Origin of the sequence: Streptomyces sp. AA1529, from assembly GCF_000280905.1 — a bacterium.
Lineage (GTDB): Bacteria > Actinomycetota > Actinomycetes > Streptomycetales > Streptomycetaceae > Streptomyces.
In genome coordinates, this window is sequence record NZ_ALAP01000010.1 from 1 (window position 1) to 45,301 (window position 45,301).

Sequence of the window (45,301 nt, forward strand, 5' to 3'; positions counted from 1 at the left end):
CTGAACGTCGGCCTGACGTCCGGGATTCTGTACGACAAGAACTCCGGCAAGGTGATGGGCGACGGCATCGGCGGCAACTTCGGCAACCACGGCCCCGAGGCCACCAAGGCCACCGTCACGGTGACCGCGGTCAAGAACGTCACCTTCACCGGCAAGCCGAAGCTGGACAAGGGCACCGTGAAGTCCTGGAGCGCCAAGAAGATCGTCATCGTGGCCAAGCTGGCCGCGGACGGCGACGCGCTGGAGAACATGGACCTGCCCGCCACCCTCTCCGGCAAGAAGCAGACGCTGCGCGCCGAGATCAAGGGTGACAAGCCCGACCCGGACACCAGCAACAACCGCCTCACGCGCACCTACAGCGTGGACGCCACCAAGCCCAAGCCGACCGACAAGCCCACCGACGAGCCCTCGGACAAGCCGACCGAGAAGCCCACCGAGAAGCCCACCGCGGAGCCCTCGGACAAGCCCACCGAGAAGCCCACCGCCGAGCCGTCGAAGCCCGCCGACGACGCCTCGGACGCCAACACCCCGGCGCCCGCGGGCGGCTCCGACAAGGGCAACGGCGGGGGCGACCTGGCCGAGACCGGCAGCAGCTCCAACACGCCGCTACTCGTCGGCGGTGCCGGCGCCCTCGTCGTGATCGGCGGCGCGGCGGTCTTCATGGCCAAGCGCAAGAAGGCCGGCCAGAACTGATCCCTTCCTTCTTCCGGTGACGCGGGTCCGGGTGCCACGGGGGCACCCGGGCCCGTCCCGCTTCTACACTGGACCACGTGGCTACCACCGACTGGCAGAGCGACCTCAGAGCGCGCGGATACCGGCTCACTCCGCAGCGTCAGCTCGTGCTGGAGGCCGTGGACAAGCTGGAGCACTCCACGCCGGACGACATCCTCGCCGAGGTCCGCCGCACGGCCGGCAGCGTCAACATCTCGACGGTCTACCGCACCCTGGAGCTCCTGGAGGAGCTGGGCCTGGTCTCCCACGCCCACCTCGGCCACGGCGCGCCCACCTACCACCTCGCCGACCGGCACCACCACATGCACCTGGTCTGCCGGGACTGCACCGAGGTGATCGAGGCGGACCTGTCGGTCGCCGAGCCGTTCGCCACCGCCATGCGGGAGCGGTTCGGCTTCGAGACGGACATGAAGCACTTCGCGATCTTCGGGCAGTGCGCGAAGTGCGGCGAGAGCGCCGGCACCGACCGGGCCGACCGCGCGGGCAACGCCTGAGCACCCGCCGCCGCCCGTCGTAGGCTGGGCGTATGTCCTCCAGCAGTTCACGCGGCAGCGCCGCGGCTCCCACTCCCAGCCCGCTGCTGAACCTGCCCGGCGGGGTCGCGGCCGAAGCCCCCGACGAGGGAGTCGCAGCCCACTACGGCGACCTGTTCAAGGAGCAGCGCGCCCTCGCCGACGGCACCGGCTTCGTGGATCTCTCGCACCGCGGTGTGGTCACCGTCTCCGGCGAGGACCGGCTCTCCTGGCTGCATCTGCTGCTCACCCAGCACGTCGAGCAGCTACCGGCCGGCCGGGCGACCGAAGCGCTGATCCTCTCCGCCAACGGCCACATCGAGCAGGCGCTGGAGCTGGTGGACGACGGCACGACGGTGTGGATGAGCACCGAACCCGGCAAACAGGGCGAACTGCTGAGCTATCTGGAGAGCATGCGGTTCTTCTACCGCGTCGAGATCGCCGACCGCACCCCCGAGGTCGCCGTCGTCCACCTGCCCGCGGGCTCCATCGCCGACGTGCCCGACAGCGCCCTGGCCGTCCGGGAGACACCGCACGGACGGGACCTGTTCCTGCCCCGCGGCGAGCTGACCGGCTTCGCCGCCACGCACGGGCCGGCCGTCGGGGTGCTGGCCCACGAGGCGCTGCGGGTCGAGGCGCGGCGGCCCCGCCTCGGCATGGAGACCGACCACCGGACCATCCCGCACGAGGTGGGCTGGATCGGCTCGGCGGTGCATCTGGAGAAGGGGTGCTACCGCGGGCAGGAGACCGTCGCCCGCGTCCACAACCTGGGGAAGCCGCCGCGGCGCCTGGTCTTCCTGCACCTGGACGGCAGCGAGGTGCGGCTGCCGGCGCACGGCGACGCGGTCCGGCTCGCCGCCGAGGGCCTGGAGGGACGGCAGATCGGGTTCGTCACCACCTCGGCGCGCCACCACGAACTGGGGCCGATCGCGCTCGCCCTCGTCAAGCGCAACGTCTCCCCCGAAGCGGAACTCGTCGTCGGCCCCGACGCCACCGCCGCCGCACAGGAAGTCGTCGTCACCCCGTAGGCCGCCCGGCAGGGGGCTCCCCGGCCGGGCGGCAGCAGAGACCCGGCCGGGCTGATCCCCGCCTCACCCCTCCGGGAGGTGCACCGGCCTCAGACCTCCAGGAGCAGGGTGAAGGGGCCGTCGTTGGTCAGCGAGACCTTCATGTCGGCCCCGAAGGCACCCGTCGCGACGGTGGCGCCCAGCGCCCGCAACCGGTCGACCACCTCGTCCACCAGGGGCTCGGCGACGTCCGAGGGCGCCGCCGCGTTCCACGTCGGCCGCCTCCCCTTCCGCGCGTCACCGTGGAGAGTGAACTGGCTGATCACCAGCAGCGGCGCTCCGGTGTCCGAACACGACTTCTCCCCGTGCAGAATCCGCACGGTCCACAGCTTCCGCGCGAGCCGGGCCGCCTTCTCCGGGGTGTCGTCGTGCGTCACTCCGACCAGCACGCACAGGCCCTCACCCGCCATCTCCCCGACCGTCGCGCCGTCCACGGCGACGCTCGCACCGTCCACTCGCTGCACCACTGCTCGCATGCCGCCATGATGCCGTGCCGCCTTATGTGCCCCGGCACACGGCCGCAAGCCCCCGGGGGAGATCGGTGCGAACAGGGGACACGGAGTGGCACGATGCGCACACGCGGTGCGTTCACCGGCACCGCGCGATGGGGATGAGGGGACACAAGCCCATGAGCACAACCGGAGCGGGCCCGTCCAGGACACCGCGGCGGCCCGGGGCGCTGGAGGCGCTGCGCGAGCCGGAGCGCCCGGATCTGCACGCGCTCTCCTTGCGCGAACTGCGGATCCTGCGGCGCTCGGCACAGCAGGACGAGGCGGACCTGAGCTATGTGCGCAGACTGCTGCAAGGGCGCATCGACATCCTCGGCGCCGAACTGGCCCGCCGCACCTCCGCCGGCTCGCCGCTGCTGGACCTGCTGCCGCAGATCCTCGCGGACGGCCCGTCCAGCCACCGCTCCTCCGCCCGGCATGTGACTCTCGCCGCACCACGCAGCGAGCAGTACCGGGCACTGGCCGAGGAGATGCTGGCCGAAGTGGAGCTGAGCGACCTGAAGGCCCGCACCGACGGCGAGCTGCACGACGCGACGGCACGACTGATCCGCTACGAGCAACAGGTCTCCGGACGCCGCCAGTCGCTGCAGCAGACGGCCGACGAGTGCAGCACCGAGATCGCCCGGCGCTACCGGGAAGGAGAGGCGCAGGTGGACGACCTGCTGCCGTAGCGCGGGACGGGAGCCGGGACGGGACCGGGACGGGCGGGGCCAGGGGTGTCTGTTCTGCGGTACCGCGCATCCGGTTACGGTGAAGGGCCACATATCCGTCTGCTCCGCGCGCCACCGCAGGGCGCGCACCACCGGAAGGTCCCGAGATGCCCGAGATACTCCCCGTGCTCGCCGAGGTCGTCAGGTCCGGCTTCACCGAGGGGCGGCACCGGGGCTCGCTGGTGGTCCTGGCGGCCGACGGGAGCGTCACGTTCGCGCTGGGCGACCCGGAGGCGCCGGTCTTCCCCCGCTCCGCGAACAAGCCGTTCCAGGCGGCCGCCGTGCTGCGCTCCGGGCTGGAGCTGTCCGGCGAGCGGCTGGCACTGGCCGCGGCGAGCCACTCGGCCGAGGGCTTCCACCTCGACCTGGTCCGCACGATGCTGGCCGAGCACGGGCTGACCACCGCGGACCTGAAGTGCCCCGCCTCCCTCCCGCTGGACGCGGAGGAGGCCGAGGCGTTCCTGGCGGCCGGCAACACCCGCACCCCGCTGGCCATGGACTGCTCCGGCAAGCACACCGCCATGCTCGCCGCCTGCCGGGCCAACGGCTGGCCGCTGGACAGCTACCTGGACCCCGACCACCCGCTGCAGAAGCTCGTCCGCGAGACGCTGGAGGAGGCCACCGGCGACCCGGTGGCGCACACCGGCGTGGACGGCTGCGGTGCGCCGCTGATGGCCGTCTCGCTGACCGGGCTGGCACGCGGATACCGCGCCCTGGCGCTGGCTTCCGCGCAGAGCCCCGAGGGCCGGGTCGTCGAGGCCATGCGCGCCCACCCCGCCCATGTGGGCGGCACCCGGCGGCACGACACCTGGCTGATGCGGGAACTGCCCGGGGCGGTCAGCAAGATGGGTGCCGAGGCCGTGCAGGGGATCGCGCTGCCGGACGGGAGCGCCCTCGCGCTCAAGGTGGAGGACGGCGCGGAGCGCGCCCTGGGGCCGGTGGTGGCGCGGGCCCTCGCCACCCGGATGGGAGTCAGCTCCGCGGTGCTGGACCGGCTCGCGACCGTGCCGATCCTGGGCGGCGGCGTCCGGGTCGGCGAGGTCCGCGCGGCGTTCTGAGCCCGCGACGAGGCCCGCGCATCGGGGCGAAATCCGGGTGCGTGCCGGGTGGGCACGGCCTAGCGTGAGCCCATGCCGACCTCCCCCGAAGTCCGCACCCTGGCCGGTCCCGACGCGTATCCGGAGTGGCTGCGCGCCGTCTCCACCGGCTTCTTCCGCGGCCCCGGCGCCGTCGGCGAGCAGGAGGTGGCGGTCCGCGCGCTGGACACGGACCTCGACCGGATCCAGGGCGCTTACGACGGCGGGCGCTGCGTGGGCACCTTCCGTACGCTGCCGCAGTCGCTGACCGTGCCGGGCGGCGCGCTCCTGCCCGCGTGCGCGGTCTCCAGCGTCACCGTCTCGCCCACGCACCGGCGGCGCGGACTGCTGAGCAGGATGACGGCGAACGCGCTGGATGCGGCCAAGGAGCGCGGCGAGGTGTGCGCGACCCTGGTCGCGGCCGAGTACCCGATCTACGGGCGGTACGGCTTCGGCCCCGCGACCTGGACCACCGACCGGGAGGTCCTCGTCGCCCGCACGGGCCTGGACCGCCGCTACTCCGGACCGGCCGACCTCGGGGACGGCGGCCGGGTGGACCTGGTGGACGCCGCGGAGTTCCGGGCCCTGATGCCCGCCGTCCACGAGCGGTTCCGCACCGGCCGGCACCGGCAGGGCGCCATCGACCGCCGCACGAAGTGGTGGCGCACGGCGACCGGCGAGCTGCGCTTCCCGGACGACGGATTCACCCCCGCGTTCCACGCCGTCTACCGCGACGCGGACGGGCAGCCACAGGGCGGGGTGTCCTACACCTCCGACGATGTCTGGCAGGCCAAGCAGCCCGAACAGACCCTCACCGTGCGCGATCTGTTCGCCACCACGACCGCCGGGGAAACGGCGCTGTGGCGGTTCGTCCTGGCCGTCGACTGGGTGCTGCGGGTACGGACCGGCTGCCGCGCCCCGGACGACATCCTGCCGATGCTGCTGCCGGACCCGCGCGCCGCGCGCACCGTCACCCACGCCGACTGGCTGTGGCTGCGGCCGCTGGACGTGCCGCGGATGCTGGCGGCACGCGACTACGCGGCCGCGGACACGCTGGTGCTGGCGGTGCGCGACGAGGACGGCTACGCGAACGGGCGCTTCGCGCTGGAGACCGGCGGGCCACGGGGCGGGGCCCGGTGTGCGGCCACCCGGGAGGACCCGGAGGTCTCGCTGGACGTCCGCGAGCTGGGCGCCCTCTTCCTGGGCGACGAGTCGGCCGTGCGGTTGGCGGCGCTGGGACGGCTGGCCGAGCACCGCGAGGGGGCGGCGGAGCGGGCGGAGACGCTGTTCCGTACGGCGCGGCGGCCGTGGTGCCAGGACATGTTCTAGGCGGCCGGGTCCAGTTCCGGGCGGCCGGGTCCGGGCGGCGGCTGCCGGGCAGTTCCCGACGGGACTCCGGAGTTCCGGGGCCCGGAGCCCGGGATGCCGTCGTCAAGCCGCCTTCCCCGTGGCGTGGGTTGATGGGTGGGGAAGGCGGCATGACGGCGGTCGCCGCGCGACGCTGTGCGCACGGTCCGGACGACCCCCCGCCGGTCGTCCGGAGTTCAGGGATGCAGCAGCAGCGTGGCGAGCACGAGGGCCCCGGCGGTGCTGCATCCGGTGTGCCGGGCTTTGAGGCCGATGCTCAGCAGCAGGAAGCCCACGAGGCCGAGGACCCCGTAGCGCACTTGGACCAGCTGCTCGAAGGCGACGACGGCGATGGCTACGGCGAGCGCGAAGAACGGCATGGCGGTCCCTCCTTCTCGGGCGCGAGAGGAACGGCTGTGCTGGGAGTACCGGGGTGCCCGCACGGCGTCGGACGGGCGGATGGCTCGGGGCCGACCTGGAGGAAGAACCGGCAAGGTTGTCTGCCAGATCTGAAAGTTGGCGACCAACTCACTCACTACCTTCCCAGTTGTCCACTATCTGGAAACATCTTCCGGACAACTAACGGCTCGCGGAGCGAAGTTGTATGGTCATCGCGTGACCAGGAAGCCGACGTCCGCAAGCGGCCGCCGCCCGCGCGATGTGGTCGCCGACACCCTCCGCGAGCAGATCCGGACCGGCAGACTCCAGGCCGGCACCCGCCTGCCCACCCAGCGGGAGCTGGAAGCGGAATTCTCCGTGGGCCGCAGTGCCGTCCGCGAAGCCCTGGCGGCCCTCGCCCAGGAAGGGTTCCTGGAGAACGTGGGCCGCGGCGCCTCCCCCACCGTCGCCGAACCCACCTACCACGCGGAGGCCCCTCGCAGTGCGGGCGTGGAGCTGGCCGACCGGCTGCACGTGGCGTTCCAGGCCGAGCACCTCACCATCGACGCGTTCTCCCTCACCACCGAGACCCTCAACAACGCGCTGGCCTGGCCCGTCCGCCAGGTCATGGACCACCAGCTCACCCCCCGCTCGGTCACCGCGCGCGTCCTCGTACCCAGCCTCCAGGCCAGGCTGGCCCTCCCGCGGCTCATCGACGACCCGGACGACCCCAAACCCCGCGAACGGCTGCACCGGATGCAGACCACCTACGTCGACGCGCTCAGCAACTCCCTGCACTCCCTCGCCCCGTTCGGCACCGCGGTGACACTGACGGTCCGCGCCGTACCGCTCACCCCCACCCACAAGCTCTACCTGCTCAACGGCGACGAGGCGCTCATCGGCTACTACCAGGTCGTCAAGAACGAGGAAGCCGCCTACCGCGGCGAACAACTCGCCCTCTACGACGTCCTCGGCCTCACCGCCAAGCTCTTCCGCTCGGCACGGGGCCCGGAAGCACGGGACGAACAGGAAGCCAGCTTCGTGGCGGAGTCGCAGCAGTTCTTCGACTCCCTGTGGGACACCATCGCCACTCCCTTCGGGTGACCGGCGAGGAAGCCGCGAGAACCCGTTCGGCAGCGCCCGGTACAGTTCCGGCACCCCGGCGATCTCCGTGGCCGGACCCACCGCCCCGAGGACAGCTCCGCGATGACCTCTCCCGCCCTCCAGCAGGCCGAAGCGATCGGTGCCGTGGACGGCCCCCTGGCGGGGTACCACCGCGAGTGGTACGTGGTACGCCCCCGGGGCGAACTGACCAGGCTGGGCCGGGTGAAGATCGGCGAACCGCGGGAGGACGCCCTCCGGTTCGACCGCCGGTACTTCGCCTCGGAGGACGAGGTACTCCTCGACCTGGCCCGGCTCGGCGTACCCCGGGTACCCCCCGTCCACCGGGTCAGCCGGTCGGGCACGGTCTTCCACGGCTTCATCGAGGGCCGGACACTGGCGTCCCTCAGCCCGCGCGGCCACCCCGTCGCCCCCGGCCACCTGCGGCAGATCAGCGAGCGGTTCGCCTCCCTGAGCCGGCTGCGCCCCGGAGACCTGCACGCACGCCGGCTCCGGAACCCCCTGCGCAGGGCACCGGAGCCCGACGGCATCCCTCCCCGGCCCACCGGGGACAGCGAGCACCGCCCGGTCCGGAGCAGTGCGCACTTCCTGCGCGAACTCCTCGCCTTCACCCGGGAGCACGCACACCGCGCCCGCCTGCCGCGGTTCGGCCCGCTCTTCGCCCGCCTCGGCATCCCACCGGACGTGCTGGGACCACACTCCCGGCTGGCCGCCGAGGCCGCACTGCTGACCGACCGGCCCAGCTGCCTGCTCCACGGCGACCTGCACCGGGCCAACCTCATCGTCGACCCGGCCGACGCGCTGTGGACCATCGACTGGGAGCTGGCCGCGTTCGGTGACCCGCTCTACGACCTGGCGACCCACCTCCACCTGATGGACTACCCGCCGCGGCAGCGCTCCCTCGTCGTCGCGGAGTGGCGGCAGGCCGTCACCGCGGTACTGCCCGGAGCCGACGCCGGACTCGCGGACGACCTCCCCCGCTACCTCGGCTACAAACGGGCCCAGTCCGTCTTCGCCGACGTGGTCCGGCAGGCCGTCGCGGTCGGCGCCGCCCACGGCACCCCGGCATGGGCCGAACAGCTCGGCCGCACCGCCGAGCTCGTGCACGACATCCTCGTCCGCGCCGCCGAACCACTGGAGCTGGCCGACGTGCCCGGCCCGGGCGCGATCGAACCGGCGTACGCCGAACTGTGCACGGCAGCGCGGCACCGCTGACCGGGACCACCGGCCGCTGCCCGCATCGCGGACACGCCTGCGACAATCACTGCCTGCCCGGCCGACGCCGCTGCTCCGGGAACGGGACGGCCGAGGCCCACGAACGGGGACACGGAGGATGGTGGCGGCAGTGCAGCCTCAGAACAGCTCGGCTCGGATCAGCTCGGCAGAGTGCGTGATATTCGACTTCGACGGCCCGTTGTGCCACCTCTTCGCCCGCCGCACCGCCGCCTCGGTGGCCGACGCGCTGCGCGCGGCATACGCCGAGGGCCCCGGCGGCCCGGCAGCGGGATGGCCGGAGACCTCCGATCCGCTGCGCCTGCTGACCGCCGCCTTCGACGACGGCACCCTGCTGCCGCCGGAGAGCGCGCGGCGGATGGAGCAGTCCCTGTCGAGCGAAGAGGTCGCCGCCGCGGCAATCGCCTTCCCCACCGGATACGCCGACACCCTCGTCCGCACCCTGCACGCCACGGGCCGCACGGTGGCCGTCGCCACCGACAACTCCGCCGACGCCGTGCGGCGTTACCTCGCCGGACGCAACCTGCTGGAACCCTTCGGCGAACGGCTGTGCGGCCGGGTGTGCAACGGCACCGGCCTGCGGCTGAAGCCCGACCCGGACTGCGTGCTGCGTGCCCTGGAGTCGACCGGCACCGCCCCGGACGCCACGACGATGATCGGGGACTCCGCGCAGGACGCGGCAGCCGCCCGCGCCGCCGGGGTCGGCTTCGTGGGGTACGCACGCAACGAACGCAAGGCACGGGAGCTGCGCGCGGCCGGCGCCGAGTGGGTCGTCGGCTCGCTGCGCGAGGTCCTGCTCACGGTCGACCCCCTGGCGCACGTCTGAGCGAACGGCGGCGGCGGGACGGGCCGCGAGGACGGCCGCGGAGGGGCCTGCGGGACGGGCGCGAGAACGGCTGCGGGACGGCTGCGGGGTCGTCCGGGGAGGGCGGACGGCCCCGGCAAACCCCCTGGTCCCCGCGGTGGTCCGTACGCTGGCCCCATGAGTGACGCACCCACCCCCGCGAGCGACGAACCGGCACACGACCCCGAGGTTCTCGAACTCGCCCAGCGGATCTTCGACCTGGCCCGGCACGGCGACACCGACACCGTCGCCGCCTACGTCAAGGCGGGCGTCCCGGCGAACCTGACCAACGACAAGGGCGACAGCCTCCTGATGCTGGCCGCCTACCACGGTCACCCCGAGACCGTCCGCGCCCTCGTCGCACAGGGCGCCGACCCCGACCGCACCAACGACCGGGGTCAGTCCCCGCTCGCGGGCGCGGTCTTCAAGGGCGAGGACGCGGTGGTGCGGATTCTCGTCGAGGCGGGCGCCGACCCGCATGCGGGGACACCGTCCGCCGTGGAGACCGCCCGGATGTTCGAGAAGCGGGAGCTGCTCGAACTCTTCGGCGAGCAGTAGCCACCGGGCGACCCCGCCGCAGGGCCGTTCGCTCGCGGCATTCGCCCTCGGGGCAAGGCCGGTCGGCCGGCCGGACGGCCGGGGTCGGCCGGGGTCGGCCGGACGGCCACGGTCCGGGTCGCCCGTCCGGCCATGGTCTCCTCGCCATCCGGCCGCCTGGTCAGGCGGACTCGGCGGCGCCGCCCGCGGGCTTGCGTGCCTCGACGAGGAAGCGCGCCGAGTGGGCGACGAACGGCCCCTCGCACTCGATCCGGTCATGCAGCCCCCGCAGCCGGTCGCGGTAGCGCTCCACGGTGAAGTCATGGACCATCCACACGACCTTGCGCAGGAAGTAGACCACCGCTCCGACGTCGAAGAACTCCATGCGGAGCCGCTCGGACCGCAGGTCCACCACCGTCAGCCCGGCCGCCTCGGCCGCCGCCCGCTCGTCCTCGGGCCGCCGCAGCCGCCGGGCCTCGGGCTGGGGACCGAGGAAGTACTCCACCAGTTCGAACACCGACGCCGGGCCCACATGCTGAGCCAGGTAGCTGCCGCCCGGCTCCAGCACCCGGGCGATCTCCGACCACCGGGCCCGCACCGGATGCCGACTGACCACCAGGTCGAACGCACCGTCGGCGAACGGCAGCGGAGCCTCGTCCGTGTCCGCGACGACGACCACGCCGCGCGGGCGCAGCAGCGCGGTCGCCTTGGCCACGTTCGGCGGCCACGACTCGGTGGCGGCCATCACCGGCGGCAGCCGCTCCGCCCCCGCGAGCACCTCGCCTCCGCCGGTCTGGATGTCGAGCGCGGCGGACACGGTGGCGAGCCGGGCGCTCATCTGCCGCTGGTATCCCCAGGACGGCCGCTCCTCGGTCGCCCTGCCGTCCAGCCAGGAGAAGTCCCAGCCCTCGACGGGGACGGTGGCGGCCTCCGCCACCAGGTCATCGAACGCGCGCACCATTCCGTCATCCTCGCGGCTCCGCTCCGCCGCCGCCAACCGATTTCGGGTCCTCCCGCAGGGCGGCGGCGACCAGGCCGTCCAAGGCCTCGCGCCGTACTTCACCACCGCTGACAAGGTGCTCGAAGACCAGTCCGTCGATGCAGGTCAACAGGGTATGTGTGCGGCTTTCGACGTCCGGGACACCGCGTGTGGCGAGGAACGACCGGACAGCCTCGCGCCCGGCGTTGTCGCGGGGCACGAGGATCTCCCGGAGTTCCGGATCGCGCACGCTCTCGACGGCGCAGGCGTAGCGGGCGAGCGAGCGGCGGCGGCCCTCGCCGGTGAGCCGCTGCCCGATGAGCAGCGCCGTCCCGTTCACCAGGTCCTCGGTGGTACGCAGCGGTGGCAGCGCTTCCGCCGCGGCCTGCAGTTCGGCCTGGTCGAGGTGGACCAGGCGGGTGACGAGAGCGCTGAGCAGCGCGGCGCGCGTACGGAAGTAGGCCGAGGTGGTCCCGGTCGGCAGGTCCGCCCTGCGGTCGACCGCGCGGTGGGTCAGACCGCGGATCCCCTCCTCGGCGAGTACGTCGATTGCCGAGTCCGCGAGAAGAGTGCGCCGGTCCGAAGCCATACCTCCTTTCTACACCTGTAGAGCACCGGCTAGGATCACCTTCTACACCTGTAGAAGAAGGGGATCGGGGATTCGGCATGGGCAGCACAGCAGTGGTGGTCGGAGGGGGTATCGGCGGACTCGCCGCCGCGATCGGCCTGCGCCGCAGCGGATGGGACGTGACGGTCCTCGAGCGCGCGCCCGTGCTCGACGACGCGGGGGCAGGCATCTCGCTCGCCGCCAACGGCCTGCGGGCGCTGGACGAACTCGGCGTCGGCGCCGCGGTACGGGCCGCTTCGCGGGGCCAGTACCGCGGCGGCACCCGAACACCGCGCGGCGGCCGGCTGGCCCGGATGGACGGTGCGGCACTGGAGCGAGCGGTGGGCACCCCGATCATGGGCATCCCGCGCGCCGCCCTGCACCGACTGCTCCGCGACTCCCTGCCCGCCGACTCCCTGCTCATCGGCTCCGAAGCGGCCGGCGTCGTGCAGACCCACCCGGCGACGGTGCACGTCGACCGCGGTGAAGCAGTCCTGGAGGCCGACCTGGTCGTCGCGGCCGACGGCATCGGCAGCACGATCCGCGGAAGCCTCTTCCCGGACCATCCCGGCCCCGTCCACAGCGGTTCGACGGTGCTGCGCGCCATCACCGAGCACCCGGTCGAACTGCCCACCGACTTCGAACTGACCTGGGGGCAGGGCATGGAGTTCGGGCACATCGCCTTCAGAGACGGGCGAGCCGAGTGGCACGCCGTGCTCAGCGCCCCCGCGGGAACGCGGTACGCCGACCCTCTGGCCGAACTGCGCCGCCGGTTCGGCACCTGGCACGATCCGATACCCGCCCTGCTGGCGGCGACCCGAGCGGAGGACGTGCTGCACCACGATGTCGACGAACTCCGCACGCCGCTCCCCTCGTACACCGTCGGCAGAGTCGTGCTCCTCGGTGACGCGGCACACGCGATGACCCCCAATCTGGGACAAGGTGCTTGCCAGGCGCTGGAGGACGCGGTCGTGCTGGCCGCCTCGCTCGGCGCCGAGCCCTCCGCCGAGGCCGCACTCGCCCGCTACGACGCCGAGCGCCGGCCACGTGCTCAGGCCGTCGCCGGTGCCGCCCGGCAGGCCGGACGGATGGGCCAGCAGCTCTCCCACCCCCTGGCCGTCGCCCTCCGGAACACGGCGATGCGGCTGACCCCCTCCCGGATCACGACCCGCATGATCCTCCGCCACCACACCTGGGTCCCGCCCCGGCTGACCTGACCCGCCCCCGAGGACTGCGCCCACGGGGCAGCGCCCGCCGGAGCCCTGCGACACGTCCCCGCCCCCGCCCCTGCCCGCAGACCGCAGGTGCGTGCCGGTATCCGCGCCGGTGCCGGTGCCGGGATTCAAGGTCCGGGAAGCCTGGGTCGGGCTTCCGACGGCCACGCCCGCTCCGACCGCTCCGGACAGAGTCGGAGCAGGCGGGGCCGCTCAAGGGACGGTCTCGGGCCAGGGCCGTCAGGGCCGTCAGGGCCGCAACGTGCTGATCCGCACCACCTCTCCCCACTCCAGGGCAACATGGAGGGCGCCGTCCGGGCCGAGCGTCAGGCCGTGCGGTTCCGATTCGGGTGTGGGCAGCGGATGCTCCACGAGGTGACCGGAAGGAGCGCGGGAAGCCACGCGGTTGCCCGCCCACTCGGTGACCCAGCAGGTGCCGTCCGGGCCGACGGCCACCGCGTGCGGCCTCGCCTTCCGGTCGGGCAGCGGGAATTCCTGGACCCTGCCGTCCAAACCGATCCGCCCGAGCTGACCGGCGCCGATCTCCGCGAACCACAGCTCGTCCGCCCCGGCGGCGATACCCACCGGTGCCGCTCCCGCGGTGGGCAGCTCGTACAACGTGACGCTGCCGTCGAGCGCGATCCGGGCGATCGCATCCGCCTGGTTCAACGTGCACCACAGGGCCCCGTCGGGGCCGGCCACCAGAGCGGAGGGAAAGCAGCCGTCGACCGGTAGGGGAAACTCGGTGACCTCGCCTTCCGTGGTGATGCGGCCGAGGCGATGGGCGCTGGTCTCCGTGAACCAGAGTGCCCCGTCCGCGGCCGCCGCGATGCCGTATGGACCGCACTCCGGTGTCGGCGGGGCGAAGGACGTGGTCTGCCCGTCGACCGTGATCCGGCCGATGCGATGGTCTCGGGTGCGGGTGAACCACAGGGCTCCGTCGGGCCCTGGCGTGATCGCTGCCGGGCCCGAGTCGGCCGCGTCCAGCGGCCAGGTCGTCGCCCGGCCTTCCGGCGTGACACGAGCCACGGCGCCCGCCGTCACGAGGGTGACCCACAGTGCCCCGTCGGGGCCGACGGTGATGCCGTAGGGGCCCGTGCCGGGGCCGAAGGACGCCGTGGTGGTCACGGCCACCGGAGGCGCCGACGCGGCCGGCTCCGTCCCGGGGCCGGCCTCGGAACGCGGTGCGTGTGCGGTGTTCGCCGGGTCCTGACTCATCAACAGCTCCTCTTTCCGGCCGCTTCCTCGGAGAGCGCCGCGTTCGGTTCTTCCAGTGCCAGCCGCGCACCCCGCCAGCGCTGCCGCAGCCTGCGGTCGTGGCTCACCACGACCAACGCGCCCTCGTAGGCGTGCAAGGCCTCCTCCAACTCCTCGACCAGCGCGGGGGACAGATGGTTGGTCGGTTCGTCCAGCAGCAGGATGTCGGCCGGCGTGGTCACCAGCCGGGCCAGTGCCAGGCGCTGCCGCTGGCCGGTGGAGAGCCGGGCGACGGGCACCTCCAGCCGCTCCGGGGCGAACAGGCCCAGCGCCAGCAGCTGCCGGGTGTGCTCCGCACGCGTTCCGGCACGGCCGTGCGTGTACGCGTCCAGCAGGGTCTGCTCCGATCCGCCGGGAATCTCCGGCTCCTGGGGCAGGTGGCCGATCGTGCCGCGGCGCGCGATCCGGCCGGTGTCCGGTGCCGGCTTCCCCGCGAGAGCGTTCAGCAGGGTGCTCTTCCCCGCACCGTTCGGCCCCGTCACCAGCAGCCGTTCGCCCGCCGCGAGTGTCAGGTCGGTCCGCGCCAACCGGCCCCGGACCGCGATCCCCTCGGCCGTCAGCAGCGTGCCGCGCAGTCCGCCGGCGCGGAGCTGCGGGGCGAAGCGCAGCGGCACCGGTGGGGGCGGCACGGGGTCCGCCAGCAGTCGGCGCAGCCGTTCCTCGGCGTTGCGGACCCGCCCGGCCAGCGACTGCTGGACACGCCCGGCGGCCCGGTCGTAGGCCATCTTGTTGCCGTCCTTCATCGCCCTGCCGGGCGCCACCCTGCGGGCCGTGGTGGCGGCGGTCTCCCGGAGCCGTTCCGCCTCGGCCCGCCAGCGCCCGTACGCCTCGGCCCAGCGGCGGCGGGCTGCGGCCTGCTCCGCCAGATAGCCCGCATAGCCGTTGCCGTAGCGGACGACCGTGCGGCGATCACCGTCCACTTCGAGCAGTGTCGTCGCGACGCGCTCCAGAAAGGTGCGGTCGTGCGAGACGGCGAGGGTGATGCCGCGGCGTGTCCGCAGATGGTCCTCCAGCCAGCGAAGCGCGGCGCCGTCCAGGTGGTTGGTCGGCTCGTCCAGCAGCAGCACCTCGGGGTTCGCGGCCAGCAGCGCGGCCATCCGGAGCCGTACCCGTTCGCCGCCGGAGAGGCCGCCGACGGTGCGGCCGCGGGGCAGGAGCCCCAGCCCGAGACCGTGCAGTGCACGCTCGACGCGGGCCTCGGCGTCGTAGCCGCCCCGGAGTTCGAACGCGGTCAGCAGGTCTCCGTACTCGGCGAGGACCGACCTCTCGCCCTCCGCCATCGCCGCTTCCAGCGTGCGCAGGCGCCGCTCCATGGCGCGCAGTTCGCCCAGCGCCCCGTCGATGACCTGCTGGGCGGTCAGCTCCGGCGGAAGCGGAGCGTCCTGAGCGAGGTGGCCCACACCTCCCTCGGCGTGCAGAACGACCTCGCCCACGTCCGGCTTCTCGTGCCCCGCGAGCAGCCTGAGCAGGGTCGTCTTGCCGGAGCCGTTCTCCCCGACGATCCCCGCTCGTTCACCCGCCGAGAGGGAGCAGCTCACTCCGTCCAGAACCGTGCGGCCGTCGTACGACTTGGTGACGGCCGAAGCCGTGATCCGGGTAGCCATCCGTGCTCTCCAAAGCGATCAGGAATGAAGCGGCCAAGGGGGACCGGGTGAACGCTCTGGTCGAACATCGACGACTCCTCTTCCGTGTCGCGGCGTGCGCGACGGGTGACGGCTCGGGATGCGACCGGCGGGCTTTTACCGCGACGCCTGTCGCGTTAAGATGTTGGCACGACGACAGCGGTCACGGCAAGGCGGAAAAGAGGGAATTCGCGGGAGCCGGACGGACACCGGTCGCGGACACGGGTCCGCGGAGCCGGAGCGCGAGACGAGGGGAAGCGGGATGAGCGCGACGTGACAGCGGAGGGGCAGGGACCGGAGCGGCCGGCCCGGCAGCAGCCGCGCAAGCCGGGCGGCACGGAAGACGACGCGGGGCAGGCCCGCACGGCCCCGGACGGCCAGGACGGACGGGACACGCGCCGTACCCCGGAAGCGGACCAGGACCGGGAGTCGCCCCGGGGCATCGGGACGTCCCGCGGCGCCGCCGGTGCCCGCCGGCCGGGCGGGCGCACGGCGCGCGTGCGCGAGAAGGTGCTGGAGGCCGTCGGTCCGCTGCTGGTCGAATACGGCTTCGACGGGCTGACCGTGGACGCCGTCGCGGCTCGTTCGGGCGTGCACCGCGCCACGGTCTACCGCCGCTGGCGGGACGTGGGCGGTCTGCTGGCCGACGCACTCGACGCGGCGGGCGACGACGGCTGGAGCCCGCCCGACACCGGCTCCCTGGAGGGCGATCTTCGGGCACTGAACGGCGAGGTGCAGGAGGCGTTGACCGAGGAGCCCTCGGTCGCTCTGGCCATGATCGCCGCTTCCTTCCGCTCGGAGGAGGCGGCCCGGTCGCTGCGGCGGTTCTGGGAGGAGCGCTACGACCGCTGCGTCGCGATCGTGGACCGGGCCGTGGCGCGCGGGGAGTTGGAACCACCCGTCGAAGCGCGGAAGCTGGTGGTGAGTTCCACCTCCCCCGTCTACCACCACCGGGTACTGCTGCATGCCGCGCCCGACCCGGAACTGCCCGTGGAGGCGGCCCGCGCAGCGGTGCTCGCCGCGCGGGCCGGGGCTTTCCGCAGCCCGCCCGGCGCCCCCTCCGGACGCCGGTCGGCGGATCAGCCCGCCGCAGCGGCCGGACCGGGGACCTGAACCGAGGCCGGGGCCGGGGCCAAGCCCGGGAGCTGACCAGGACCGGGCGGGGACTCGATCGGAACCGGGTCCGGACCGGGACCGAGGGTGGAAGCGGGACCGAGGACGGGGCCGGAATCCCGGCCCGCCCGACCCGCCCGGCCCGTCCGCCGTCCGCGGTCGGCCCCGAACCGTGCCGCGCCCCGCACCGCAGAAGGCGGCAGAAGGCGGCAGAAGGCGGCAGGAGGCAGCAGGAGGCAGCAGGAGGCAGCGGACGCCCGCCAAGGCGAATCCGCCGGGAGCTGCACGGTCACCTTCTGGTGCCCACGGCACCGAAAAGTGCGTTCTTCCACGTCAGAAAGCACTCTCTTATGGTTCCCGAGTATCCATAAGAGACCGCACGAGGTCTGACCGCGCGGGCCCCGAACCCGTGCACAAGGAGGCGCACAACATGCCCGTCACTCTCGTGAACCCCGCCGGACTGCCCGCGATCGACGCCTACCGGCAGGTGTCGATCTCCTCCGGATCGCGACTTGTCTTCGTCGCCGGGCAGGTCGCCTGGGACGCCGAAGGGACCACCCTCGGCGAGGGCGATCTCGCCGCGCAGGTCGAACAGTGCTACCGCAACATCGGCACGGCGCTCGCCGAGGTCGGCGGCACCTTCGAGGACGTGGCGAAGCTGACCTTCCATGTCGTCGACTGGACGCCCGACAAGATGCCCCAGCTCATGGAGGGTATCTCGAGGGGCGCGGCGGCAACCGGAGCGGTTTCGGCCCCGCCCGCCACGCTGCTGGGCGTCGCGGCGCTCGACGTCCCCGAGCATCTCGTGGAGATCGAGGCCACCGCGGTCCTGGACTGACAAGCCGCCTTCGCAGGAGACCAGCCCCCTCGCGGGACGGACAGACCGCCTTCGTCCGCTGTCGCGCGTTCGCCGGGAGGAAACGGTTGCCGAACGGAGCCCCGGAGGCGGCCCGTCAGGTGTCCGGCAAGCGTCGGCCGGGGACGGGAGAAGGGAGTTGGGGAGGCGGTCACCGGGTGGTGTGGGTGGTACGGACGGTGCCGCGCATCGGACACCGGCACATCGGACACCGGTACATCGAACACTGCCGGAACCGCAGTTCGGAAGCTCGTTGCGCACTCCTCGCCACTCTCAACATATAGCGCAGTGGGGGCCTTGCGGCAAGACCCCGGTGATGCCCCAGAATCACGGGCCGAGACCAGAACCTGGGCAATTCAGGGATTCGCGCAGTACGCGTGCTTATGCGGCGTGTCGGCGAGCTGGTCACCGTGCGGGGCGCGCAAAGGCGACCCGTCGGTGCGTCCACAGCGCGGACACGGGACACGGAAGGCGGTCGCCGAGGCGGGCGCCCGGCACGAAGGTGCCGGGGGTCCCGCCGCGCTGTGGAGAGCAGTGCAGCGGCCGGCCGGAAGGCAGCCGGGAAAATGGGGGATTCGATGATCGACGTGATCGTGGCCGGTGGCGGACCGACCGGGCTGATGCTGGCCGCGGAGTTGCGGCTGCACGGGGTGCGGGTGGTCGTGCTGGAGAAGGAGGCGGAGCCGACCACGGTGGTCCGCGCGCTCGGCATGCACGTACGCAGTATCGAGATGATGGACCAGCGCGGCCTGCTGGAGCGCTTTCTCGCACTGGGCAAGCAGTACCCGCTGAACGGATTCTTCGCCGGCATCAGCAAACCGCACCAGGTACGCCTGGACTCCTCGCACGCGTACGTCCTCAGCATCCCGCAGCCCCGCACCGAACAGCTGCTGACCGAACACGCGGTAGAGCTCGGCGCCGAGCTGCGGCGCGGCTGCGAGGTGGTCGGACTGGACCAGGACGCGCACGGGGTGACGGCGGAGCTGGCCGACGGCACCCGGCTGCGCTCGCGCTATCTGGTCGGCTGCGACGGCGGCCGCAGCAGGGTGCGCAAGCTGCTCGGCGTCGGCTTCCCCGGCGAGCCCAGCCGGGTCGACACGCTGCTGGGCGAGATGGAGGTGGGTGTACCGGCGGAGACGCTGAACAGCGTGATGACGGAGGTCCGCAAGACGCAGCGCCTGTTCGGTGCCATGCCTCTCGCCGACGGGGTGTACCGCGTCGTCGTGCCCGCCGCCGGGGTGGCCGAGGACCGCACGGTCCCGCCGTCCCTCGAGGAGTTCCAGCGGCAGCTCCGGGTGCATGCGGGAACCGACCTCGGAGTGCACTCGCCGCGCTGGCTCTCCCGCTTCGGCGACGCCACGCGGCAGGCCGAGCGCTACCGGACCGGCCGGGTCCTGCTGGCGGGCGACGCGGCGCACATCCACCCGCCGACCGGTGGGCAGGGACTCAATCTCGGTGTCCAGGACGCGTTCAACCTCGGCTGGAAGCTGGCGGCCGAGGTCAACGGCTGGGCGCCGGAGGGCCTGCTGGACAGCTACCACGCAGAGCGGCACCCGGTGGCCGCCGAGGTACTGGTCAACGCCCGTGCGCAGATGGTGTTGCTGTCGACCGAACCGGGACCGCTGGCGGTGCGCCGGCTGGTCTCGGAACTGATGGACTTCGAGGAGGTGCACCGGTACCTGAACGAGAAGCTCACCGCGATCGGGGTCCGGTACGACTTCGGCGAGGACGGTCACGCACTCCTCGGCCGACGGCTGCGGGACGTGGAGCTGAAGCGGGGGCGGCTCTACTCGCTGCTGCACGGTGGCCGCGGGCTGCTGCTCGACCAGACCGGCCGCCTCTCGGTCGCGGGGTGGGCCGACCGGGTCGACCACGTCGTGGATGTCGCCGAGGAACTGGACGCACCCGCCGTCCTGCTGCGGCCGGACGGGCATGTGGCCTGGGCCGGCGAGGAGCAGGCGGAGCTGCTCGACCGCCTGCCGCGCTGGTTCGGCGCCCCGGTCGGCGGTGCCTCCGCCGTCGACTGACCCGCGCGTCCGACCGAGTCCGGCCGGCCAGCACGGTCACGCCTTCGGGCGCCCGGTCACGGCCCATCTCGGCGAGGCAGTCGGCCGGCGTTCGGAGTTCGGCCGCGAGTCGCGCGGCACCGCGAGCAGGGCGACCCGGCCGCCTTCTGTTCGTCGTCGTCGGGGCGGTGCGCGTCGCCTCGCCGGTCGCTCCTTGGCCTTCCGCACCGAGGCCGGCCAGGTCCGGGAGAGACACGGGGCAAGCGCTCCTCGACGGTTCGGAAGGTCGAGGAGCGCTTGCCCCGTAGAAGACCCGCGGCTGTCCGGCGCACGGTCCCGGAGGGCGGCGACCGGAACTCCGCGCAGCCCGCGAGGGCCAGGGCACACACTTGCAAGCAAGGTGCTTGCAATAGTTAGCAATCGGGTGCATGCTGTGTGCATGGCCTCGCTCAACGTCGGGAACCTCGGCGAGTTCCTGCGGGAACAACGGCGGACCGCGAAGCTGTCGCTGCGGCAGCTCGCGGAGGCCGCCGGTGTCTCGAACCCGTACCTGAGCCAGATCGAACGCGGCCTGCGCAAGCCCAGCGCGGAGATCCTGCAGCAACTGGCCAAGGCGCTGCGGATCTCGGCGGAGTCGCTCTATGTGCAGGCCGGGATCCTCGACGAGCGGGACCGGGAGGACCTGCTGCAGGTTCCGGCCGCGATCCTCGCGGACTCCACGATCAACGAGCAGCAGAAGCAGGCGCTGCTCCAGATCTACGAGTCCTTCCGCAAGGAGAACGCGCAGCAGCGGGCAGCCGCCCCCGACGCGGCGGACCCGCCCGCGGCGGAGGCACCCGCGGCGGAGCCCCGGCAGGCGCAGTAAGCACAACAAGCTGAGCAAGGACAGCGAGGGGCCGCGACGGTGCGGCCACCGGCACCGCGGGCGTCGGCCCCCTCGCGACGGACGGCCTCACCAGGCGAGTTGAGCCACGAAAGGCGAACCCTCATGCCCATCGCGAACGACCTGCGCAAGACCTTCACCGACCCGACGCCCCTCTACGTCGCCGCGGGCGTCGTCGACAAGCTCCGCGAGGAGGCGCCGCAGGCCATCGCCGCGGTCCGGGAGACGGACCCCAAGGAGGTGCAGGCGCGGCTCACCCAGCAGGCCAAGGAGACCCAGGTCAAGGTGAGCGAGACCCTCGGCGGGCTGGACACCGACATCAAGAAGCTCCGCGAGCAGGCCCAGCACCTGGCGCTGCAGGGAGTCGGCGTCGCCGCCGAGTACGCGGTCAAGGCGCGGGAGACCTACGACGACCTGGCGGTGCGCGGCCGCGAAGCCGTCAGGAACTGGCGCGGCGAGAGCGGTGGCGACGCCCCCGAGGTGACCGTCGAGCGCGAGCCGGCCCAGTCGGTCAAGATCGCCGAGCCGCCGGCCGAGGAGACCGCCGGGGGAACCTCCGGCACCGCCCCGCGCGACACCTCCGCCGCGTCCACCGGCGGCACCGGCACCGTCTCCTCCGGCAAGAGCGCGGCCAGGAGCACGACCGCCAAGGGCACGGGGACCACGGGCGCGAAGAACACGGGGACCACGGGTGCGAAGAGCACCGCGGGCGGCGGCACCAAGTCCGCGGCCGGCTCCACCGCCTCCTCCGGCGCCAAGAAGACCGGCACGACCCGCTCCACCGGATCCGGCACCCGGAAGTCGGCGCCGAAGTCCGATTCCTGACCCAAGCGGCGCCCGGGACGGAACGGGCCGGGCACCCTACGCGGTCCCGGCCCGTTCCGCGAGGGCTGCGGTACGGTTGCGACAAGCCCCTTCGAGCCCTCCGCCATCTCTTCGAGCCACGTGACCGCCGCGACGACGACTGCGGCCGAGGCGACCGAGCAAGGCACCGACACCGACCGGGAGTGTGAGCACCATGCTGTTCGCGGGCTTTCAGGCCACTGTCTTCGGGCTGATCAGCATTGTGCTGCTCGCCCTGGCGGTGTTCACCTTCGTGGACGCCGCCTTCCGGCGCGAGGACGCCTTCCGGGCCGCGGACAAGCAGAACAAGCAGTTCTGGCTGATCATCCTGGGGATCACCGTGCTGGTGAACCTCGTGGTGCCGATGTTCCTGCTGAAGATCATCGGGCTGATCGCGACGATCGTCTACATGGTCGACGCCCGGCCGGCCCTGAAGCAGGTCATGGGCAACGGCCGGGACCGCCGCCCGCGCGGCGGCAGCAGCAGCGACGGCCCGTACGGACCGTTCAACGGCAGGTGACCGCGCGCCCGGCAGACGACCCCGCGCGGTCCGCTCCCCGATGACCGGCCGCCGCCGCGGGCCGTCCGGTGACGTGCAGGACCCCTGACGGAAATCCTGAGCACGATCGGAGCGGGAGCCCCGGGAGACGCCCCCGGCGGGAGCCGCGCAGGGCGCCGGGACGTGCCGATCCGGCCACGGCCACGGGTAGCCACGCCTGACGGCGGCCACGAGGCGCCACGCCTGACGGCGCGGCCTGCCGGGCCCGGCAGGCCGGGGCGCCACTACGCCTGACGGCCCCGGCCCAGCAGCAGGACGGCCACGTCGTCGGTCAGCTCGCCACCGTTGAGCCCGCGCACCTCGTCCATCGTCCCGTCGAGCAGCCGCTCGCCCTGTGCACCCTCGGCCATCCGACGGGCCACGATGTCGAGCATCCCCTGCTGGCCCAGCCGCTCCCGGCTCGATCCGGTGCCCTCGGCGGAGTCCGCACCGGTGCGGGGCTCCTCCGCGCGGCCGCCGTGCACCCGGCCCTCGATCAGCCCGTCCGTGTACATCATCAGGCTCCAGGAGCGGCCCAGCCGGACCTGGCGGCGCGGCCAGCGGGCCTGGGGGAGCAGTCCGAGCGCGGGGCCGTTCTCCCCCTCGGGAAGCAGCCGGGGCGCCGCGTCCGCGTCGGCCCCGGCGAACAGCGGCGAGGGGTGCCCGGCGAGGCAGACGCCGGCGCTGCGGCCGTCGGCTGCGATGTCGACGGTGCACAGCGTCGCGAAGATCTCCTCGCTGCTCCGCTCGTTCTCCAGCACTTTCTGCAGGGTGCTCAGCAGCGCGTCCCCGCACAGTCCGGCGAAGGTCAGGGCACGCCAGGCGATCCGCAGCTCGACGCCGAGCGCCGCCTCGTCGGGTCCGTGGCCGCACACGTCGCCGATCATCGCGTGGACGACGCCGTCCGGGGTGCGGACGGTGTCGTAGAAGTCGCCGCCCAGCAGCGCACGGGAGCGGCCGGGCCGGTACCTGGCGGCGAACCGCAGGTCGTTGCCCTCCAGCAGCGGCCGGGGCAGCAGCCCGCGCTCCAGCCGGGCGTTCTCCTGGGCCCGCAGCCGGCTCTCGGTGAGCTGGCGCTGGGCCAGGTCGGCCCGCTTGCGCTCCACGGCGTAGCGGACGGCGCGCATCAGCAGCCTGCCGTCCAGTTCGTCGCGGAAGAGGTAGTCCTGGGCGCCGACCCGGACGGCCTCGGCGGCCCGTTCCGCGTCACTGCCGTCGGTGAGCGCCAGGACGGCGTGCCGGGGGGCCATCCGCAGGACCCGGTGCAGGATGTGCAGCTCGTCGGATTCCGGAGCCGGTCCGGTACCGGGAACGGGCGGAGTTCCGGACTCCGGGCCTCCGGGTGCGGGTGCACCGGACGCGGCGGCGCCGGAGGCGGGTACGCCGGTCGCCGCGGCACCGGACGCCGCGGCACCGGTCTGCGCGGCGGCACCGGACCCGGCCTCGGCGGCATCCCCCGCTCTCGCGTCCCCTCCCGGGGTGCCGGGTGCCGGCACGGGCGCGGTCCGCGCCGCCTCGGCCGCGGAGCTCTCGAACGGGGACTCCTCTGCCTGCCCGCGGAGCTCGCACGGCAGCGCGAGGTCCAGCAGGATGCAGTGGACGTCGTCGGTGAGCAGCCGTGCGGCCTCGGTGAGGTTGCGGGCGGTACGGACCCGCACGGGCCGACCGTATGCGTCGAGCATGCGGGGCACACTCAGCGCACCGGCCGGATCGTCCTCGACGACCAGCAGGGTCAGGCTGCTGCCGGGTCCCTGCGCGGCCTGCCGGGCCGACGCGTCGGCGGCCTGTGCCACCGCCCCGGCCTGGGGCGCGCTTACGGGCATGCTGAAACCTCTCCCTCCCCCGAGGGCGTGGTGTGCGCGCCGAGCGGCGGCCACCATGGGTGAGCCCGGAACGGCGCGCGGTGGTGGGCGCTCGTCATCCCGGGCTGTCGGACAGGACCTTAGCTTCCGCGTACGGATGGACGGAATGGCCGACGATAATCCGTCACTGTCATATGCCCACGCCACAACGGGAATTCACGCCGCTATGGCCCCGTTTTCCCCCGCCCCCGCATGACCAAGCTCACGTGCTGGAAACGGGACGGCCGCGCCGGACCCGCACCCCACCCGGCATGCGCCTACTCGTCCCGCTTCACACGGTGAGTACACTTTTGTCCGCGCAAGGGGCTTTCCCACCTGCCGAGAATCTCCGGAATCCGGGCAGATCGCCCTTCGGCCAGCCGACCGGGGACCCCTGACCGGACCGGCCGGAGGCGTGCCTACTCGTCCGGGCGGACGACGCCCAGGATCGGCATACTGCCCGCACCCTCGACGGTGATCTGCCGGCCGGTGCGCGGGGCATGCAGCAACGCGCCGTCGCCGACATAGATCCCCACGTGACTGGCGTCCTTCTTGTAGATGATCAGATCACCTGGGCGCATCTTCCGGACCGGGACGTGCGGCAACTGCTTCCACTGCTCCTGCGAGGTGCGCGGGATCCGCACCCCGGCCGCCTCCCAGGCCCGCATCGTCAGCCCGGAGCAGTCGAAGGTGTCGGGACCCTCGGCGCCCCAGACGTAGTCCTTGCCGAGCTGCTTGGTGGCCCATTCGATGGCGCGCCGGCCGGCCGCGGACGCCTTCCCGTCGAGCCCCTTCAGCACTCCCGACCCGATCCACTCGGCCTGTCGCGCCCTGGCGGCCTCGTCCTGCAGCTCACGCAGCCGCTCCCGCTCTTCCTTCTTCAGGCCGGACTCGATCTTCTCGGCCTGCTTCAGCTGCGCGGTGATCTTCTTCTTGGCCGCGGCCTTCTTCTTGCGGTTCCGCTCCAGCTTCTTCCACTCGTCGGTGGCGTCCGCCGAGTACCCGCGGAGCCGGGCGCGGTTCCTGGTCAGGGAGCCGAGGAGCCCGCGCGTGGCATGCTGCCCCTTACGGGCCAGGGAGACGCCCTGCAGGAACTTCTCCGGGTCGTCGCCGAGCATCAGCGCGGCGGCGTCCGGCATGCCGCCGTTGCGGTACTGCGCCCGGGCCATGGCACCGGCCGACTTGTTGAGTTCATCCAGTTTGCCCTGGGTGGACTCGATGCGCTTGGCCAGTTTGACGACGTGCTGCTGCTGCTTGTCGACGGCGGCCTCGGCCGCGTTGTAGGCGTCCGTCGCCGAACCGGCCTTGTCGTGCAGCTTCTCGATCTGCTTGCGGATCTGCTCGAGGGTCGGCTTGCCGGTGCCGCCCGGCTCGTCGGCCTCGGCCCCGGCATCGGCGCCGGGCCGGGTGCCGCCGGGGTCCGGCTTCCCCGGCGCGGCGTACGCGGTGCCCGGCCCGAGTCCGGCCAGCAGCGCCATGGTGCAGGCCGCCACGAGCCCGTACCGGACGTACGGGAGGGTCGAGCTGGTCTGCGGCCGTGTCACCCGGGCCACCCCCTGGTTGTGGTCAACTTTGGCCGACGCAGCGTGATAGTGCCATGCCCGGACGGAAGAGAACAGAGGAATGTACTGACGAGTATCCACAGGCGCCGCCGCGGAGCGGCCCCCTCGCGGGGGCACCGGGCTGACCGCCGAGGTTCACTCGGCGTTCACTCAGCTCCGTCGGCCACTTCATCTGATCTGTCTAATTTCGGCCTTACCAAGCGCGCGGCACAGCCTGGTTCAGGAACCGCGCCCCGTAGCCAGAGAACCCGACGGCCGGCCGGCCGTCGCTCCCGGGCCCAGGAAGGAACTGAACGAAAGTGAAGCTTCAGCGCACACTCCGGCTCCGCACCGCCGCCGTCGGCGCCCTCACGGTCTGTGGCGCCCTGGCCCTGAGCGCCTGCGGCTCGGACGACAACTCCGGCGGCTCCGGCGGCGACACGACGAAGGCGGCCAGCAAGATCAAGTGCGAGGGCGAGGGCAACCTCCTCGCCTCCGGCTCCAGCGCCCAGAAGAACGCCATGGACATCTGGACGCAGACCTACCAGTCCGCCTGCGGCAACACCCAGATCAACTACAAGCCCACCGGCTCGGGCGCGGGCATCCAGGAGTTCCTGCAGGGCAAGACGGCCTTCGCGGGCTCCGACTCGGCGCTCAAGCCGGACGAGGTCGCCAAGTCCAAGAAGGTCTGCAAGGGCGGCCAGGGCATCGACCTGCCGATGGTCGGCGGCCCGATCGCGGTCACCTACCACCTGGAGGGCGTCGACGGGCTGGTGCTGGACGCCGACACGCTGGCCAAGATCTTCGACTCGAAGATCACCAAGTGGAACGACCCCGCGATCAAGAAGCTCAACCCGGACGCGAAGCTCCCCGGCAAGAAGATCCAGGCGTTCCACCGGTCCGACGAGTCGGGCACCACGGACAACTTCACCAAGTACCTCAACACCGCCGCCCCCTCCTCCTGGAAGCACGAGCCGGAGAAGGCCTGGGCGGGCAAGGGCGGCCAGGGCGCCGACGGCTCCTCCGGCATCGCCACCAACGTCAAGCAGAACGACGGCTCCATCGGCTACGCGGAGCTCTCCTACGCCACCGGCAACGACCTGAACACGGTCAAGCTGGACACCGGCGCCGAGGAGCCCGTCGACGCCACCGCGGACAACGCCTCCAAGGCCATCGCGGACGCCAAGGTCGTGGGCCAGGGCAAGGACCTCTCCCTGGAGCTGAACTACAAGACCGAGTCCGCGGGCGCCTACCCGATCGTCCTGGTGACGTACGAGATCGCCTGCGACAAGGGCAACAAGAAGGAGTCGCTGGACGCGACGAAGTCCTTCCTCAAGTACACCGCGAGCGAGGACGGCCAGAAGGCACTCAAGGAGAAGGGCTACGCCCCGATCCCCGACGAGATCGTCACCAAGGTCCGCTCGACCATCGACGGCCTGAGCTGAGCAGATCCCGCCACCAGGGCGGGACCCCGACGGTGTGGACCGGCGGTGCCCCGCGCACCGCCGTCCGCTCCCCCACGCAAACTCGCGCCCTGAATATCACGAAAGTCCCGATCACCGGGGTGCGAACGATCCGGTGCACCGCCAAGGGGCCGCGCCGCGCAGCCACACCGCGCGCACAGCGGCCCGCACCGTCAGACCGGAGAGACCATGACTACCGAAACCCCTCCCGCGACAGCGGCCTCCGCGAAGGGCGCCACACGCAAGGGTGACCGAATATTCCTCGGGCTCTCCCGGGGATCCGGCATCACCCTCCTGGCGATCATGGCAGCGATCGCCGTCTTCCTGGCCTGGCGGGCAGCCCTCGCCATCGGCGCCGACGAGGCCAACTTCCTCACCAGCTTCGAATGGGACGCCAACGCCGACCCGCCCCGCTTCGGCATCGCCGTCCTCGCGTTCGGCACCGTCGTCAGCTCCCTCCTCGCGATGGTGCTCGCGGTGCCGGTCGCCGTCGGCATCGCCCTGTTCATCTCGCACTACGCGCCGCGCAAGCTGGCCGCACCGCTCGGCTACGTCATCGACCTGCTGGCCGCCGTCCCCTCGATCGTGTACGGCCTGTGGGGTGCGCTCTTCCTCGTCCCGCATCTGACCGGCCTCTACACCTGGCTGGACACCTACCTCGGCTGGACGGGGCTCTTCACCTACCACGGCGGCGCCGCGCGCTCGCTCTTCACGGTCGGCATCCTGCTCGCGATCATGATTCTGCCGATCGTCACCAACGTCTCCCGCGAGGTCTTCCGGCAGTCGCCGAAGATGCAGGAGGAGGCGGCCCTCGCACTGGGTGCCACCCGGTGGGAGGTCATCCGCATGTCGGTGCTGCCCTTCGGCCGCTCCGGCGTCATCAGCGCCTCCATGCTGGGCCTGGGCCGCGCGCTGGGCGAGACGATGGCCGTCGCCACGGTCCTCTCCCCCAGCTTCCTGATCAAGGCCAGCCTGCTGGAGCCCGGCGGCGGCACCTTCGCGCAGAACATCGCCGCCGGCTTCAAGGAGGCCGGTTCCACGGGCCGGGACGCACTGATCGCCTCCGGCCTCGTCCTCTTCGTCATCACCCTGCTGGTCAACGGTGCGGCCCGGCTGATCATCGCGCGCCGCAAGGAGTACTCGGGAGCGAACGCATGAGCCGGACCGCTGTGGCCGACGCCCCCGTCGACAGGGCGGCACCGTCGGTGAGCACCCTGCGGCAGCCGCGGCTGCCGCGCTGGGCCCCGCTCGGCCTGGCCGCCGTCGCCGCCGTACTCGGCATCGGAATCGGACTGGTGGGCGGGCTGGACAGCCGCCTGCAGTGGGGACTGATCGCCGCCGTCCTCTACCTCGGCCTCACCGCGGTGCTCGCGAGCACCGTCGAGGGCACCCGGCAGGCCAAGGACCGGCTGGCGACCAGCATCATCTGGGTCTGCTTCCTGCTGGCCGTCGTCCCGCTGGCCTCCCTGCTGTGGGAGACCCTCGTCCGCGGCGCGAAGGTGCTGGACGGCTACTTCCTGACCCACTCCATGAGCGGAGTGATCACGCTGGAGCCGGGCGGCGGCATCTACCACGCCCTGATCGGCACCCTGGAGCAGGTCGGCCTGGCCACCCTGATCGCGGCGCCCCTCGGGCTGCTGACCGCGGTCTACCTGGTCGAGTACGGCACCGGCCGACTCGCCAAGGCCATCACCTTCTTCGTGGACGTCATGACCGGCATCCCCTCGATCGTCGCCGGTCTGTTCATCCTCTCGTTCTGGATCATCATTCTCGACTTCGGCTACTCCGGCTTCGCGGGCGCCATGGCGCTGGCGATCCTGATGATGCCGATCGTCGTGCGCTCGACGGAGGAGATGCTCAAGCTCGTCCCCAACGAGCTGCGCGAGGCGTCGCTGGCGCTGGGCGTACCGAAGTGGAAGACGATCATCAAGGTCGTGCTGCCGACCGCGATCGGCGGCATCACCACCGGCATCATGCTCGCCGTCGCGCGCATCGCCGGTGAGTCGGCCCCGATCCTGCTGCTGGTCTTCGGCTCCGCCGAGATCAACAACAACCCCTTCGACGGCGCGCAGTCCTCGCTCCCGTACTTCATCTACGAGCAGTGGGCCCTCGGCAACGAGGCGTCCTACGACCGCGCCTGGGCAGCCGCCCTCGTCCTGATCGCCTTCGTGATGATCCTCAACCTGGTCGCCCGCGGCATCGCCCGCTGGAAGGCCCCCAAGCACTAAGAGAGTGATTTCCATGGCCAAGCGCATCGACGTCAGCGGCCTCTCCGCCTACTACGGCAGCTTCCGCGCCATCGACGACATCTCCATGACCGTGGAGCCCCGCTCCGTGACGGCCTTCATCGGCCCCTCCGGCTGCGGCAAGTCCACCTTCCTGCGCACCCTGAACCGCATGCACGAGGTCAACAACGGCGGCCGCGTCGAGGGCAAGGTGATGCTGGACGACGAGGACCTGTACGGGCCGGGTGTCGACCCCGTCTCCGTGCGCCGCACCGTCGGCATGGTCTTCCAGCGGCCCAACCCCTTCCCGACCATGTCGATCTACGAGAACGTCGCGGCGGGCCTGCGGCTCAACGGCGACCACCGGAAGAAGGACCTCGACGAGGTCGTCGAGCGCTCCCTCAAGGGCGCCAATCTGTGGAACGAGGTCAAGGACCGGCTGAACCGGCCCGGTTCGGGCCTCTCCGGCGGGCAGCAGCAGCGGCTGTGCATCGCCCGGGCCATCGCCGTCGAACCGCAGGTGCTGCTGATGGACGAGCCCTGCTCGGCGCTCGACCCGATCTCCACGCTCGCGATCGAGGACCTGATCGGCGAGCTGAAGTCGCGCTTCACCATCGTGATCGTGACGCACAACATGCAGCAGGCGGCGCGCGTTTCCGACCGCACCGCCTTCTTCAACCTCGCCGAGGTGGGCGCCCCCGGGAAGCTCGTCGAGATCGACGACACGGAGCGCATCTTCTCCAACCCGACCGTGCAGGCCACCGAGGACTACATCTCCGGCCGCTTCGGCTGATCCGGCCGACCGGCCGGCTCCGGCGGGTGCCTTCCGGCCGTGTTCGGCCGGTTCCGCCGGTCGCTCCCGGCCGCTGTGGCCGGTCGATCCGGCCGCTGCGGCCGCTGCGGCCGCTGCGGCCGATCCCATCCGGCCCCACCGGGCCCGGATGGGTCACCGACCGCCCGCGGTGCTGCATGGCGGTGCCACCGCGGGCCCCACCGCCCCCGCCCCGTCCCTTCCCGCGCTGCGGGGAGACGCGGGGCGGGGGCGGCGCACTGCTGGAGACCGGTGCCGGGCGGGTACCCGGGGCACGGTGCCGGGCCGGGTGCCCGAGTGCTGGGGTGTCAGCCGGAAACCGGTAGCCGGTAGCCGTCAGCCGTCAGCCGTCAGCCGTCAGCCGTCAGCCGTCAGCCGTCAGCCGAAGACGAGTTTGATCGCCCAGTAGATCACCGCCGCCGAGAAGGCGGCGGCCGGCATGGTGATGAACCAGCCGAGGATGATGTTCTTCGCGACCCCCCAGCGCACCGCGCTGACCCGCTTCGTGGCGCCGACACCCATGATCGCCGAAGTGATCACGTGGGTGGTCGAGATGGGCGCGTGGAACATGAAGGACGCGGAGTACATCACGGAGGCCGCGGTGGTCTCGGCCGCGAAGCCCTGCGGCGGGTCGAGTTCGATGATCCGCCGGCCCAGGGTCCGCATGATGCGCCAGCCGCCCGCGTAGGTGCCCAGCGACAGCATGGCGGCGCTGGCGAACTTGACCCAGATCGGGATCTCGTTGTGCTGCTGCACATCGGCGATGGTGAGCGCCATGACGACCACACCCATGGTCTTCTGCGCGTCCTGGAGGCCGTGTCCGAGCGCCATCCCGGCCGCCGAGACGGTCTGCGCGATACGGAAGCCCCGCTTGGCCCGGTGCGGGTTCGCCCTGCGGAACATCCACATGATGGCGCACATCACCAGATAGCCGACGAGCAGACCGACCAGCGGCGAGAGGAACATCGGGACGACGATCTTCCCGAAGACCCCCCACCAGTGCACCGCGATGCTCCCGGCCAGCGCCGCGCCCACCAGACCGCCGAAGAGGGCGTGGCTGGAGGACGAGGGCAGTCCGTAGTACCAGGTGACGAGGTTCCAGACGATGGCACCGACCAGGCCGGCGAACAGGATGGCCATGCCGCTGTCGCCGTGCGGGGTCTCGATCAGCCCCTCGCTGACGGTCTTGGCGACGCCGCTGCCGAGGAAGGCGCCCGCGAGGTTCATCACCGCAGCCATGGCCAGGGCGGCACGCGGGGTCAGCGCCCGGGTGGAGACCGACGTCGCGATGGCGTTCGCGGAGTCGTGGAAGCCGTTCGTATACGTGAAAAAGAGCGCGACACCGACGGTCACGATCAGCGCGAAGGTGTCCACGGAACGTCAGGACTCCTTGACCGTGATGGTCTCGACGGTGTTGGCCACGTGCTCGAACGCGTCGGCGGCCTCCTCCAGCACGTCCACGACCTGCTTGAGCTTCATGACCTCGATGGCGTCGTACTTGCCGTTGAACAGATGGGCCAGCAGCTTGCGGTGGATCTGGTCGGCCTGGTTCTCCAGCCGGTTGACCTCGATCCAGTACTCGGTGAGGTTGTCCATCGTCCGCAGGTTCGGCATGGCCTCGGCGGTCAGCTCGGCGGCCCGCGACAGCACCTCGATCTGCTGCTCGACCCCCTTGGGGAGCTCTTCGATCTGGTAGAGGACGACGAGGTCGACGGCCTCCTCCATGAAGTCCATGATGTCGTCGAGGGAGGACGCCAGGTTGTAGATGTCCTCGCGGTCGAACGGCGTGATGAACGAGGAGTTGAGCTGGTGGAAGATCGCGTGCGTCGCGTCGTCCCCCGCGTGCTCCGCCGCGCGCATCCGTTCAGCGATCTCGGTACGCGCGGAGGATTCAGCGCCGAGCAGTTCCATGAGGAGCTTGGAGCCGGTCACGATGTTGTCCGCGGAGGCCGCGAACATGTCGTAGAAGCTCGTCTCCCTGGGGGTCAGACGAAAGCGCACTGGGGGTCCTCGGGGTGCATCGATGACGGTCTCGTTGATGCTAGGCGCATCATCCGGCCACGGCGAACCGGCGTCCCCAGTGTCACCCATGGAGACTCGCGCTCCGCACCGGGCTCCGAGAAGTCCGGTATCATATACCCGTCAGGGGTATCAAGGCCCCGGTGTCACGGGCCCGACCGCCCCTCACCACCCACCCGGGAGGACCGCATGACGTCGCCGCAGACCACACCGGACACGCCGGAGACCGTGACGCCGGACACGGACCGCGGCCCGGCGGACCCCGACGCCGCGACGACGGACCCCGGGACCGTGGCCCAGGCCACCTCGCAGTGCTGCTCGGCACACGCGGCCACCGGCGAGCACGGCTACACCAAGCACAAGGAAGCTCACGTCAAGCGACTGCGCCGCATCGAGGGCCAGATCCGCGGCCTCCAACGCATGGTGGACGAGGACGTCTACTGCATCGACATACTCACCCAGGTCTCCGCCTCCACCAAGGCCCTGCAGTCCTTCGCGCTCCAGCTCCTCGAGGAGCACCTGCGGCACTGCGTGGCCCACGCCGCGCTGGACGGCGGCGCCGAGATGGACGCCAAAGTCGAGGAGGCCACCGCCGCCATCGCCCGCCTGCTGCGCACCTGAACAGCCGCCGCCCCCGGCCCCGGCGCACACCCGTGGGGGCCGACAGGAAGCGCACGTCCGCGGGCCGGCCCGGAGAAGCCCGGCCCCCCGCGCTGCGGGTGGGGCGACGCCCGGACGCCTCCGGAGCAGCGGGCGGACGACTCCGTCAGCAGACGAACGCCGGCAGACGAACGCCGGCAGGCAGACCTCGGCTGTCGGCCGTCAGCAGGCCGACGAGCGGGGCAGTTCGTCGAACCCGTCCGCCGCGCGGCGCAGCACCTCGTCGATCCGGGCCGCGCTCAGCGGCCCCTCGGCGGCGGACGCGGCGATCATCAGCTCGCCGCACAGCTCGATCTCGGCGAGAGCGACGTGGTCCTGCATCAGCGAACGCCGTCGGCAGCGGCCCCCACGGCCGTCGCCCCTGCCGTCACGCTTCGGTACGGGCACACGTATCACCTCCCGTGCTGCACGGATCCACCGGGCACAGCGCCGCGGCCGGGCCTCGGCCCAGCCCCCCAGCCTAGGGAGGCGGCAGCTCGGGCGCATGGCACTTCCGAATCATTTACCGGTACGGCGTCGCACGCGCCGCGCCCGCCGGGCGCTACGGTGCCGCGATCCGGCCCGTCCAGATGTCGCCGGGCTCCGGCATCCTGATCCGCACCCGCGTGCCGAAGTCGTGGAGTTCTGTCGTCGAGGTGACCGTGTAGTCCGCGTCCGGAGGACCGTCCGGATCCGCGGCGAAGTCGAAGCGGTGCTGCACCTTCCGCAGTCGCGCCTGCGCGTCCAGATAGGCGTCGAACGGCACCGTATGGCCGGAGAACCCTTTCTCCGCCGCCCGCAACTGGCGCCGCGCACGCGGTGGCGCCCCCGCAGCCGCCCGCTCGATGTCCACCAGGCCGCTGTAGTGCCACACCCGGGTGCCGCCCAGCTCGGCCACCCCCTCGTAGGCCACCCGGCCGGCACCCCGCAGCAGTTGGGCAGCGGTGACCGGATCGGTCGCCCCGCCCGTCACCAGATTCCCGTCCGGCAGCCTGGTGGTGTCCACCCGCACCCACTTGTCGGCCGGCACCCCCGCCCGGTTGCGCATGTAGAGCGCGCCCGGCGCGATCAGCTCGCGCACCCGCCTGCGCTCCCCCGGCAGCGCCCCGTCCGTACCGGGCGGCAGCGTCACCCGGAGCCGCCCGGTACGGGCCGCCAGATCGAACGCGCCGCTGCCCTCGATGGTGACCCGGGTGTGGCCGCTGACCATCTCCATCGCCGTCCGCACCCGTGCCGTCCCGGCGCGGGCCAGCTCGTCGGCCGCCGCCACCACGGCGGCCCGGCCGGGCCGCGCGGGCCCGGCAGCGGGCGGCCCCGCGGTCGCCACCGCGCCCTCGCCCGAGCACCCCGCCGAGGAGAGCAGCACCGCCCCGAGCGCCACCACCGTGCGCGGGGCGCGCATCCTGCCCTCTCGGACGTGCCGACGCACTGCCATCTAGCCGACCCCTCGCTCCCGGTCGCCGCCGTACCGGTTTCCCGGGCCGGTCCGGATCCGACCGTTCAACGAGCCCCCTGGGAAGCCCGTCACGGTCCGCGTACGGTGGTCACGTGCGAGAGCTAGCTCCCGAACACCAGCCGGACCCGGCACCTCCGACGACCGCCGCGGCGCCGCACGGCACCTCGCTGACGGAACGGGGCTCCTTCTGCTCCGCCGCCTGCGCCTGCGGCTGGCGCGGCCCCGCCCGCCGGGCCCGCGACCGCGCCCGGGAGGACAGCCACGCGCATCTGCGGGACCACGGCGCCGGCGACACGGCAGCGCCCCCGCCGGACGGTGCGGCGGGGGCGCTGTAGAAGCTTCGCTTCGAGGCCGGTCCACGGCGGTGCGGGCGACCCGGACGGCGGCAGACCCGCCGCGCTTCAGGCCGCGGGGCCCCTCCGGGCCCGCAGGCCGCAGGGCCGCCGCAGAGCGCCTCAGGCCGCCAGGTCGCGGTCTCCGGGGCGGCGCGGCTCCTCCCGGCTCCGGCGGCCCACCGCCCGGCTGCCCGCGGCGCCGACGGCGGCGGCAGCGGCGCCCGCCCACAGCAGCGTCTCCAGGCGGGAATTCCGGGCCGCGCCCCGCACCACCGGGGTCAGGGCCCACATCGCGACAGGGGCCAGCAGCAGCGCCACGGCGGTGCCCAGGGCGAGTCCGCCGATGACGTCGGTGGGGTAGTGCACTCCCATGTAGACGCGGCAGAAGCCCTCCAGGAGGGCCAGCGCGATCGCGACGAGTCCGGGCTTGCGCTGCACCATGAAGATGCCGACGGCGATGGCCATGGTGAGCGTGGCGTGGTCGCTCACGAAGGAGAAGTCCGTCTTGCCCGCGACGAGGGGCTCCACGCTCTTGTGCTCCAGGAAGGGTCTGGGCCGCTCCACGAGGCCGCGGATGGGGATGTTGACCGCGAGCGCGATCAGCGCCGCCACCGGGGCCCAGATCAGCCCGGCGAAGCCGCCGAGCGCCTCCTCCCGGCTCTCGCGCTTGCGGGTCACGCCCCACCAGGCCCACAGGGCCAGTACGACGAGTCCAGCGGCGATGCCGTACTCCCCGATGTACTCCATGACCCGGTCGGCCCAGGCGGGTGCGTCCTTGGCCAGCCCGTTGATCTCGTAGAGCAGTTCGACATCAGGGTTGTCCCAGAGTGCCATCGTGGTGCGGCCCCTCACTTCGGCTGTGTGCTCGTCGCTGGATCTGCGCTGACGACCCCCCGTGGTCGCGGTGCGGAAGTCCCATTCCGTGGTGAAAAACGCGCTGCGTCAGGTGAACCGTTCCGTTCTTACCGAAAGATCACCAGGACGTTACCCAAGGGTGACCCGTCTACGCAGCTCAGGGCCTGCGCCTCACGGATTGTTGACGTAATCCGTGCACTGCGCACACAAGCGCCCGCCGAGCCGCGCACACGTGCACCGGGACCGCGCCCACCCCGGGTCACCCGGCGCTCGGCCGGGTCGCCCCGAAGTAGTCAGGAGTGTCGATGGGGTCGTAGCGAATCTTGGCCCCCGTGTAGGGAGCGTTGATCATCTTGCCACCCCCGACATAGATGCCCACATGGTGGATGGTGCGGGAGTTGGTCAGATCGGAGGCGAAGAACACCAGGTCCCCGGGAAGGAGTTCACCCCGTTTGGGGTGCGGGCCGGCGTCGTACTGGTCATTGGCCACCCGCGGCAGCTCGACACCCACCTTCGCGTACGCCGCCTTCGTCAGACCGGAGCAGTCGAACCGGCCACCCTGCGCCGCCGTACCGTTGCCGCCCCACAGATACGGGGTGCCCAGCTTGCTCTGCGCGAAGCTGATCGCTCCCGCACCCTGCTTGGTGGGGCTCAGCCGCCCGGTGGGCGCGGCGAAGCTCTGCTCCATCCTGCGGATGGTGGCCACGTAGTTCTTCGTCTCGCTGTAGGGCGGCACCCCGCCGTACTTGATCACCGCGTACGGACCCGCGTTGTAGGCGGCCAGCATGTTGTCCGAGGCGTTGCCCGGCACATGCTCGACGTTCGCGGCCAGCTTGCAGTCGTAGCTCGCCGCCGACGGAATGGCGTCCTCCGGGTCGTGCACGTCCCGCTTGCCGTCCCCGTTGGCGTCCAGCCCGTGCGTCGCCCAGGTGCCCGGGATGAACTGGGCTATGCCCTGCGCCTTCGCCGGGCTCTGGGCATCGGGGTTGAACCCGCTCTCCTGCTTGAGCTGCGCGGCCAGCAGCGCCGGGTTGAGCGCCGGGCACTTGTTGCCCCACTTGTCGATGAGCTGCGCGTAGGCGGCCGGCACAGCCCCCTTGGCGAGGGAGACGGCGCCGCCCCCGGCCAGCAGACTGGCCGAGGCCACGTAGGTACCCACCACCAGCAGCGCGACGAACAGGGACAGCAGGCCCCCTCCGCCACCGACCGCCAGCAGCAGTGCTCTTCTACGGCGCACTCCCCAAACCTCCCCCACAGGAAACCAGTTCGCTTCCGCCGACCATCCGCCACCATCATTCCAGGCCGATCCCCCGAGCGGAACGGCGGACAGCGGGCGCGGAGGTGAACCGCTGCCACCGCCCCACCCCGCCCCCGGCCCACCAGGGGCGCACAGAGGTACACCCGTGCGCCCGCAGTCCACGGAGCGGCACCTCCGCACCCGGAACAGGGCCCCGCCACACCACCGGCCGCGCGGAGCGGTCCCGATCCGGGACCACTTCGGGCAAGCGGGACGCTCCGGCTGTCACCGGGCCGTGGCACAATCCGTCAGAGACAAACCTTGAAACTAGGCGGTGAGTTCACCATGTTCCTGGCGGCCGACAAAGGCGATATCACCACCATCATCGGCGGGATCGCCCCGGACTGGGGCCCGTTCGGCTCGCTGGGCCACGAGGCCAGGGTGATGATCGAGGTCATCATGGCGGTGGCCATCCTGCTCTGCCTCGGCATCGCCATCTGGGGCGCGGCCAAGCAGCGGATCGGCGCCACGGCGCTCCGCGACACCTTCAGCGCCGAACAGGGCAAGGGCCTGATCGTCGCCGGCCTCACCGGCGTCTTCATCATCGGCTCGCTCGGCACCCTGTTCACCATCGTCTACGGCATGGCGGTCTGAAGGCCGACCACCGCGGAGCACTCCGGGAGCCGCTCCGCACCCGACACACCGGCGCCCCCGTGCGCCCGCACACCTGCGCCCGCACACGAGGAGCTCCATGGACATCGTGAACCCCGCCCTCGACGACTATCTGCTGGCCCACTGCACGCCGGCCGACGACATCCTGCGCGACCTCGTCGAGGAGACCCACGCGCGGGTGCCGGACTACCCCACCATGCAGATCACGCACGACGAGGGCGAGTTCCTCACCATGCTCGTGCGGCTCACCGGCGCCAGGACCGCGGTCGAGATCGGCGTGTTCACCGGGTACTCCTCCCTCTGCATCGCCCGCGGTCTGCCCGCCGACGGCCGGCTGATCGCCTGCGACGTCTCCGAGGAGTGGACGTCCATCGCCCGCCGCTACTGGGAGCGCGCCGGCCTCGCCGACCGCATCGAACTGCACCTCGCACCCGCCGTCGACACCCTGGCCGGGCTGTCCCAGGAGCCGTTCGTGGACTTCGCGTTCATCGACGCGGACAAGGTCGGCTACCCGGCGTACTACGAGGCGCTGGTGCCCCTGCTGCGCCCCGGCGGGCTGATCGTGCTGGACAACGTGCTGCGCGGCGGCAGAGTCGTGGACCCCGCCGCCCAGGACGACGCGGACCTGGCCATCCGCCGGATCAACGACACCATCACCGCGGACGCCCGCATGGAGTCCGTCATGCTCCCCCTCCGCGACGGCGTCACCCTCGCCCGCAAACTCGGCTAGCGGCACCAGGACGGCAGCGGCCGTACGGCGTCGCCGAGGTCCGGGTCGGCGCGACGGCCGCCAAGCGGCCTGCGCACCGGGGGCGCACCGACGCGCGGACGTCCCGCACCCCGCGCCCGGAACCGCCCCGTGAGCGGCCCGGACACGGGCGGCGCACCGGCGCGATGTTCGAAATGCTGCCATCCACCTGGCTTGCAGACGGCACATGCGCGGCGCGACCCCGCTACCGTCATCTGAGGAGACAATGCAGTGACGGCAGTTGAGCGACAGAGGTCGAGGGGGCCAGGCCGGCATGAACATCGGCGGCGGCGAGTACGACGCACGTACCCGCACCAGCGAAGGCGTGCCCGGCGCCCGTGAAGGCGCACGGACAACGACTCGAACACGCCTGCCCGGCAGCGACGGCGGCGGCAACCGCCCGTCCAACCGCCCCGGTCGGAGCCTGGTGACGGTCGTCGCCGTGGTCGTCCTGCTCATCGCCGCCATCGCCTTCGCCAACCGCGGTGGCGGCGGCGAGGGCGGCGGAGGCGGAGGCGGTGCCGCCTCCGACAACAAGAACGACGCCGCCGCCGACGCCCGCCCCACGGCCCCCTCAGGTGAAAAACCTGTGAAGAATTCCCCCGGCGCCCTCGCCTCCGGCTTCGCCCACGACGAGCAGGGGGCGCAGAGCGCCGCGGCGAACTACGCGGTGGCGTTGGGCGGGGACGGGATGTACGCCCCTGACCGTCGCCGGGACATCGTGCAAGCCCTCGCCGCACCCTCGGCGAAGGACAAGCTCCAGTCGCGATTCGATTCCTATTTCACCGCCAAGCTGAACAAGAACATCGGTATCTCCGAAGAAGGAAAGGCCCCTTCCAAGGCAACCTTCGTCAGCAGATCCATCCCCGTAGGCACCACGGCTCGGGACTACGAGCCGAGTAAAGCAACGGTGGCCGTCTGGTGCACCAGCCTGTTCGGGTTGGCCTCCGAGGACTCGACGAAGCCGGTCAAGACCACATGGTTCACCATGACGCTCGAGCTGAGCTGGCAGGACGGAGACTGGAAGGTCGTCGAGATGAAACAGAAGGACGGCCCTACGCCCGTCAACGGGGACGACGTCATCTCCGGTGCCGACGAGATCGGTGACGCAGCGGAAAAGTTCGGAGGGTTCACCTATGCGCGCTAGCCGTAAGCGGCACGCCGTCCGGCTCATCTCCCTGCTCTGCGGCTTGCCCACGGCAATGCTGTTCGTCGCCGCACGCGCGGCAGCGGAGCCCAAGGACGACTGTGCTGGTGCCGCGGGCCCCTCCAGGCAATTCTGTGACTCGGACAGCGACACCCCAGGCAACCCCCTGGACGACCCCACAGCCGCCACCGACCCCCTCTCCTCGCTCGCCAAGGGCTGCGCGGAGGCCGCGGCGTGGACGGTCGACAAGCTGGCGAAGCTCGTCGACTCGACGACGAAGGTGGACTTCACGAACACGGAGTTCCTGCGGCAGTACGCCGTGGTGTTCGCCGCGTCCACGATTCTGACGCTGACCCTGTGGCTGCTGGCGGTCGCCAAGCGTGCGGTGCGCGGGGTGCCGTTCACCGAGGCCTTCACCGAGGCGATCGGCTTCCTCTGGCTGACGGTGCTGGCCTCCGCCTTCACCCCGCTGATCCTCTACACGGTGGTCTCGGCGACCGATTCGGTCACGGAGGTCATCGCCTCCGGCACTTCGGACAAGACCGACGCGTTCTTCGGCAGCTTCTCCAAGGCGCTCGAGAAGGGCGACGACATCGGCGGCGGGCCGATCATGCTGATCGTCGTCTCGCTGGTGTCGGTGCTGGCGGCGGGCGTGCTCTATCTGGAGCTGGTGGTGCGCGCCGCGCTGCTGTACGTCGGCGCGCTGCTGGGCACCGCGGTCTACGCGGGACTGGTCGACAAGAACCTGTGGGGCCACGTCCGCCGCTGGGCGGGCATCATGATCGCCGTCATTCTCGTGAAGCCCGTGATCGTGATCGTGCTCGGTCTGGCGGGCGCGCTGGCCGGCGGGGACGGGCCCGACTCGGTCTCGGCGATCGTGTCGGGGCTGGCGATCATCCTGCTGGCCATCTTCGCCAGTGGGATGATCTACCGCTTCGTCCCGGGCTTCGGGGACGACATCGCCGCCCACCGCAATGCCGTGCGCGCCTCCTCGCGGTCTGCGGCCGCCGTGGTGGCCTCGCCCGCCGCGCTCGTCCGGCAGGGCATCAACACCCACGGCGGCCGGGGCGGCGGACAGAGCGCCCCGGCGACCGCCAACGCGTCCTCCGGCGGGGGCGGCGGCGCCTCCGGTTCCAACGTGTCCGGCGGCGTGGCCGCGCACAGTTCCCGCTCGGGCGGCGGCGAGGAGTCGGCGCCGCGGCAGCAGCCGCCCGCACCGGCCGCCACCACTCCGCATTCGGCCCGGCCGCTCCGGCAGGGCTCCTCGGAGGCGGGCCGGTCGCCGTCCGGCCCGCCGCACAGCTCGGGAGGTGACCGCTGATGACGACCCCGTCCCACACAGCAGGCTCCGGCCTGGGCACACCGCGCCGCACCTACATGATCGGCCGCGCCAGGCCGAACGCCATCGTCGGCAAGAACCGCGACACGGGCGAGATCGGTCTGATCGTCGTCGGTGCTTTCCTCGGCATGATGTGCGGCCTGCTCATCCCCGTCCTCTCGTTCCGTATCCCCGCCCTGGTCGGCTTCCCGGCGCTCGCGCTGGCGGCTGTCTACGTGCCGTACAAGGGCCGTACGTTCTACAGGTGGTTCGAGATCAACCGCTCCTACAAGCGGCTGCTGCGCCGCGGTACGACGTTCCGTTCCGACGCCGCCGAGGCGGGCACGACGCTCGACGGCCGTGAGGTGGAGATCGGCTCGCCCCCCGGGGTGGGCCGCATCAACTGGCTGTCGGCGCCCTTCGGTCCGGACGAGATCGCCGTGCTGCTGCACGCCGACCGGCGTACGGTGACCGCGGCCATCGAGATCGAGGGCCCGGGCGTCGGGCTGCGCGACAGCGAGGACCAGGAGGCCCTGGTCGACCGGTTCGGCACCCTGCTGAAGCATGTGGCCAACGGGGACGGCTATGTGACGCGGCTGCAGATGCTGGCCCGGACGCTGCCGGCCGACCCGGACGCGCACGCCAAGGACGTGGCCCAGCGCGGCAACGAGCGGGCCGCCGGATGGCTGCGCACCTCCTACGACCAGCTGCAGTCCATGGTGTCCACCTCCAGCGAGCAGCACCGCGCCTATCTGATCGCGTGCATGCCCTACGGGCGGGAGCTGGCGAACGAGGGCGCCACGATCGCCAAGGCCGCCAGGCGCACCGGGGGCCGCAAGCTGACCAAGGACGAGGGGCTGGCCATCGTGATGGCCCGCGAACTCACCGACATCTGCGCCCGGCTCGCCGAGGCGGACATCCGGGTGCGGCAGCCGCTCGGACAGGCCCGGCTGGCCTCGCTGATCCACTCGATGTACGACCCGGACCACCCCATCGACCACATCCAGGCCATGTCCAGGCGCAACGCCTGGCCGGCCGAGCTGGACGCCGTCGCACCGACGTATCTGCAGGCCAAGACCCGCGAGTCGAGCACCCGCGAGCCCTGGTGCCACGCCACGGCGTGGGTCAAGGAGTGGCCGATGACGCCGGTGGGGGTCAACTTCCTGGCTCCCCTGCTGGTGCACACCCCGGATGTGATCCGCACCGTCGCCGTCGTGATGGATCTGGAGCCGACCGAACTGGCCATCGAGCGGATGCTGACGGAGAAGACGAACGACGACGCGGAGGCCAGCCGCTCGGCGAAGATGAACCGCACGGTCGACCCGCGCGACATCGCCGCGCACGGCCGCGTCGACCAGCGCGGCGAGGACCTGGCCTCGGGTGCGGCGGGGGTCAATCTGGTCGGCTATCTGACCGTCTCCTCCCGTTCGCCGGAGGCGCTGGCGCGGGACAAGCGCACGATTCGCGCCTCAGCGGGCAAGAGCTATCTGAAGCTGGAATGGTGCGACAGGGAACACCACCGCGCCTTCGTCAACACCCTTCCCTTCGCCACCGGCATCCGGCGCTGAGGAGGGACCCGTGCCCACCGTCCGACCCCGCGCCGCCGCCCTGCGGCTCCACCGCTCCCGCACCGCCGTCCGACCGCTCCGCCCCCGCACCGCCGCTCCAGGCCGGAGGTAGCCAGCATGGCCGCGCTCGATCCCCTGTCCGCCCTCACCGAAGCGTTCACCAGCTTCCTGTTCGGCAAGACGGAGACGACCCGCCTGCCCGTCCGCACATCCACGGGCCAGGCGCAGGCCGTCTACCTGCCGACGGCCGCACCGGGGCTGGGCGACTCCGGCGTCATCATCGGCCGCGAGGTCTACAGCGGGAAGGGCTACATCTACGACCCGTTCCAGCTCTACGGGCAGCAGCTGCCCGCACCGCACTGGCTGGTGCTGGGCGAGTCCGGGAACGGCAAGTCGGCGCTGGAGAAGACCTATGTGCTGCGCCAGTTGCGCTTCCGCGACCGCCAGGTGGTCGTCCTGGACGCGCAGGGCGAGGACGGCGTCGGCGAGTGGAACCTGATCGCCGAGGAGATGGGCATAACCCCGATCCGCCTCGACCCCACCGCGGCGCTCGACCAGGGCATCCGGCTCAACCCGCTGGACCCGGCCATCACCACCACCGGCCAGCTGGCGCTGCTGCGCACCATCATCGAGGTCGCGCTGGGGCACGGTCTCGACGAGCGTTCCGGGTTCGCGCTGAAGGTCGCGCACTCCTACGTCAACACCACCATCACCGACCGGCAGCCGCAGCTGACCGACATCGTCGAGCAGTTGCGCCACCCCAAGCCGGAGTCGGCGGAGGCGATGAACGTCGCCCTGGACGACGTCCGCGACTGGGGTCTGGACGTGGCGCTCGTCCTGGACCGGCTGGTCGACGGCGACCTGCGCGGAATGTTCGACGGTCCCACGACGGTCGGTATCGACCTGGACGCGCCGCTGATCGTCTTCGACCTCTCGCACATCGACCGCAACTCCATCGCCATGCCCATCCTGATGGCCATCGTCGGAGTCTGGCTCGAACACACCTGGATCCGCCCCGACCGGCGCAAGCGGATCTTCCTGGTGGAAGAGGCCTGGCACATCATCAACAGCCCGTTCGTCGCCCAGCTCTTCCAGCGCCTGCTGAAGTTCGGCCGCCGGCTGGGCCTCTCCTTCGTCGCCGTCGTCCACCACCTGTCGGACGTGGTCGACGGCGCCGCCGCCCGGGAGGCGGCCGCCATCCTCAAGATGGCCTCCACCAGGACGATCTACGCCCAGAAGGCCGACGAAGCACGGGCGACCGGCAAGGTCCTGGGGCTCCCCCGCTGGGCGGTGGAGATCATCCCCACCCTGTCGCCCGGCATCGCCGTCTGGGACGTCAACGGCAACGTCCAGGTCGTCAAGCATCTGGTGACCGAGGCGGAGCGTCCACTCGTCTTCACCGACCGCGCCATGACGGAGAGCGCCGTGGAGGCCGAGCTGGTGGAGGGGCCCTCTTTCGAGACGGCGCTGGACGCCGATCTGGAGGCGGAGACCGAGGCCCGGGCCCTGGCCATGGAACGCGCCCCCTCCGGACGGGCGGCACCCGGCTCGGGAGTCGCCTGACCGGTGCCGCCGGGTGCCGCGCGCACCCGACCGGAGGACACCGCCCGGCGGATCCCCCGCACGGTGCCGACGCGCAGGGGATCTTGCCGCAACCGACCGGCCCCGCTTGAATACCGGTACCGATGCCATACGACGACTCTCATGAACGTCACCGCCGCCTCCCGGACGGCCGACCGGACCCGGACCCGGACCACCCACCCCATCGCCCGCGCAGCGCGCCCGGTGGGGGCGGCGGCATCCCCGACGGCCTTCTGGTGGGCGTCCTCGCCTTCCTGCTGGGTCTCACCGTGTTCGTGTGGACGGCGACGGGACTCGCCGGGCTGCTCGCCCACGGCGCCTGGCCGGACGGTGTCACCTTCGCCAGGACGCCGCTGGCCGTACGGCAGCTGGTCACCGAACCGCACGACATCGAGGGCGCCTGGCCCGCGACCCCGGGCGGCCAACTCTCCGGCTACGGCTTGTTCTGGGGCCTCTTCGTCAGCCAGATCCTGGTGCTGATGGTGCTCACCGTCTTCGTCATGGGGACCGTCGCCCGGGCTCGCGCGGTGCGACGGGCCCGGCGCCTCCGGGACGACCGCCGCCGCGCCGCCGAGGCAGCCGCGCCGCCCGGTGCCCCGGCGGCGACGTCCGAGGTCCCGACGCCGCCCGGAACACCTGAGCGAAGGCCTCCGGACGCGGCCGCGGGGCATCATGGCGCCGCGGTGCCCGCACCGGAGCATCCGGGGCCCCTGGAGGAGCCGGACCCGGCCCACCGGCCACCGCATTCCGCCGCCGGGGTGGAGGCCGGTCCCGCGCCGGGTGCGGCCTCCTGGCCGCAGGAGCAGTCCCGTTCGCCCGGAGAACCCTCCACACCGGCCCCCGACCGCACGCCGCCCTCCGCAGAGCCGGGCGCCCCCGCGGTGCTCTCCGCCACGACGGGGCCCGGGATCCCCGCTCCAGGGGCCCGCCAGGGCCCGGAAAACCCCGGCAGCGCGCTCCCGGCCCCCGGTGACACGCCGGCGGACGGCGATCCGGTGACGCGGATCCTGGACGCCCCCGGTGCCGTACTCGTCAGCGCGGGTACGCCCGAGCTGTGGAACGCCACCAGGACGGCACGCGCCAAACTCGGCCCCGTCCATGTCTTCGACCCGACGCACGCGTGCGACACACCCGACCGCCTGCGCTGGTCCCCGCACCACGGCTGCGCCGACCGCGCCACGGCCGCGTCCCGCGCCGCCGCGCTGCTGGCCCCGCTGCGGTCCCCGCGTCCGATCGACGCCACGATCCACACGACCGCGGAGACCCTGCTGCGCTGCTGGCTGCACGCCGCTGCCCTGGAGAAGCGCTCCTTCCGCGAAGTGCACCGCTGGGCGCTGGCGACCGGTCAGACCGCGGACGCCATACGCGTGCTGCGCTCCCATCCCCGCGCTGCCCCGGGCACCGCGGGTGAGCTGGAGTCCGCACTCGCCGGCCATCCGCAACTGCGCGCGGACGCGCTCGCCCTGATCCGCCGTGCGCTGTCGCCGCTCGGCCAGTTGCATGTCCGCAACGCGTGCTCGGCCGAACGAGCCGATCGGCTCGCGTTGGAATCCTTCGTCGCCGAAGCGGGCACGCTGTATGTAGTGGGCGAGGATCCGGACGTCCTTCCGATCCTCAACGCGCTCACCCAGAGCGTGGTCGAGCACGGCCGCCGCATGGCCGCACGGTCATCTGACGGTCGGCTCGACCCACCACTGACGTCGGTCCTGGAACTGCCGGCGACGCTCACCTGAACGGCGAGACGGCCTGCGAGGAGCCGGACGGGACCGCGTTCTCCGGTCGCGGCCCGGGCCCGGTCGGCCCAGGGGCCGGTGCCGCCACTGAACGGCGGCCCTGGCGAAGAGTTCCGAAGAAGGGTTC

44 protein-coding genes are annotated in these 45,301 nt (G+C 72.1%); 30 read left to right on the top strand and 14 right to left on the bottom strand.

Features of this window, described 5'->3' with window-relative positions:
• The 3 genes from A949_RS35330 to ygfZ all read left to right on the top strand — a co-directional run.
• A partial coding sequence (locus tag A949_RS35330; protein ID WP_158687527.1) for an LAETG motif-containing sortase-dependent surface protein occupies window positions 1-693 on the top strand: 693 nt, incomplete at its 5' end.
• A gap of 77 nt (window positions 694-770) precedes the next feature.
• Window positions 771-1,226, top strand: coding sequence for a Fur family transcriptional regulator (locus tag A949_RS0101860; protein ID WP_019354307.1), 456 nt, complete (start codon window positions 771-773; stop codon window positions 1,224-1,226).
• A 32-nt stretch (window positions 1,227-1,258) separates the two neighbouring features.
• Window positions 1,259-2,272, top strand: a complete 1,014-nt coding sequence (gene ygfZ, locus A949_RS0101865; RefSeq protein WP_019354308.1) for a CAF17-like 4Fe-4S cluster assembly/insertion protein YgfZ — start codon at window positions 1,259-1,261, stop codon at window positions 2,270-2,272.
• 89 nt (window positions 2,273-2,361) lie between these two features.
• On the opposite strand, the gene dtd is transcribed toward ygfZ, so the two are convergent.
• A complete protein-coding gene (gene dtd / locus A949_RS0101870; protein WP_026004255.1) occupies window positions 2,362-2,787 on the bottom strand; it encodes a D-aminoacyl-tRNA deacylase in 426 nt (141 codons plus the stop codon).
• Window positions 2,788-2,939: 152 nt separating this feature from the next.
• Between dtd and A949_RS0101875 the strand changes: the two genes are divergently transcribed.
• From A949_RS0101875 to A949_RS0101885, 3 genes are all read left to right on the top strand, one after another.
• Window positions 2,940-3,491 (top strand): RsiG family protein, encoded by a 552-nt coding sequence (locus A949_RS0101875; RefSeq protein WP_019354310.1) that lies wholly within the window; start codon window positions 2,940-2,942, stop codon window positions 3,489-3,491.
• A gap of 146 nt (window positions 3,492-3,637) precedes the next feature.
• Entirely contained in the window at window positions 3,638-4,588 is a 951-nt protein-coding gene (locus A949_RS0101880; RefSeq protein ID WP_019354311.1) for an asparaginase, read from the top strand.
• Window positions 4,589-4,660: 72 nt separating this feature from the next.
• Window positions 4,661-5,935, top strand: coding sequence for a GNAT family N-acetyltransferase (locus A949_RS0101885; RefSeq protein ID WP_019354312.1), 1,275 nt, complete (start codon window positions 4,661-4,663; stop codon window positions 5,933-5,935).
• 215 nt (window positions 5,936-6,150) lie between these two features.
• Here the strand turns inward: A949_RS0101885 and A949_RS0101890 are convergent, their stop codons facing one another.
• The gene (locus tag A949_RS0101890; protein ID WP_019354313.1) at window positions 6,151-6,333 is read right to left on the bottom strand and encodes a hypothetical protein; all 183 of its coding nucleotides are present in this window, start codon (window positions 6,331-6,333) and stop codon (window positions 6,151-6,153) included.
• 235 nt (window positions 6,334-6,568) lie between these two features.
• Between A949_RS0101890 and A949_RS0101895 the strand changes: the two genes are divergently transcribed.
• The 4 genes from A949_RS0101895 (at window position 6,569) to A949_RS0101910 (ending at window position 10,088) form a co-directional block, all read left to right on the top strand.
• Window positions 6,569-7,435 (top strand): winged helix-turn-helix domain-containing protein, encoded by an 867-nt coding sequence (locus A949_RS0101895; protein WP_026004256.1) that lies wholly within the window; start codon window positions 6,569-6,571, stop codon window positions 7,433-7,435.
• Between the two features lie 102 nt (window positions 7,436-7,537).
• Window positions 7,538-8,668, top strand: a complete 1,131-nt coding sequence (locus tag A949_RS32140) for an aminoglycoside phosphotransferase family protein (protein ID WP_019354315.1) — start codon at window positions 7,538-7,540, stop codon at window positions 8,666-8,668.
• Window positions 8,669-8,798: 130 nt separating this feature from the next.
• Window positions 8,799-9,512, top strand: a complete 714-nt coding sequence (locus A949_RS0101905; protein WP_158687528.1) for an HAD family hydrolase — start codon at window positions 8,799-8,801, stop codon at window positions 9,510-9,512.
• Between the two features lie 156 nt (window positions 9,513-9,668).
• Window positions 9,669-10,088, top strand: a complete 420-nt coding sequence (locus A949_RS0101910; RefSeq protein ID WP_019354317.1) for an ankyrin repeat domain-containing protein — start codon at window positions 9,669-9,671, stop codon at window positions 10,086-10,088.
• A 160-nt stretch (window positions 10,089-10,248) separates the two neighbouring features.
• On the opposite strand, the gene A949_RS0101915 is transcribed toward A949_RS0101910, so the two are convergent.
• Both A949_RS0101915 and A949_RS0101920 read right to left on the bottom strand, forming a co-directional pair.
• Window positions 10,249-11,028 carry a class I SAM-dependent methyltransferase gene (locus tag A949_RS0101915; protein ID WP_026004257.1) on the bottom strand — a complete coding sequence of 260 codons (780 nt, stop codon included), beginning with the start codon at window positions 11,026-11,028 and terminating at the stop codon, window positions 10,249-10,251.
• Window positions 11,029-11,032: 4 nt separating this feature from the next.
• Entirely contained in the window at window positions 11,033-11,635 is a 603-nt protein-coding gene (locus A949_RS0101920; protein ID WP_019354319.1) for a TetR/AcrR family transcriptional regulator, read from the bottom strand.
• A 77-nt stretch (window positions 11,636-11,712) separates the two neighbouring features.
• On the opposite strand from A949_RS0101920, the gene A949_RS0101925 reads away from it, so the two are divergent.
• On the top strand, window positions 11,713-12,870 hold the full coding sequence (locus tag A949_RS0101925) for an FAD-dependent monooxygenase (RefSeq protein ID WP_019354320.1): 1,158 nt from the start codon (window positions 11,713-11,715) through the stop codon (window positions 12,868-12,870).
• A 246-nt stretch (window positions 12,871-13,116) separates the two neighbouring features.
• On the opposite strand, the gene A949_RS0101930 is transcribed toward A949_RS0101925, so the two are convergent.
• On the bottom strand, window positions 13,117-14,085 hold the full coding sequence (locus tag A949_RS0101930; RefSeq protein ID WP_019354321.1) for a Vgb family protein: 969 nt from the start codon (window positions 14,083-14,085) through the stop codon (window positions 13,117-13,119).
• Complete coding sequence (gene abc-f, locus A949_RS0101935; RefSeq protein ID WP_019354322.1) at window positions 14,085-15,728, bottom strand: ribosomal protection-like ABC-F family protein; 1,644 nt, start codon at window positions 15,726-15,728, stop codon at window positions 14,085-14,087. Before abc-f ends, A949_RS0101930 begins: the two co-directional genes overlap by 1 nt.
• Before the next feature lie 459 nt (window positions 15,729-16,187).
• Here abc-f and A949_RS0101940 point away from each other — a divergent pair, with 459 nt between their 5' ends.
• The 6 genes from A949_RS0101940 to A949_RS0101965 all read left to right on the top strand — a co-directional run bounded on the left by A949_RS0101940 (window position 16,188) and on the right by A949_RS0101965 (window position 21,967).
• Window positions 16,188-16,859 (top strand): TetR/AcrR family transcriptional regulator, encoded by a 672-nt coding sequence (locus tag A949_RS0101940; protein WP_051019361.1) that lies wholly within the window; start codon window positions 16,188-16,190, stop codon window positions 16,857-16,859.
• Between the two features lie 430 nt (window positions 16,860-17,289).
• Window positions 17,290-17,697, top strand: a complete 408-nt coding sequence (locus A949_RS0101945; protein ID WP_019354324.1) for a RidA family protein — start codon at window positions 17,290-17,292, stop codon at window positions 17,695-17,697.
• Window positions 17,698-18,293: 596 nt separating this feature from the next.
• Window positions 18,294-19,742 (top strand): rifampin monooxygenase, encoded by a 1,449-nt coding sequence (rox, locus tag A949_RS0101950; protein WP_019354325.1) that lies wholly within the window; start codon window positions 18,294-18,296, stop codon window positions 19,740-19,742.
• 418 nt (window positions 19,743-20,160) lie between these two features.
• Complete coding sequence (locus A949_RS0101955; protein ID WP_037705790.1) at window positions 20,161-20,586, top strand: helix-turn-helix domain-containing protein; 426 nt, start codon at window positions 20,161-20,163, stop codon at window positions 20,584-20,586.
• Between the two features lie 123 nt (window positions 20,587-20,709).
• Entirely contained in the window at window positions 20,710-21,429 is a 720-nt protein-coding gene (locus tag A949_RS35335; RefSeq protein ID WP_237735711.1) for a hypothetical protein, read from the top strand.
• Between the two features lie 193 nt (window positions 21,430-21,622).
• Window positions 21,623-21,967 (top strand): DUF2516 family protein, encoded by a 345-nt coding sequence (locus tag A949_RS0101965; protein WP_019354327.1) that lies wholly within the window; start codon window positions 21,623-21,625, stop codon window positions 21,965-21,967.
• A 263-nt stretch (window positions 21,968-22,230) separates the two neighbouring features.
• On the opposite strand, the gene A949_RS0101970 is transcribed toward A949_RS0101965, so the two are convergent.
• Window positions 22,231-23,808 (bottom strand): fused response regulator/phosphatase, encoded by a 1,578-nt coding sequence (locus tag A949_RS0101970; RefSeq protein WP_019354328.1) that lies wholly within the window; start codon window positions 23,806-23,808, stop codon window positions 22,231-22,233.
• Window positions 23,809-24,245: 437 nt separating this feature from the next.
• Window positions 24,246-25,370: a C40 family peptidase gene (locus A949_RS0101975; protein WP_019354329.1), complete on the bottom strand. Its 1,125-nt coding sequence runs from the start codon at window positions 25,368-25,370 to the stop codon at window positions 24,246-24,248.
• 317 nt (window positions 25,371-25,687) lie between these two features.
• On the opposite strand from A949_RS0101975, the gene pstS reads away from it, so the two are divergent.
• The 4 genes from pstS to pstB all read left to right on the top strand — a co-directional run bounded on the left by pstS (window position 25,688) and on the right by pstB (window position 29,848).
• Entirely contained in the window at window positions 25,688-26,812 is a 1,125-nt protein-coding gene (gene pstS, locus A949_RS0101980; RefSeq protein ID WP_019354330.1) for a phosphate ABC transporter substrate-binding protein PstS, read from the top strand.
• A 207-nt stretch (window positions 26,813-27,019) separates the two neighbouring features.
• On the top strand, window positions 27,020-27,988 hold the full coding sequence (pstC, locus tag A949_RS0101985) for a phosphate ABC transporter permease subunit PstC (protein ID WP_019354331.1): 969 nt from the start codon (window positions 27,020-27,022) through the stop codon (window positions 27,986-27,988).
• Window positions 27,985-29,058 (top strand): phosphate ABC transporter permease PstA, encoded by a 1,074-nt coding sequence (pstA, locus tag A949_RS0101990; RefSeq protein ID WP_019354332.1) that lies wholly within the window; start codon window positions 27,985-27,987, stop codon window positions 29,056-29,058. The genes pstC and pstA overlap by 4 nt, the downstream gene beginning before the upstream one ends.
• A 13-nt stretch (window positions 29,059-29,071) precedes the next feature.
• Complete coding sequence (gene pstB, locus A949_RS0101995; protein ID WP_019354333.1) at window positions 29,072-29,848, top strand: phosphate ABC transporter ATP-binding protein PstB; 777 nt, start codon at window positions 29,072-29,074, stop codon at window positions 29,846-29,848.
• Window positions 29,849-30,244: 396 nt separating this feature from the next.
• On the opposite strand, the gene A949_RS0102000 is transcribed toward pstB, so the two are convergent.
• Both A949_RS0102000 and A949_RS0102005 read right to left on the bottom strand, forming a co-directional pair.
• Window positions 30,245-31,240, bottom strand: coding sequence for an inorganic phosphate transporter (locus tag A949_RS0102000; protein ID WP_019354334.1), 996 nt, complete (start codon window positions 31,238-31,240; stop codon window positions 30,245-30,247).
• A 6-nt stretch (window positions 31,241-31,246) separates the two neighbouring features.
• The gene (locus tag A949_RS0102005) at window positions 31,247-31,867 is read right to left on the bottom strand and encodes a DUF47 domain-containing protein (RefSeq protein ID WP_026004259.1); all 621 of its coding nucleotides are present in this window, start codon (window positions 31,865-31,867) and stop codon (window positions 31,247-31,249) included.
• Window positions 31,868-32,074: 207 nt separating this feature from the next.
• Here A949_RS0102005 and A949_RS39470 point away from each other — a divergent pair, with 207 nt between their 5' ends.
• The gene (locus A949_RS39470) at window positions 32,075-32,506 is read left to right on the top strand and encodes a metal-sensitive transcriptional regulator (protein ID WP_019354336.1); all 432 of its coding nucleotides are present in this window, start codon (window positions 32,075-32,077) and stop codon (window positions 32,504-32,506) included.
• A gap of 201 nt (window positions 32,507-32,707) precedes the next feature.
• On the opposite strand, the gene A949_RS37915 is transcribed toward A949_RS39470, so the two are convergent.
• Window positions 32,708-32,932: a hypothetical protein gene (locus A949_RS37915; protein ID WP_139141055.1), complete on the bottom strand. Its 225-nt coding sequence runs from the start codon at window positions 32,930-32,932 to the stop codon at window positions 32,708-32,710.
• 154 nt (window positions 32,933-33,086) lie between these two features.
• Window positions 33,087-33,959 carry a hypothetical protein gene (locus A949_RS0102020; RefSeq protein ID WP_051019360.1) on the bottom strand — a complete coding sequence of 291 codons (873 nt, stop codon included), beginning with the start codon at window positions 33,957-33,959 and terminating at the stop codon, window positions 33,087-33,089.
• A gap of 113 nt (window positions 33,960-34,072) precedes the next feature.
• On the opposite strand from A949_RS0102020, the gene A949_RS32155 reads away from it, so the two are divergent.
• On the top strand, window positions 34,073-34,315 hold the full coding sequence (locus A949_RS32155; RefSeq protein WP_019354339.1) for a hypothetical protein: 243 nt from the start codon (window positions 34,073-34,075) through the stop codon (window positions 34,313-34,315).
• Window positions 34,316-34,435: 120 nt separating this feature from the next.
• Here A949_RS32155 and A949_RS0102030 read toward each other — a convergent pair whose 3' ends face one another.
• Together A949_RS0102030 and A949_RS0102035 are read right to left on the bottom strand one after the other, a co-directional pair.
• Window positions 34,436-35,149 (bottom strand): phosphatase PAP2 family protein, encoded by a 714-nt coding sequence (locus tag A949_RS0102030; protein ID WP_019354340.1) that lies wholly within the window; start codon window positions 35,147-35,149, stop codon window positions 34,436-34,438.
• 280 nt (window positions 35,150-35,429) lie between these two features.
• Complete coding sequence (locus A949_RS0102035) at window positions 35,430-36,407, bottom strand: C40 family peptidase (RefSeq protein ID WP_019354341.1); 978 nt, start codon at window positions 36,405-36,407, stop codon at window positions 35,430-35,432.
• Window positions 36,408-36,752: 345 nt separating this feature from the next.
• On the opposite strand from A949_RS0102035, the gene A949_RS0102040 reads away from it, so the two are divergent.
• The 7 genes from A949_RS0102040 to A949_RS0102070 all read left to right on the top strand — a co-directional run bounded on the left by A949_RS0102040 (window position 36,753) and on the right by A949_RS0102070 (window position 45,174).
• Window positions 36,753-37,061, top strand: coding sequence for a hypothetical protein (locus A949_RS0102040; protein WP_016472248.1), 309 nt, complete (start codon window positions 36,753-36,755; stop codon window positions 37,059-37,061).
• A 97-nt stretch (window positions 37,062-37,158) separates the two neighbouring features.
• On the top strand, window positions 37,159-37,809 hold the full coding sequence (locus A949_RS0102045; RefSeq protein WP_019354342.1) for an O-methyltransferase: 651 nt from the start codon (window positions 37,159-37,161) through the stop codon (window positions 37,807-37,809).
• Between the two features lie 292 nt (window positions 37,810-38,101).
• A complete protein-coding gene (locus A949_RS0102050) occupies window positions 38,102-38,974 on the top strand; it encodes a hypothetical protein (protein ID WP_026004260.1) in 873 nt (290 codons plus the stop codon).
• Window positions 38,964-40,295: a hypothetical protein gene (locus tag A949_RS0102055; protein ID WP_026004261.1), complete on the top strand. Its 1,332-nt coding sequence runs from the start codon at window positions 38,964-38,966 to the stop codon at window positions 40,293-40,295. Before A949_RS0102050 ends, A949_RS0102055 begins: the two co-directional genes overlap by 11 nt.
• On the top strand, window positions 40,295-41,860 hold the full coding sequence (locus tag A949_RS0102060; protein WP_019354345.1) for an SCO6880 family protein: 1,566 nt from the start codon (window positions 40,295-40,297) through the stop codon (window positions 41,858-41,860). Before A949_RS0102055 ends, A949_RS0102060 begins: the two co-directional genes overlap by 1 nt.
• Window positions 41,861-41,977: 117 nt before the next feature.
• Window positions 41,978-43,423, top strand: a complete 1,446-nt coding sequence (locus A949_RS0102065) for an ATP-binding protein (RefSeq protein ID WP_019354346.1) — start codon at window positions 41,978-41,980, stop codon at window positions 43,421-43,423.
• Between the two features lie 254 nt (window positions 43,424-43,677).
• Entirely contained in the window at window positions 43,678-45,174 is a 1,497-nt protein-coding gene (locus tag A949_RS0102070; protein WP_019354347.1) for a hypothetical protein, read from the top strand.
• Window positions 45,175-45,301: the final 127 nt, after the last annotated feature.

Bases quoted from the DNA above. Each gene is read 5' to 3' on its own strand.
- ygfZ (WP_019354308.1), top strand. From the start codon at position 1,259: ATGTCCTCCAGCAGTTCACGCGGCAGCGCCGCGGCTCCCACTCCCAGC.
- dtd (WP_026004255.1), bottom strand. From the start codon at position 2,787: ATGCGAGCAGTGGTGCAGCGAGTGGACGGTGCGAGCGTCGCCGTGGAC.
- A949_RS0101875 (WP_019354310.1), top strand. From the start codon at position 2,940: ATGAGCACAACCGGAGCGGGCCCGTCCAGGACACCGCGGCGGCCCGGG.
- A949_RS0101880 (WP_019354311.1), top strand. From the start codon at position 3,638: ATGCCCGAGATACTCCCCGTGCTCGCCGAGGTCGTCAGGTCCGGCTTC.
- A949_RS0101885 (WP_019354312.1), top strand. From the start codon at position 4,661: ATGCCGACCTCCCCCGAAGTCCGCACCCTGGCCGGTCCCGACGCGTAT.
- A949_RS0101890 (WP_019354313.1), bottom strand. From the start codon at position 6,333: ATGCCGTTCTTCGCGCTCGCCGTAGCCATCGCCGTCGTCGCCTTCGAG.
- A949_RS32140 (WP_019354315.1), top strand. From the start codon at position 7,538: ATGACCTCTCCCGCCCTCCAGCAGGCCGAAGCGATCGGTGCCGTGGAC.
- A949_RS0101910 (WP_019354317.1), top strand. From the start codon at position 9,669: ATGAGTGACGCACCCACCCCCGCGAGCGACGAACCGGCACACGACCCC.
- A949_RS0101915 (WP_026004257.1), bottom strand. From the start codon at position 11,028: ATGGTGCGCGCGTTCGATGACCTGGTGGCGGAGGCCGCCACCGTCCCC.
- A949_RS0101920 (WP_019354319.1), bottom strand. From the start codon at position 11,635: ATGGCTTCGGACCGGCGCACTCTTCTCGCGGACTCGGCAATCGACGTA.
- A949_RS0101925 (WP_019354320.1), top strand. From the start codon at position 11,713: ATGGGCAGCACAGCAGTGGTGGTCGGAGGGGGTATCGGCGGACTCGCC.
- A949_RS0101930 (WP_019354321.1), bottom strand. From the start codon at position 14,085: ATGAGTCAGGACCCGGCGAACACCGCACACGCACCGCGTTCCGAGGCC.
- abc-f (WP_019354322.1), bottom strand. From the start codon at position 15,728: ATGGCTACCCGGATCACGGCTTCGGCCGTCACCAAGTCGTACGACGGC.
- A949_RS0101945 (WP_019354324.1), top strand. From the start codon at position 17,290: ATGCCCGTCACTCTCGTGAACCCCGCCGGACTGCCCGCGATCGACGCC.
- rox (WP_019354325.1), top strand. From the start codon at position 18,294: ATGATCGACGTGATCGTGGCCGGTGGCGGACCGACCGGGCTGATGCTG.
- A949_RS0101955 (WP_037705790.1), top strand. From the start codon at position 20,161: ATGGCCTCGCTCAACGTCGGGAACCTCGGCGAGTTCCTGCGGGAACAA.
- A949_RS35335 (WP_237735711.1), top strand. From the start codon at position 20,710: ATGCCCATCGCGAACGACCTGCGCAAGACCTTCACCGACCCGACGCCC.
- A949_RS0101965 (WP_019354327.1), top strand. From the start codon at position 21,623: ATGCTGTTCGCGGGCTTTCAGGCCACTGTCTTCGGGCTGATCAGCATT.
- A949_RS0101970 (WP_019354328.1), bottom strand. From the start codon at position 23,808: ATGCCCGTAAGCGCGCCCCAGGCCGGGGCGGTGGCACAGGCCGCCGAC.
- pstC (WP_019354331.1), top strand. From the start codon at position 27,020: ATGACTACCGAAACCCCTCCCGCGACAGCGGCCTCCGCGAAGGGCGCC.
- pstA (WP_019354332.1), top strand. From the start codon at position 27,985: ATGAGCCGGACCGCTGTGGCCGACGCCCCCGTCGACAGGGCGGCACCG.
- pstB (WP_019354333.1), top strand. From the start codon at position 29,072: ATGGCCAAGCGCATCGACGTCAGCGGCCTCTCCGCCTACTACGGCAGC.
- A949_RS39470 (WP_019354336.1), top strand. From the start codon at position 32,075: ATGACGTCGCCGCAGACCACACCGGACACGCCGGAGACCGTGACGCCG.
- A949_RS0102020 (WP_051019360.1), bottom strand. From the start codon at position 33,959: ATGGCAGTGCGTCGGCACGTCCGAGAGGGCAGGATGCGCGCCCCGCGC.
- A949_RS0102030 (WP_019354340.1), bottom strand. From the start codon at position 35,149: ATGGCACTCTGGGACAACCCTGATGTCGAACTGCTCTACGAGATCAAC.
- A949_RS0102040 (WP_016472248.1), top strand. From the start codon at position 36,753: ATGTTCCTGGCGGCCGACAAAGGCGATATCACCACCATCATCGGCGGG.
- A949_RS0102045 (WP_019354342.1), top strand. From the start codon at position 37,159: ATGGACATCGTGAACCCCGCCCTCGACGACTATCTGCTGGCCCACTGC.
- A949_RS0102050 (WP_026004260.1), top strand. From the start codon at position 38,102: ATGAACATCGGCGGCGGCGAGTACGACGCACGTACCCGCACCAGCGAA.
- A949_RS0102055 (WP_026004261.1), top strand. From the start codon at position 38,964: ATGCGCGCTAGCCGTAAGCGGCACGCCGTCCGGCTCATCTCCCTGCTC.
- A949_RS0102060 (WP_019354345.1), top strand. From the start codon at position 40,295: ATGACGACCCCGTCCCACACAGCAGGCTCCGGCCTGGGCACACCGCGC.
- A949_RS0102065 (WP_019354346.1), top strand. From the start codon at position 41,978: ATGGCCGCGCTCGATCCCCTGTCCGCCCTCACCGAAGCGTTCACCAGC.